Origin of the sequence: Vibrio sp. LB10LO1 (assembly GCF_010092875.1) — a bacterium.
GTDB classification, from domain to species: Bacteria; Pseudomonadota; Gammaproteobacteria; order Enterobacterales; family Vibrionaceae; genus Vibrio; species Vibrio campbellii.
In genome coordinates this window covers 1-46,216 of sequence record NZ_JAADJW010000041.1, presented here as the reverse complement: position 1 = coordinate 46,216, position 46,216 = coordinate 1, and the positions used below count along the sequence as shown (strand labels likewise).

At 46.0% G+C, this 46,216-nt stretch carries 45 protein-coding genes, 2 tRNA genes and 1 rRNA gene; 14 read left to right on the top strand and 34 right to left on the bottom strand.

The features are described 5' to 3' along the window. Nucleotides 1–95 precede the first annotated feature (95 nt). From ndk to trmJ, 11 genes are all read right to left on the bottom strand, one after another. Nucleotides 96–521, bottom strand: coding sequence for a nucleoside-diphosphate kinase (gene ndk / locus GXP65_RS21770; RefSeq protein WP_005532589.1), 426 nt, complete (start codon nucleotides 519–521; stop codon nucleotides 96–98). Nucleotides 522–621: 100 nt separating this feature from the next. Next, the gene (pepB, locus tag GXP65_RS21765; protein WP_162093711.1) at nucleotides 622–1,920 is read right to left on the bottom strand and encodes an aminopeptidase PepB; all 1,299 of its coding nucleotides are present in this window, start codon (nucleotides 1,918–1,920) and stop codon (nucleotides 622–624) included. A gap of 172 nt (nucleotides 1,921–2,092) precedes the next feature. Continuing rightward, complete coding sequence (iscX, locus tag GXP65_RS21760) at nucleotides 2,093–2,287, bottom strand: Fe-S cluster assembly protein IscX (protein WP_005424887.1); 195 nt, start codon at nucleotides 2,285–2,287, stop codon at nucleotides 2,093–2,095. Nucleotides 2,288–2,331: 44 nt separating this feature from the next. Beyond that, nucleotides 2,332–2,670: an ISC system 2Fe-2S type ferredoxin gene (gene fdx, locus GXP65_RS21755; protein ID WP_005424889.1), complete on the bottom strand. Its 339-nt coding sequence runs from the start codon at nucleotides 2,668–2,670 to the stop codon at nucleotides 2,332–2,334. Nucleotides 2,671–2,683: 13 nt separating this feature from the next. Beyond that, nucleotides 2,684–4,537: a Fe-S protein assembly chaperone HscA gene (gene hscA / locus GXP65_RS21750; RefSeq protein WP_162093710.1), complete on the bottom strand. Its 1,854-nt coding sequence runs from the start codon at nucleotides 4,535–4,537 to the stop codon at nucleotides 2,684–2,686. Nucleotides 4,538–4,558: 21 nt separating this feature from the next. Further along, nucleotides 4,559–5,074 (bottom strand): co-chaperone HscB, encoded by a 516-nt coding sequence (gene hscB, locus GXP65_RS21745; protein ID WP_005424897.1) that lies wholly within the window; start codon nucleotides 5,072–5,074, stop codon nucleotides 4,559–4,561. A 55-nt stretch (nucleotides 5,075–5,129) separates the two neighbouring features. Continuing rightward, the gene (iscA, locus tag GXP65_RS21740) at nucleotides 5,130–5,453 is read right to left on the bottom strand and encodes an iron-sulfur cluster assembly protein IscA (protein WP_005424893.1); all 324 of its coding nucleotides are present in this window, start codon (nucleotides 5,451–5,453) and stop codon (nucleotides 5,130–5,132) included. 73 nt (nucleotides 5,454–5,526) lie between these two features. Then, nucleotides 5,527–5,910, bottom strand: a complete 384-nt coding sequence (gene iscU / locus GXP65_RS21735; protein WP_005424883.1) for a Fe-S cluster assembly scaffold IscU — start codon at nucleotides 5,908–5,910, stop codon at nucleotides 5,527–5,529. A gap of 37 nt (nucleotides 5,911–5,947) precedes the next feature. Further along, nucleotides 5,948–7,162 (bottom strand): IscS subfamily cysteine desulfurase, encoded by a 1,215-nt coding sequence (locus GXP65_RS21730; protein WP_038890722.1) that lies wholly within the window; start codon nucleotides 7,160–7,162, stop codon nucleotides 5,948–5,950. A 28-nt stretch (nucleotides 7,163–7,190) separates the two neighbouring features. After that, nucleotides 7,191–7,697: a Fe-S cluster assembly transcriptional regulator IscR gene (gene iscR, locus GXP65_RS21725; protein WP_005381720.1), complete on the bottom strand. Its 507-nt coding sequence runs from the start codon at nucleotides 7,695–7,697 to the stop codon at nucleotides 7,191–7,193. A gap of 125 nt (nucleotides 7,698–7,822) precedes the next feature. Beyond that, nucleotides 7,823–8,542 (bottom strand): tRNA (cytosine(32)/uridine(32)-2'-O)-methyltransferase TrmJ, encoded by a 720-nt coding sequence (trmJ, locus tag GXP65_RS21720; RefSeq protein ID WP_162093709.1) that lies wholly within the window; start codon nucleotides 8,540–8,542, stop codon nucleotides 7,823–7,825. 231 nt (nucleotides 8,543–8,773) lie between these two features. Between trmJ and suhB the strand changes: the two genes are divergently transcribed. Next, nucleotides 8,774–9,577: an inositol-1-monophosphatase gene (suhB, locus tag GXP65_RS21715; RefSeq protein ID WP_162093708.1), complete on the top strand. Its 804-nt coding sequence runs from the start codon at nucleotides 8,774–8,776 to the stop codon at nucleotides 9,575–9,577. A 71-nt stretch (nucleotides 9,578–9,648) separates the two neighbouring features. On the opposite strand, the gene GXP65_RS21710 is transcribed toward suhB, so the two are convergent. From GXP65_RS21710 to GXP65_RS21680, 7 genes are all read right to left on the bottom strand, one after another. Next, entirely contained in the window at nucleotides 9,649–10,098 is a 450-nt protein-coding gene (locus GXP65_RS21710; RefSeq protein ID WP_230624046.1) for a hypothetical protein, read from the bottom strand. 193 nt (nucleotides 10,099–10,291) lie between these two features. Continuing rightward, on the bottom strand, nucleotides 10,292–11,239 hold the full coding sequence (secF, locus tag GXP65_RS21705) for a protein translocase subunit SecF (RefSeq protein ID WP_038890720.1): 948 nt from the start codon (nucleotides 11,237–11,239) through the stop codon (nucleotides 10,292–10,294). 14 nt (nucleotides 11,240–11,253) lie between these two features. Beyond that, the gene (secD, locus tag GXP65_RS21700) at nucleotides 11,254–13,110 is read right to left on the bottom strand and encodes a protein translocase subunit SecD (protein WP_005447728.1); all 1,857 of its coding nucleotides are present in this window, start codon (nucleotides 13,108–13,110) and stop codon (nucleotides 11,254–11,256) included. A 21-nt stretch (nucleotides 13,111–13,131) separates the two neighbouring features. Further along, the gene (yajC, locus tag GXP65_RS21695; protein ID WP_005424903.1) at nucleotides 13,132–13,461 is read right to left on the bottom strand and encodes a preprotein translocase subunit YajC; all 330 of its coding nucleotides are present in this window, start codon (nucleotides 13,459–13,461) and stop codon (nucleotides 13,132–13,134) included. A gap of 177 nt (nucleotides 13,462–13,638) precedes the next feature. After that, nucleotides 13,639–14,775 carry a tRNA guanosine(34) transglycosylase Tgt gene (gene tgt, locus GXP65_RS21690; RefSeq protein WP_005424899.1) on the bottom strand — a complete coding sequence of 379 codons (1,137 nt, stop codon included), beginning with the start codon at nucleotides 14,773–14,775 and terminating at the stop codon, nucleotides 13,639–13,641. Nucleotides 14,776–14,975: 200 nt separating this feature from the next. Beyond that, the gene (gene queA, locus GXP65_RS21685; RefSeq protein ID WP_162093707.1) at nucleotides 14,976–16,028 is read right to left on the bottom strand and encodes a tRNA preQ1(34) S-adenosylmethionine ribosyltransferase-isomerase QueA; all 1,053 of its coding nucleotides are present in this window, start codon (nucleotides 16,026–16,028) and stop codon (nucleotides 14,976–14,978) included. Nucleotides 16,029–16,273: 245 nt separating this feature from the next. Beyond that, nucleotides 16,274–17,443 (bottom strand): trypsin-like serine protease, encoded by a 1,170-nt coding sequence (locus tag GXP65_RS21680; protein ID WP_162093706.1) that lies wholly within the window; start codon nucleotides 17,441–17,443, stop codon nucleotides 16,274–16,276. Between the two features lie 260 nt (nucleotides 17,444–17,703). On the opposite strand from GXP65_RS21680, the gene GXP65_RS21675 reads away from it, so the two are divergent. Together GXP65_RS21675 and GXP65_RS21670 are read left to right on the top strand one after the other, a co-directional pair. Then, nucleotides 17,704–17,925 (top strand): hypothetical protein, encoded by a 222-nt coding sequence (locus GXP65_RS21675; RefSeq protein WP_162860271.1) that lies wholly within the window; start codon nucleotides 17,704–17,706, stop codon nucleotides 17,923–17,925. Between the two features lie 234 nt (nucleotides 17,926–18,159). Beyond that, complete coding sequence (locus tag GXP65_RS21670) at nucleotides 18,160–18,606, top strand: CBS domain-containing protein (protein ID WP_005424784.1); 447 nt, start codon at nucleotides 18,160–18,162, stop codon at nucleotides 18,604–18,606. A 105-nt stretch (nucleotides 18,607–18,711) separates the two neighbouring features. Here the strand turns inward: GXP65_RS21670 and aceA are convergent, their stop codons facing one another. From aceA to GXP65_RS21655, 3 genes are all read right to left on the bottom strand, one after another. Next, nucleotides 18,712–20,025 carry an isocitrate lyase gene (gene aceA / locus GXP65_RS21665; RefSeq protein WP_005424793.1) on the bottom strand — a complete coding sequence of 438 codons (1,314 nt, stop codon included), beginning with the start codon at nucleotides 20,023–20,025 and terminating at the stop codon, nucleotides 18,712–18,714. A 167-nt stretch (nucleotides 20,026–20,192) separates the two neighbouring features. Continuing rightward, nucleotides 20,193–21,821 (bottom strand): malate synthase A, encoded by a 1,629-nt coding sequence (aceB, locus tag GXP65_RS21660; RefSeq protein WP_045455388.1) that lies wholly within the window; start codon nucleotides 21,819–21,821, stop codon nucleotides 20,193–20,195. Nucleotides 21,822–22,427: 606 nt separating this feature from the next. Then, nucleotides 22,428–23,333 carry a hydrogen peroxide-inducible genes activator gene (locus GXP65_RS21655; RefSeq protein WP_005424789.1) on the bottom strand — a complete coding sequence of 302 codons (906 nt, stop codon included), beginning with the start codon at nucleotides 23,331–23,333 and terminating at the stop codon, nucleotides 22,428–22,430. 200 nt (nucleotides 23,334–23,533) lie between these two features. Here GXP65_RS21655 and GXP65_RS21650 point away from each other — a divergent pair, with 200 nt between their 5' ends. The 6 genes from GXP65_RS21650 to GXP65_RS21625 all read left to right on the top strand — a co-directional run bounded on the left by GXP65_RS21650 (nucleotide 23,534) and on the right by GXP65_RS21625 (nucleotide 28,276). Next, a complete protein-coding gene (locus GXP65_RS21650) occupies nucleotides 23,534–24,142 on the top strand; it encodes a peroxiredoxin C (RefSeq protein WP_005424820.1) in 609 nt (202 codons plus the stop codon). A 275-nt stretch (nucleotides 24,143–24,417) separates the two neighbouring features. Further along, nucleotides 24,418–25,161, top strand: a complete 744-nt coding sequence (locus tag GXP65_RS21645; RefSeq protein ID WP_162093705.1) for a copper homeostasis protein CutC — start codon at nucleotides 24,418–24,420, stop codon at nucleotides 25,159–25,161. 66 nt (nucleotides 25,162–25,227) lie between these two features. Further along, the gene (gene ppk2, locus GXP65_RS21640; RefSeq protein ID WP_005424773.1) at nucleotides 25,228–26,004 is read left to right on the top strand and encodes a polyphosphate kinase 2; all 777 of its coding nucleotides are present in this window, start codon (nucleotides 25,228–25,230) and stop codon (nucleotides 26,002–26,004) included. A gap of 9 nt (nucleotides 26,005–26,013) precedes the next feature. Further along, nucleotides 26,014–26,949, top strand: coding sequence for a LysR family transcriptional regulator (locus tag GXP65_RS21635; protein ID WP_005424822.1), 936 nt, complete (start codon nucleotides 26,014–26,016; stop codon nucleotides 26,947–26,949). Between the two features lie 151 nt (nucleotides 26,950–27,100). After that, entirely contained in the window at nucleotides 27,101–27,739 is a 639-nt protein-coding gene (locus GXP65_RS21630; RefSeq protein ID WP_005424795.1) for a YadA C-terminal domain-containing protein, read from the top strand. Between the two features lie 57 nt (nucleotides 27,740–27,796). Then, the gene (locus GXP65_RS21625) at nucleotides 27,797–28,276 is read left to right on the top strand and encodes a hypothetical protein (RefSeq protein WP_038890715.1); all 480 of its coding nucleotides are present in this window, start codon (nucleotides 27,797–27,799) and stop codon (nucleotides 28,274–28,276) included. 2 nt (nucleotides 28,277–28,278) lie between these two features. On the opposite strand, the gene phoU is transcribed toward GXP65_RS21625, so the two are convergent. The 4 genes from phoU to GXP65_RS21605 are packed head-to-tail and all read right to left on the bottom strand — an operon-like array spanning nucleotide 28,279 to nucleotide 33,735. After that, nucleotides 28,279–28,977, bottom strand: a complete 699-nt coding sequence (gene phoU, locus GXP65_RS21620; protein WP_005424791.1) for a phosphate signaling complex protein PhoU — start codon at nucleotides 28,975–28,977, stop codon at nucleotides 28,279–28,281. Nucleotides 28,978–29,008: 31 nt separating this feature from the next. Next, nucleotides 29,009–29,827 carry a phosphate ABC transporter ATP-binding protein PstB gene (gene pstB / locus GXP65_RS21615; protein WP_005424834.1) on the bottom strand — a complete coding sequence of 273 codons (819 nt, stop codon included), beginning with the start codon at nucleotides 29,825–29,827 and terminating at the stop codon, nucleotides 29,009–29,011. Between the two features lie 2 nt (nucleotides 29,828–29,829). Then, entirely contained in the window at nucleotides 29,830–31,503 is a 1,674-nt protein-coding gene (gene pstA / locus GXP65_RS21610) for a phosphate ABC transporter permease PstA (RefSeq protein WP_162093704.1), read from the bottom strand. A gap of 27 nt (nucleotides 31,504–31,530) precedes the next feature. Then, on the bottom strand, nucleotides 31,531–33,735 hold the full coding sequence (locus GXP65_RS21605) for an ABC transporter permease subunit (RefSeq protein WP_162093703.1): 2,205 nt from the start codon (nucleotides 33,733–33,735) through the stop codon (nucleotides 31,531–31,533). A gap of 211 nt (nucleotides 33,736–33,946) precedes the next feature. Here GXP65_RS21605 and ppk1 point away from each other — a divergent pair, with 211 nt between their 5' ends. Next, nucleotides 33,947–36,037, top strand: coding sequence for a polyphosphate kinase 1 (gene ppk1 / locus GXP65_RS21600; RefSeq protein WP_162093702.1), 2,091 nt, complete (start codon nucleotides 33,947–33,949; stop codon nucleotides 36,035–36,037). Next, nucleotides 36,021–37,526 carry an exopolyphosphatase gene (gene ppx / locus GXP65_RS21595; protein ID WP_162093701.1) on the top strand — a complete coding sequence of 502 codons (1,506 nt, stop codon included), beginning with the start codon at nucleotides 36,021–36,023 and terminating at the stop codon, nucleotides 37,524–37,526. The genes ppk1 and ppx overlap by 17 nt, the downstream gene beginning before the upstream one ends. A 50-nt stretch (nucleotides 37,527–37,576) precedes the next feature. Here ppx and GXP65_RS21590 read toward each other — a convergent pair whose 3' ends face one another. Genes GXP65_RS21590 through phoB form a run of 3 tightly spaced genes read right to left on the bottom strand, consistent with a single transcriptional unit; the run spans nucleotide 37,577 to nucleotide 40,570 of the window. Next, the gene (locus GXP65_RS21590) at nucleotides 37,577–38,542 is read right to left on the bottom strand and encodes a phosphate ABC transporter substrate-binding protein PstS family protein (RefSeq protein ID WP_038896020.1); all 966 of its coding nucleotides are present in this window, start codon (nucleotides 38,540–38,542) and stop codon (nucleotides 37,577–37,579) included. Next, nucleotides 38,542–39,840, bottom strand: a complete 1,299-nt coding sequence (gene phoR, locus GXP65_RS21585; RefSeq protein ID WP_038885644.1) for a phosphate regulon sensor histidine kinase PhoR — start codon at nucleotides 39,838–39,840, stop codon at nucleotides 38,542–38,544. The genes GXP65_RS21590 and phoR overlap by 1 nt, the downstream gene beginning before the upstream one ends. A gap of 40 nt (nucleotides 39,841–39,880) precedes the next feature. After that, nucleotides 39,881–40,570, bottom strand: a complete 690-nt coding sequence (phoB, locus tag GXP65_RS21580; protein ID WP_005424836.1) for a phosphate regulon transcriptional regulator PhoB — start codon at nucleotides 40,568–40,570, stop codon at nucleotides 39,881–39,883. Between the two features lie 224 nt (nucleotides 40,571–40,794). Here phoB and rdgC point away from each other — a divergent pair, with 224 nt between their 5' ends. The 3 genes from rdgC (at nucleotide 40,795) to GXP65_RS21565 (ending at nucleotide 43,533) form a co-directional block, all read left to right on the top strand. Next, complete coding sequence (gene rdgC / locus GXP65_RS21575; protein ID WP_005445276.1) at nucleotides 40,795–41,709, top strand: recombination-associated protein RdgC; 915 nt, start codon at nucleotides 40,795–40,797, stop codon at nucleotides 41,707–41,709. 166 nt (nucleotides 41,710–41,875) lie between these two features. Continuing rightward, nucleotides 41,876–43,276 carry a tRNA 5-hydroxyuridine modification protein YegQ gene (yegQ, locus tag GXP65_RS21570; RefSeq protein ID WP_005424818.1) on the top strand — a complete coding sequence of 467 codons (1,401 nt, stop codon included), beginning with the start codon at nucleotides 41,876–41,878 and terminating at the stop codon, nucleotides 43,274–43,276. 2 nt (nucleotides 43,277–43,278) lie between these two features. Further along, nucleotides 43,279–43,533 carry a YfhL family 4Fe-4S dicluster ferredoxin gene (locus tag GXP65_RS21565; RefSeq protein ID WP_005445273.1) on the top strand — a complete coding sequence of 85 codons (255 nt, stop codon included), beginning with the start codon at nucleotides 43,279–43,281 and terminating at the stop codon, nucleotides 43,531–43,533. Between the two features lie 42 nt (nucleotides 43,534–43,575). Here the strand turns inward: GXP65_RS21565 and GXP65_RS21560 are convergent, their stop codons facing one another. The 6 genes from GXP65_RS21560 to rrf all read right to left on the bottom strand — a co-directional run bounded on the left by GXP65_RS21560 (nucleotide 43,576) and on the right by rrf (nucleotide 46,132). Beyond that, nucleotides 43,576–43,884, bottom strand: a complete 309-nt coding sequence (locus tag GXP65_RS21560; RefSeq protein WP_005424765.1) for a hypothetical protein — start codon at nucleotides 43,882–43,884, stop codon at nucleotides 43,576–43,578. 337 nt (nucleotides 43,885–44,221) lie between these two features. Then, nucleotides 44,222–45,061, bottom strand: coding sequence for a penicillin-insensitive murein endopeptidase (gene mepA / locus GXP65_RS21555; protein WP_162093712.1), 840 nt, complete (start codon nucleotides 45,059–45,061; stop codon nucleotides 44,222–44,224). 12 nt (nucleotides 45,062–45,073) lie between these two features. Next, complete coding sequence (locus GXP65_RS21550; RefSeq protein ID WP_005424824.1) at nucleotides 45,074–45,406, bottom strand: DUF1904 domain-containing protein; 333 nt, start codon at nucleotides 45,404–45,406, stop codon at nucleotides 45,074–45,076. 388 nt (nucleotides 45,407–45,794) lie between these two features. Then, nucleotides 45,795–45,871 (bottom strand) — tRNA-Trp (locus tag GXP65_RS21545). 35 nt (nucleotides 45,872–45,906) lie between these two features. After that, nucleotides 45,907–45,983: transfer RNA gene (locus tag GXP65_RS21540), tRNA-Asp, on the bottom strand. Between the two features lie 32 nt (nucleotides 45,984–46,015). Beyond that, nucleotides 46,016–46,132, bottom strand: a 5S ribosomal RNA gene (rrf, locus tag GXP65_RS21535). Nucleotides 46,133–46,216 lie beyond the last annotated feature (84 nt).

Below are 46,216 nucleotides of genomic sequence, written 5' to 3'. Positions count from 1 at the left end.
TGAGAGCCTACTCTAAGCGTAGGGCTTGAGAGTGAGGCGGACCATATAATTAGCCCCGGAAAAAACCGAGGCTTGGTAATCAAACTAGTACAAGATTAACGAGGGCAAATCTCTGACTCTGGGAAGAAAAACTCGATTTCACGAGCCGCTGATTCAGGACTGTCTGAACCATGAACAGAGTTATGACGCATGCTCAGTGCGTAATCAGCACGGATTGTACCGCATGCCGCTTCTTCTGGGTTTGTTTTGCCCATTAGCTCACGGTAACGAGCGATTGCATCTTCACCTTCAAGAACCTGAACCATGATAGGGCCAGATGTCATGAACTCTTTCAGTGCAGGGAAAAAAGGTTTGCCTTCATGTTCTGCGTAAAAACCGCTCGCCTGTTCTTCTGTCAGATGAACCATTTTTGCAGCAACAATACGCAAACCCGCCTTTTCGATACGGTGGTAGATTTCACCAATCAGATTGCGTTCTACAGCGTCAGGCTTAACAATTGAAAACGTTCTTTCTAGAGCCATAAGGTTTCCTTTTTGTACTTGTAATAATAGTTTTATATGAGTGACTTGCGTCTCTCTAAGTTATACCAGTACAGACAGGGTGTCTGCACTGGTAAAAGTGTTATTTTTCGGCTTGTTCGTTCAGGAAACGAGCAAGTGTGCGGACACCCATGCCTGTAGCGCCAGCAGCCCATTTATCAGACGCTGACTTACGGTACGTGCCTGCGCAGTCAAAGTGCAACCAACCTTTCTTGTAATCTTCAACAAAGTAAGACAAGAATGCTGCCGCTGTACTTGCGCCTGGCGAGTAATCACCAGAACTGATGTTAGATAGGTCAGCAAAGTTTGATGGCAGCATGCCACGGTGGAAATCAGCAAGAGGCAGTGGCCATAGACCTTCTTTCTCTTGGTTTGCCGCCGTTAGCGCTTGATGAGAAAGCTCATCATCAAAGCTCATCAGTGCATGGTAGTCATTACCTAGTGCATTCTTCGCTGCGCCCGTTAGGGTTGCACAGTCAATGATCAGCTCAGGGTTCTGCTCACTTGCGTAGATAAGACCATCAGCAAGAACCAAACGACCTTCTGCGTCAGTGTTCATGATTTCTACTGTCTTACCGTTTTTGTAAGTGATGATGTCGCCAAGTTTAAGTGCACGACCCGAAACCATGTTTTCTGCACAGCAAAGGATCAGTTTTACACGCTTGTTAAGGCCGCGAAGAATAGCAAGACCAAGACCGCCGGTAATCGTACCTGAACCGCCCATATCCGCTTTCATTGCTGTCATGAAGTTTGATGGCTTAAGGCTGTAACCGCCTGAATCAAAGGTGATGCCTTTACCCACTAGACACGCAAACACTGGTGCGTTTTCATCGCCTGTTGGGTTGTAATCAAGTTGCAGCATTGCTGATGTGCGCTCAGAGCCGCGACCCACTGCATAAATGCCTTCCCAACCTTCTGACAACAGGTCTTTATCTTTAACGATACGAGCCGTTACTGTACCTTGTGGTGCGATTGATTTGATGAATTCAGCCGCCATGGTTGCCAATTGACGTGGCGCCACTTCTTCAGCTGTTTTGTTGATGATATCGCGAGTAAAGTCCGTAGAGGTGATACGAGCGTGTAGCTCTGCTTGGTCTTGCTCAGATAGCGTAACCCACTCTAGCGTGCCATGTTTTTTCGGGTTGCGGTAACCTTGGTGGAATGCCCAAATGCTCTCCAAATCCCAGTTATCACCAGCAAGTAAAATTGAACGAATTCCTTGGCCATCGAGTTGACGCGCTGCACGTTGAATCGCACCAAGATCGTGACCTTCACCTAGGTGAATGGTTGCGCCATTCTCAGCGAAAGAAAGCAGCGCTTTGTCGCCCCAATGTGGTGCCGCTGGTTCTTGGCTTAGAAATACAGACATCTGTGTAGACATGGTTTCTCCTTGTCTTATAACGGCGTTGCCTACGCCTCTTCTTTTTTAATAACTACCGGATGTTAGCATTATGTAGGGTAAAAATGTCAACTTGATAAAAAAACGGACCTTAAGGTCCGCTTTTTTTAGTGAGAATTGTTAACTCTGCTGCGTTTTACCGCCGAATCGAGCATTAATCCGCTTCGTCCATCCAACACAAGATGACCGCTTCAAGAATCTTTTCATTACAATGGTTTGGCTCATCGTCAAACTCATCCAATTCCATGATCCATTGGTGAAGATCGGTAAAACGTACGGTTTTAGGATCTAAGTCGGGAAACTTGTCACAAAGCTCAATCGCGATATCGCGAGAATCTGTCCATTTCATTGCTCATCTTCCTTTTGCTTCGCCCCTATATTGGGGAGATAGTATTAGTGATCTTCCGACGCGTGGTTTAGCGTGTATTTTGGAATCTCAACAACCAAATCTTCATCCGCTACTTTTGCTTGGCAACCAAGACGAGATTCAGGCTCAAGACCCCATGCTTTATCCAGCATGTCATCTTCTAGCTCTTCACTCTCTTCTAGCGAATCAAAGCCTTCACGAATGATCACGTGGCAAGTCGTACATGCACATGACTTCTCACATGCGTGTTCAATACCAATGCCATTTTTTAGCGCAACGTCTAGAACGGTGTCACCAGTGTTTGCTTCCAACACTGCACCCTCTGGGCACAAATCTTCGTGTGGTAATACAATAATCTTAGGCATAACTACTTATCTCTTATATATCATTAACTGACTGACCTGACAGTGCAGCTCGAATCGATTTATCCATACGGCGCGACGCAAAATCTTGGCTTGCTTTGTCGGTGTCTTTGATGCCTTGCTCGATGGCGTCGGCATCTTCACCGTTGCGTAGTGCAATCAGCGCTTCAATCACTTTAACTAGGTCTTGTTTCTCTTGGTCTGATAGTAGTTCATCACCATCAGCTTGCATCGCCGCAATCAAGCCTTCAATCACGCGATCCGCTTCTACGCGCTGCTCAGCCAACGCACGAGCCTGCATATCTTCTTTCGCGTAAGTCATCGAGTCACGAAGCATGTTTGCAACTTCATCATCGCTTAGGCCGTAAGAAGGTTTCACTTGGATTTCAGCTTGAACACCCGTGCTCTTTTCCATCGCGGTGACAGACAATAGACCATCAGCGTCCACTTGGTACGTCACGCGAATGTGCGCAGCACCTGCCGCCATTGGTGGAATGCCTTTCAATGAGAAACGAGCCAATGAGCGGCAGTCATCCACCATTTCACGCTCACCTTGTACGGTGTGAACGCTCATTGCTGTTTGACCATCTTTGAACGTCGTAAATTCTTGCGCGCGGGCCACAGGGATGGTGGTGTTACGTGGAATGATTTTCTCAACCAAACCACCCATGGTTTCAATACCAAGGGACAAAGGAATAACGTCCAGAAGCAACATTTCCGAGTCAGGCTTATTGCCCGCCAGGATGTCTGCTTGAATACCTGCGCCGATTGCAACTACTTCATCTGGGTTAATGCTTGTCAGTGGTGTACGGCCGAAGAATTCGCCAACCATTTCACGTACAAGCAATGTGCGAGTTGAACCGCCAACCATAACCGCTTCAAGTACATCTTCCGCATCCACATCCGCATCTTTCAGTGCACGGCGACAAGACATCAAAGTTTTCTTCACTAGCGGACGAATCAGATCTTCGAACTGCTCGCGAGTCACTGAGCCTTTCCAGCCAAATACATCAACATCAACGCAGTCTTGCTCAGAAAAAGCAATCTTAGTTGCCGTTGCAATGTTCAGTAGTGCACGGTTTTTCTCAGCAGAAAGTGGCGCTTCTAGACCAGCCTGCTCCATTAGGTAATCCGCTAATAGATGGTCAAAATCATCACCGCCTAGCGCAGAGTCACCGCCTGTTGCTAATACTTCAAATACACCTTTCGACAAACGTAGGATAGAGATATCGAATGTACCACCACCTAGATCGTAAACCGCAATCACGCCCTCTTGACCAGAGTCTAGACCGTAAGCGATCGCTGCTGCTGTCGGCTCGTTAAGCAGACGCAGTACATGAAGACCTGCCAATTTCGCTGCATCTTTTGTACCAGCACGTTGAGCATCATCAAAGTAAGCAGGAACAGTAATAACCACGCCAGCTAACTCGCCACCTAGTGTCTCTTCTGCACGTTTGCCTAGTGATTTAAGAATGTCGGCAGACACTTCAATCGGGTTCTTGTCACCTTGCGCAGTTTGCAGAATAGGCAGACCGTTGTCGCTTTCTTTAAATTGGTAAGGCAAAGATGGGTAGCGAGCTTGAATATCTTTTAATGAACGACCAATTAGACGTTTTACCGAAATAATGGTGTTTTCTGGTTCTTGCTCTGCTTTTGCTTTGGCCTCGTAACCAACTAACGCCGTATCTTGTGCGTAGTTCACCACAGACGGCAAAATGCTACGACCTTGGTCATCTGTCAGTGTTTTTGCGTCGCCGCTGCGAACAGATGCAACCAAAGAGTTGGTGGTACCTAAGTCGATACCCGCTGCTAACTTGTGCTCATGAGGTGCCGAGCTTTGGCCCGGTTCTGCGATTTGAAGTAGTGCCATGATGGGTCCTTGTCGCGCTAACTAGCCGAGGAGTTTATCTTCAACCAGTTCAATTTCGTTCTTTAGCTTGGCAATGAATTTGAGTTTACGAACTCGGTCTGCAGCTTCCGCCCAAAGACCTTGGTCAAGTTCTTGTTCTACACTCGCCAAATGCTGTTTGTACATTTTGCTGACCTTAGAATCGAAGTCAAAAAGCGCTGATTCAGGATCAGAGCTGTCAGCAATGTCTTCCAGTTCTTCACGCAGCTCCATTTGCTCCATTAGGAACATCGGGTCTTGCATGGTTTGTTGCTCACCACGAATTTCTGTGCCGTTTTCTGCCAGAATGTATTCAGCGCGAGAGATAGGATGCTTAAGTACTTGATACGCATCGTTGATTTGCGCTGCTTTTTGGACAGCCATCAAGCGGTCGCGCTCAGAGGCGGTCGCAAAATTGTCTGGGTGGAAGCGTTTTTGTAGTTCTCGGAACTGAGAAGAAAGAAGGCTACCATCCAGCTGAAACTGACTTGGTAGCCCAAATAATTCAAAGTGATTCATTAAGATCGGGTCCTAGTAAAGCCTTCTGGACTCGCTTGCCCAGAAGGACAGTCAATTAGACGTTGAAGCTTTCACCACAACCACATTCACTTTTTGCGTTAGGGTTGTTGAATTCAAAACCTTCATTCAACCCTTCCTTCACGTAATCCAGCTCAGTACCGTCTAGGTATACTAGGCTTTTCTTATCAATGATGATCTTCACATCTGACAGTTCAAACACTTCGTCTTCTTCGTTTAGATCATCAACAAACTCAAGGACGTAAGCCATGCCGGAACAGCCTGTCGTCTTCACTCCAAGACGCAAACCGATACCTTTGCCTCGGTTATCTAGGAATGCTTTTACGCGACTTGCCGCTGATTCTGTCATTGTGATGGCCATACTGCACCTTAGTCTGTCTAAATTACGTTTTGGAATGGGAGCATTTTAAGGGCTCCCATTATATACGGAATAATTATTCCTGGTGTTTTTTCTTGTAGTCAGCAACTGCTGCTTTGATTGCATCTTCCGCTAGGATTGAGCAGTGAACTTTCACTGGTGGAAGCTCTAGCTCTTCTGCAATCTCAGAGTTTTTGATAGATGCCGCTTCGTCGATAGACTTGCCTTTTACCCACTCAGTTACTAGTGAGCTTGAAGCGATTGCACTACCACAACCGTATGTTTTGAATTTCGCGTCTTCAATGATGCCTTCTGGCGTCACTTTGATTTGAAGCTTCATTACGTCACCACAAGCTGGTGCGCCAACCATGCCGCTACCTACTGATGGGTCTTCTTTATCGAACGAACCAACGTTACGTGGGTTCTCGTAGTGATCAATTACTTTTTCGCTGTATGCCATGATAAATTACCTCGAATCCTCTATTCAGTCCGTGAGATTAATGGTGAGCCCATTCAACAGTGCTCAGATCAACCCCTTCCTTGTACATATCCCATAGAGGAGACATGTCGCGTAGCTTAGTCACTGCAACGCGGATTTGTTCAATTGCGTAATCAATTTCTGCTTCAGTCGTGAAACGACCAAATGAGAAACGTACTGAGCTGTGTGCTAATTCGTCGTCTAGACCAAGTGCACGAAGAACGTAAGATGGCTCTAGGCTCGCTGATGTACAAGCACTACCAGAAGATACTGCTAGGTCTTTCAATGACATCAGTAGAGATTCGCCTTCTACGAATGCAAAGCTCACGTTTAAGTTGTGCGGAACACGCTGCTCTAGGTCACCGTTCACCGTTACAGCTTCTAGATCTTTAACGCCATCTAGAAGACGGTTACGAAGTGCTAGCGCGTGATCGTAATCTTTTTGCATGTCTTCTTTTGCTACGCGGAACGCTTCACCCATACCCACGATTTGGTGAGTTGGAAGTGTGCCCGAGCGGAAGCCACGCTCATGACCGCCACCGTGCATTTGCGCTTCAAGACGGATACGAGGCTTACGACGTACGTAAAGTGCGCCAATACCTTTAGGACCGTATACTTTGTGCGCAGACAGTGAAATTAGGTCAACTTTCATTTCTTGAACGTCGATTGGCAGTTTGCCCGCAGACTGTGCAGCATCCACATGGAACACAATCTTACGTTCACGACATAGCTCGCCAATTGCTGCGATGTCTTGAATGACACCAATCTCGTTATTTACGTGCATGATTGAAACTAGAACAGTGTCTTCACGCATTGCTGCTTGAAGTTTGTTTAGATCAACCAGACCGTTTGATTCTGGCTCTAGGTAAGTCACTTCAAAGCCTTCGCGTTCTAGTTGACGACATGGGTCAAGTACCGCTTTGTGCTCTGTTTTACAAGTGATTACGTGTTTACCCTTTTTAGAGTAAAAATGTGCTGCACCTTTAATAGCAAGGTTGTCAGACTCTGTCGCACCAGATGTGAATACGATTTCGCGAGGATCTGCATTTAGAAGGTCAGCAATTTGCTCACGAGCAGTATCTACAGCTTCTTCTGCCTGCCAGCCGTAACGGTGCGAACGCGAAGCTGGGTTGCCAAATGTGCCATCCATTGTCATGTACTGAACCATTTTTTCAGCAACACGTGGATCTACTGGACATGTAGCGGAATAATCAAGATAAATCGGCAGTTTCATTCTCTACTCCAATGTAAAATGCTGACCGCTAAGAGCGGACGTTTACACCGATGGGCGCGGCGGTTGTATTTTTGTTTGAAAGCCCATGAGTTACCGCCAGATCAATGTCCTGACGGTCAGAAATTTCTAAAACTTCGTTGTCTGTCATTAGCTCACCGAGCGTAATGTTGTTCAAGAAGTCGCTAATACGAGAGCTCAGGTCACGCCATAGTGTGTGAGTTAAGCAACGAGTGCCACCTTGGCAATCGCCTTTACCTTGGCATTTGGTTGCGTCTACTGACTCATCAACCGCAGCAATCACAGTGCCAATGGCAATGCTGTGCGCGTCTGCACCAAGTCGGTAACCACCACCAGGACCACGAACGCTGGCTACAAGGCCTGCTTTACGCAATTTTGAAAAAAGCTGCTCTAAGTATGAGAGCGAGATACCCTGACGCTCTGAGATATCTGCAAGAGGTACTGGGTTTTGTTGCGAATGCAGTGCCACATCCAGCATGGCTGTCACCGCATATCTTCCTTTAGATGTAAGTTTCATACCACACCGTATCCACATGGTTTGTAATGATTAGGATTTTTCCATACCCGACTAAAACGGTCAAGTATTTATTTGACTATTTTAGTCAGGTATTCATCCTTACACCTAAAATGGTTATTATTTGTTCAGAGTTTCTTTTCGATCGCTGTCAAAACACCACGCAGAATATTCAATTCTTGCGCCTCTGGTCGTGCGCGTGAGTACAAACGACGTAGTTTGTTCATCACCTGACCTGGCTGCTCTTTGTTGATAAATTGGGTATCAATCATCACCTTTTCAAGGTGCTCAAAGAACATTTCTAGCTCTTTATGGCGCGGGTACTCTTCAGGTTCACTTGGCGCGTATTGGCTTTGCTCTAGGTTAAGGTGTGCAACACGAACTTCATAGCTCAGCGTTTGTACCGCCATCGCTAAGTTAAGTGAACTGTATTCAGGATTAGCTGGAATGCAAACGTGGTAATGACACTTCTGCAGTTCGTCATTAGTTAGGCCAGTTCTCTCACGGCCGAAGACTAATGCAACAGGGTGTTTTTGGCCTTCAACAGCAAATTTCTCACCACATTCGCGTGGCTCAAGCATTGGCCATTCAAGTGTGCGTGAACGAGCACTAGAACCGACGACAAGACCACAGTCTTCAATGGCTTCCTCTAGCGTGCTTACGACTGTTGCGTTTTGAGCAATATCACTAGCACCAGCGGCAAGAGCAAGAGTTTGGTCATCCACTTCACATTGCGGATCCACCAATACAAGTTGGCTTAAACCCATGACTTTCATTGCTCGTGCAGCCGAGCCAATGTTGCCTGAATGAGAAGTCCCGACGAGTACGATTTTTACTTGATCCAACATCTGTGTTTGCTACCTAAATTAAAACCGAGGGATATTATCATAATTTTCTAATACACCCTAGAGCGAAGCAGGTTTCTATTCGCATTCTCATCAATTGTTTTCCTCTCTATCGAGAGAGCTATCACAACGCCTTTCTCTAACGAGCAAAAAATAACCACTTCCCTTTTGCTTTGACTCTGGTATACTCGCCGCCGCTTTAAATTGTTCTTTAACATCCGTTGGGAAATTCGTATGCATCCAATGCTAAACATTGCTATTCGCGCTGCGCGAAAGGCAGGCAATCACATTGCTAAATCATTAGAAAACACAGATAAAATTGAATCTACGCTAAAAGGCACTAATGACTTTGTTACTAATGTAGACAAAGAAGCAGAAGCTATCATCATCGATACTATCAAGCACTCTTACCCAGAGCACTGCATCGTTGCTGAAGAAGCTGGTCTTATCGAAGGTAAAGATAAAGACGTACAATGGATCATCGACCCAATGGATGGCACTAATAACTTTGTAAAAGGTTACCCTACTTTCGCAGTATCTATCGCGGTTCGCTTCAAAGGTAAAACTGAAGTGGCTTGTGTATACGATCCAATGCAAAACGAGCTATTCACTGCACAACGTGGTGCTGGCGCTCAGCTAAACAGCGCTCGTATCCGTGTTACTCAACTTAAAGACCTACACGGTACTGTTCTAGCGACTGGTTTCCCATTCAAACAGAAGCAACACTCTGAGTCTTACATCAAGATCGTAGGTTCTCTATTCACTGAGTGTGCTGACTTCCGTCGTAGCGGTTGTTCTGCTCTTGACCTATGTTACGTGGCTGCTGGCCGTGTAGATGGTTACTTTGAGCTAGGCCTAAAACCTTGGCAAATGGCTGCTGGTGAGCTTATCGCTCGTGAAGCTGGCGCAATCCTAACTGACTTCGCTGGCGGTACTGAGTACATGAAGTCTGGTAACATTGTTGCTTCTAGCGCTCGTGGCGTGAAATCTATCCTTAAGCACGTTCGCGAAAACGGCAACAGCGCGATCCTTAAGTAAGATTCTCAAGTCATACTAAGCCCGTCACGCTGATGACTTTTGAATAGCCCCGCTCATTGAGCGGGGCTTTTTTATATCGAACAATCTGCCTGTTTATAGAAACGGTCGTAGTCAGGTAAGTGGTCTATTTTTACGTGCTTAACCTTCCATACTTGTTCTTTCATTAGAAACTGCAACGAAACCGTGACTGGCTGGTATACATCACCAAAGCCGTTTACGGAAAGACACCCAACGCCTCCATCCTCACTGTATGCTTCAAAGTAAGACAGCTCCGTAACCAAACTTGATGGGATGGATGATAAAAATGGGAATTGATGACCAAATTTTATTGGATGAGACTGAATTTCGCGTTTTTCTTTGGCAGAAAGATCTAGCTCTGCAACCACCTTCAACACCTCGGCATATTGCATCTGATACAAGTCGTTTCTGATCGTTAGGTAGGTATCATAAAGCTGCCCAGCAACAGCAGGTGCATTCATGGTAAACAAGCAGAAAGAAAACAATCCGGACTTAACCATCATTTTTACATCGAGCTTTTGGAAGCCCAACTCTCCTATTGGCCTTGAAATAAAGCAACATAGCGATTCCTATTTCACCGTTCAAAATGGGTCATCAGTGCCTCGAAACAGTTCAAAGAAAATTGAAAGGCAGAATTTTGGATACAAAAAAACCGCTGACTGCTCAGCGGTTTTTGTTTGCGATTCTCAATCTGCCTTATGGCATCTCGTCGAACTCTGCACCTTCTTTTTCTACTTGAGGTGGCATTAAGTGCTCTTTCTGGATACCCAGTTTCAGCGCTAGTGCTGATGCTACGTAGATAGAAGAGTAAGTACCTACCGTGATACCAAGTAGAAGTGCGGTTGCGAAGCCGTGAATCATCGCACCACCTTGCATGAACAGGGCAATTACTACGAACAAGGTTGTACCCGACGTAATCAATGTACGGCTCAATGTTTGAGTGATTGATGCATCCATGATGTCTGAAGGTTCGCCCTTACGCATCTTACGGAAGTTTTCACGAATCCGGTCGAATACAACGATGGTATCGTTGAGCGAGTAACCGACTACCGTTAGTAGCGCCGCTACGATGGTAAGGTCAACTTCGATTTGTAGGAACGAGAACACACCCAGCGTGATGATGATATCGTGTGCCAGTGCCATTACCGCACCAGCCGCTAGACGCCATTCAAATCGCATCGATACGTAGATCAGGATACAGATCAGCGATACAAGAATCGCTAGACCACCCGCTTCTGTCAGCTCATCACCAACGTTTGGACCTACAAACTCGATACGACGCATTTCTACGCTTTCACCCGTACCTTCTTTGATAGCACCAATGATTTGGTTACCTAGTGTTTCACCAGACATATCGTCACGAGGACGAAGACGAACCATTACATCGCGAGCACTACCAAAGTTTTGTACTGTCGCATCACCGAAGCCTTTTGAATCTAGCGCTGCACGAATCTCTTCAAGGTTTGCAGGTTGTTGAAAACCTACCTCGATGAGCGTACCACCAGTAAAGTCTAGACCCCAGTTCAACCATTTGGTTGATAGCGTGAAGATAGAAGCAGCGATCATAAAGATAGAGAATACGAACGCGACTTTCGACCAACGCATAAAGCCGATCGTGTTTTCTGCTTTTAGAATTTGAAACATATTAATTCCCAGCCTTAGATCGACAATTTATCAACGCGTTTGCCACCGTAAATCAGGTTCACGATACAACGTGTACCCACAATAGCGGTGAACATTGAAGTTAAGATACCGATAGATAGTGTTACTGCGAAGCCTTTCACCGCACCTGTACCCACTGCAAATAGAATGATCGCAGTGATAAGCGTTGTGATGTTCGCATCGGCAATAGTGCTGAATGCGTTTGCGTAACCTTGGTGAATCGCTTGCTGAGGACTACGTCCATCTCGAAGCTCTTCACGGATACGCTCGAATATCAGAACGTTCGCATCGACCGCCATACCGACGGTTAATACGATACCGGCAATACCAGGCAGCGTCATGGTAGCACCCGGAATCATCGACATAACACCAATGATAAGAACCAAGTTTGCCATCAATGCAATGTTAGCAATCAGACCGAAGCCACGGTAGTAAAGCAGCGTAAACAGCATTACCGCAACCATACCCCAGATACATGCTTGGATACCCATATCGATGTTTTGCTGACCCATTGATGGACCAATGGTACGTTCTTCAACGATAGAGATCGGTGCGATTAGAGCACCAGCACGTAGTAGAAGTGCTAAGTTGTGCGCTTCTGCTGCAGAGTCGATACCAGTGATACGGAAGTTACGACCAAGAGCCGATTGAATCGTTGCTTGGTTGATGACTTCTTCGTGCTTATCAAGGATAACTTTGCCTTCTGGCGTACGACGACCACTGTCTTTGTATTCTGCAAACACGGTAGCCATTAACTTACCGATGTTCTTCTTAGAGAACGCAGACATCTTGTTACCACCTTCGCTGTCTAGCGAGATGTTAACTTGTGGGCGACCGTATTCATCAACACTTGAACTTGCATCCGTGATGCTTTGACCACCAAGAATAACGCGCTTCTTAAGCACAACTGGGCGACCATCACGGTCCATCTTGATTTCGCTACCTGCTGGCGCACGGCCATTTGCCGCCGCTGATAGGTCAGCTTTATCGTCAACTTCGCGGAACTCTAGTGTTGCCGTAGCACCTAGAATTTCCTTCGCACGAGCGGTGTCTTGAACACCTGGTAGTTCAACTACGATGCGGCTAGCACCTTGACGTTGAACCAGTGGCTCAGCAACACCCAGTTCGTTAACACGGTTACGAAGAATCGTGATGTTTTGTTCAACTGCGTAGTTACGTATCTCTTGTAAACGTTGCTCGGTAAAGGTGGCAATCAACGCGTAACGACCATTAGAATCAGAGTCGACAAAGTTCATGTCTGGGTGATTCTTTTCTAGCGTTGCTTTCGCTTCCGCTAGCTGCTCCTCATTACGTAGCAAGACTTCCACACCTTCTGTACCAGAAGGACGGATTGCACGGTAACGAATCTTAGCTTCACGAAGTTCGCTACGGAAAGCTTCTTCTTGCTGACCAACTAGCTTCTCCATCGCCGCGTCCATGTCAACTTCCATTAGGAAGTGAACACCACCACGTAGGTCAAGACCCAGCTTAAGTGGCGACGCACCGATTGCTTCTAGCCAATCTGGCGTAGATGGAGCAAGGTTTAGTGCAACAATTTTATCTTTGCCAAGCGCTTCGCTGATGATATCGCGGGCACTGATTTGAGTGTCAGTGTCATTGAAACGAACAAGGATTGATCCATTCTCGAGAGCAATGGATTTATGAGAGAGATGCTCTTTATCAAGAGCTTTGGTGACAGCATCCAGCGTTGACATATCTACAGAGGCGCCACGCGCCCCTGTAACTTGAATAGCCGGATCTTCACCGTAGATATTTGGAAGTGCGTATAACGCAGCGGTGATGATGGCAAAAAATACCATCAAGTACTTCCATAATGGATAACGGTTTAGCACAGCGAGGATCCTTTAGCTGTTTTATAGAGACTTAAGCGTACCTTTTGGTAGCACTGCAGTTACGAAGTCTTTCTTGATTACAACTTCATTGTTTGCGTTTAGCTCAATTGAAATGAAATCGTTGTCTTCAGCAATCTTAGTGATTTTACCCACTAGGCCGCCGCTTGTTAGAACTTCATCGCCTTTGCCCATAGAAGACATTAGGTTCTTGTGTTCTTTAACACGCTTAGATTGTGGACGGTAGATCATGAAGTAGAAGATCACCGCGAACATGCCTAGCATGATTAGCATTTCAAAACCGCCGCCTGCTGGTGCGCCTTCTGCTGCTGCGTGAGCTTGAGAAATAAACATTAAAACATCCTCATTATATTTTATTGATAATCCAACAAGTTGGGCTTTCGTAATTTAGATTCAAGTTTGAGATTAAGTAATAGAGATCACCTTCTCAAAAATAACGTACGTTAGCCTACTTTATTAGCAAAAGCCTCTGGCAACATGCCAAAGGCTTTAATTCTTTTAATCTGTTAATTACTGCTCTTTTGCTAGCGGTGGTACTTCACGACCACGACGCTCATAGAACTCAGTAACGAACTCATCGAAACGATCTTCATCAATCGCCTTACGAATGCTTTCCATCAGACGCTGGTAGTAGCGTAGGTTATGGATAGTGTTCAGACGAGCACCTAGAATTTCGTTACAACGCTCTAGGTGATGAAGGTACGATTTGCTGTAGTGCTGACAAGTGTAACAGTCGCAGTGCGGATCTAGCGGAGTTGTATCCGTTTTATGTTTCGCATTACGGATCTTGATCACACCACCAGTCACAAATAGGTGACCATTACGCGCGTTACGCGTTGGCATTACACAGTCAAACATGTCGATACCACGACGAACACCTTCAACCAAATCTTCCGGTTTACCTACGCCCATTAGGTAACGAGGCTTGTCTTCTGGAAGCTGTGGACACGTGTGCTCAAGGATACGGTGCATGTCTTCTTTCGGTTCGCCTACTGCAAGACCACCAACCGCGTAACCATCAAAGCCGATTTCTGTCAGACCTTTGATAGACACATCACGTAGATCTTCGTAAACACCACCTTGAACGATACCAAATAGGTTGTTCGGGTTTTCTAGCTTATCGAAGTGGTCACGTGAGCGTTGTGCCCAACGTAGTGACATTTCCATCGATTTTTTCGCTTCGTTGTGTGTCGCTGGGTATGGCGTACACTCGTCGAAGATCATTACGATGTCAGAACCTAGGTCTTTTTGGATTTCCATCGACTTTTCAGCGTCCATGAAAATCTTGTCGCCGTTTACAGGGCTACGGAAGTGAACACCTTTCTCAGTGATCTTACGCATTTTACCTAGGCTGAATACTTGGAAACCGCCTGAATCAGTAAGAATAGGACCGTGCCAGTTCATGAAATCGTGCAGGTCACCGTGCATTTTCATCACTTCTTGACCAGGACGTAACCATAGGTGGAAAGTGTTGCCTAGCAGGATTTCTGCACCCGTGCCTTTTACTTCTTCCGGAGTCATGCCTTTAACCGTACCGTAAGTACCTACCGGCATGAATGCTGGAGTTTGAACAGTGCCACGTTCGAAGGTCAATTGACCACGACGCGCATTGCCGTTTTTCTTTTTAAGATCGAATGATAATTTCACGATGCCTCCGAGTGTCAGAGAAACAGTCTGACTATGTATCTTGGGGTTTCCCCCACTTTAAGGAGCGGTCGCCTTCCGTGCGAGAGACAAAGCAGAGGTTCTGCTCTGTTTCCTAGCCTACTGCTAGCACTCGTAAATCGTTAGCTACCCCTTCCTAACCGACCCCGTCACAAGGAGAGGGCTAGAGAGGGGTTAAAACATTATGCTGTCTTCTTTTTAATAAACATTGAGTCACCGTACGAGAAGAAACGGTATTTGTTTTCCACCGCGTGCTTGTAAGCATTCATGGTGTTCTCGTAACCAGCAAACGCACTCACCAACATAATTAATGTTGATTCTGGTAAGTGGAAGTTGGTGATCAAGCAATCCACCAGCTGGTACTCGTAACCAGGGTAGATAAAGATTTCAGTATCGCCAAAGAATGGAACCAATTCTGTGCCTTTCTTTAGCGCGTCTTGTGCTGCACTTTCTAGTGAGCGAACAGACGTTGTACCAACAGCGACGATACGGCCACCGCGCGCTTTAGTTGCGTTAATCGCATCCACTACGTCTTGCGGAACTTCTACGTATTCTGCGTGCATATGGTGATCGTTGATGTCATCCACTTTAACTGGCTGGAACGTACCTGCACCTACGTGCAGAGTAACGTACGCAAACTCAGCGCCTTTCGCTTTGATTTTCTCAAGCAGAACATCATCAAAGTGAAGACCCGCCGTCGGTGCTGCAACCGCACCTGGCTTTTGGTTATAAACCGTTTGGTAACGCTCTTTATCCGCGTCTTCATCTGGGCGGTCGATGTATGGAGGAAGTGGCATGTGACCAATTTCTTCCAGAATCTCGAGTACCGTCTTATCAGAGTTAAATTTCAGTTCAAACAGTGCATCATGACGAGCGACCATTTGCGCTGAGTATTCATCGTTTTCACCAACCAAGATCGTTGTGCCTGGTTTTGGCGATTTAGAGCAACGAACGTGTGCTAGGATGCTTTTCTCATCGAGCATACGCTCCACCAGCACTTCTAGCTTGCCGCCTGACTCTTTGCGACCAAACAAACGCGCAGGAATAACGCGAGTATTGTTGAAAACCACTAGGTCACCGGTTTGAACTTGCTCCAGCACATCGGTAAACGTGCCATCAATAAGTTCACCAGTATTGCCGTCCATTTGCAGCAGTCGGCTAGCGGTACGCTCTGGTTGAGGGTAGCGAGCGATGAGTTCATCTGGAAGGTCGAAATGGAAATCTGATACTTGCATGTTACTTGTCTTATCTATTGGTCAAATCACGTCAAAGACGACGATAAAATTGCGACGAGTTTTTCGCAGCAGACTAGTATATGTTTACATGCTGCAATAGCAAGCAAATCCCCTTAGATTGACTGTAAAAGCTTTCACTAAGAGTGTAATAAAACGTGAAAGGTGCAGGATAAGCACACATAAAAAAAGCAGCGAAGTGCGCTGCTTTTTAAAATGTCTAATTACGTTTATCAGTTACTGAAAGTTTAACTTTTGCGTCGACGCATCCACACTAGTGGAGCCAGCAAACTAAATAGCCAAGCGCCTAAGCTACCACCGTCGTCTTCAGAGCCTCTGAAATCACAGTTGTTGGTCGCAATGCCATCATGGCACTCTTCTTCCCCACCACCATTTCCACTATTCGCTTCTTTGATGAAGTTCGGCTCAATGATGTAACTGCTCGGTGGACCATCGGCGGTGATGTAGGACTGCACCCAATCGTAATATTGGCCCACTTTAGTGTAGAAGCTTGGAATAGTTAAAGAGCCACACGTCGGCAGAATAAGAGGCGCGCCACTTACGATACCGATCTGCTTACCCGTTGCGACATCAATGAGGGGGCCACCACTGTCACCTTTACACGCAGAGTTACCATATTGAGTATGACTATCCGGCTCCAGCACGCGGTTCTCCGTTGGTAACGTGCAAATTTTGGTTTGGTTTTCTCTTGAATCAATGATGCCCGGAAAACTGCTGCCAATTTCTAGACGCTCATAACATTTGTCGATCGGCAAAAATGTGCTGATGGTGGTTTTGAGCGTATTAGAAGGTTCAGAAGCATCGGGCTGAGTGGTTCCCCAGCCAAAAACTTGTACGTTTTCGACACGTTGATTAGTCAGATAATTATCGTCCCAATCCGCCGCCAAACGCGCTTCGATATTTTCCATATCAGCTTTATTTGCTAAGTCAGCAACGCGCGCGTTCGCCACTGGGCGCGTGAGGTACAACAACGCGATGTCTGAATCTAAACCAGTTTGGATAGGTTTCACGTTGCCGTTGCTATCGATCTCAGCTTTTGAAATTCGCGTATAGTCAGGGTGAACCACAACGTGAGAGACAGGATAAAAGTTATCAAGCCCTGCTGAATTGAGTTCATACACATTGGCATTCACCGACAGCTCTCCCGGCGGAGTAACATAATAGCTCGCTTCGTTGGTTCCCTGCCCCATCACCACACAGTGTGCCGCAGTTAATACCCACTGTTCCGTCAGCATGGTACCGCCACACAGCGGAAACTCTGCCATGTTACTTGCGCGTAAAGTCACACGATCAACCGGGTCGGTTTGCTCATCTCCTAACACAATCGCTTGAGCGGATTGCACACTGAATGCCGCCACTGCCAAAGCAATGAGCTTGTTGCATGTCGTTCGTTTCATTTAGGTTGTAATCTTCAATCTGGTAAGCCTGAGCGTATCTTCTTCCACAGGCTTATCTTGGAAAATCAAGCAAGTAAAAATGTGCGATTCAACTCATTAGATTACATTCTGACCACATACCTTATCAGTGAAAAATGCAAACTGACTCGCATTGAGTTTTTCAACGGCAAATAACAATAATTAACAAACCAATCAGTAGCAATTTCTATGAACTATAGTGAAGGTGAGCATTTGCTCTTTAGACATTTATTGAGGTAAGTATGAAGATGTTAACTCTAGCGCTGAGTGCTGCCGTACTCGCGTTTTCATCTGGAGCAATCGCAAGTTCCAGCAATGATCGACTCAAAGTGTTGCAAGATGCCTGTTACCTAAAACAGGTCCCTCGCTTATGTGCCGTCAACCTGCCAGATAAAAGCTACATCGGTCGCTGTGTCGATGCGAAAGCTTATGGTCTTATCTGTGTGTATTTTAAACAACGTTAAGAGTAACCAAAGCTAAGGTTTAAACGCCTTAGCTTTGGTTATTTATGATAGCGCTTACATCCTAGACTCACCCCAAATGAGTAGCTGGAATTATAGAAAACACCAGTCCATTTTCACCTCTGATTGATCTCCATCTAATCGTTTTATTTTATTAGTGAAAAACGAGTTAGCTCCCAGATATGCAGCAAAATATTCTCTATATTTAAGAGAAGGACAATGCCGCTGGAGGTCTCTATGATCAAGGTTGAAGACATGATGACTCGCAACCCCCATACCTTGCTGCGTGAGCACACATTACGTGACGCAAAAAGCATGATGGAAGCGCTTGATATTCGACATATTCCGGTTGTTGATGCCAATAAACACTTAAAAGGCTTGGTGACTCAACGCGATATTCTTGCTGCACAAGAATCCTGCTTGCACCCAGATGAGGCTGAACAATCTTTTACCCTCGATACTCCGCTTTACCAAATGATGCACACCAACATCATGACTGCCGAACCAAGAGCAGGTTTAAAGGAAAGCGCAATCTATATGCAAAAGCACAAAGTCGGCTGTTTGCCAGTGGTCAATAAAGGTCACTTGGTCGGCATCATCACCGATACCGATTTTGTAACCATTGCAATTAACTTGCTGGAATTACAAGAAGAGACCGAGCCGGAAGAGATCGAAGCGGATTAATTCGCTACTAAGTTTCATTCTCTCAAATCGCAGGCAAAAAAAGAGCGGCTCAATTGCCGCTCAAAGATGTCATTACTAACGTAGTAATTGTGGACTCAATACTGATTAGAATTGGTCTTCTTCAGTAGAACCTGTCAGTGCTGTCACTGACGAGTTACCACCTTGAATTGTGTTGGTCATTCTATCGAAGTAACCCGTACCAACCTCTTGTTGGTGTGCTACGAACGTATAACCTTTTTCTGCCGCTTCAAACTCAGGACGTTGAACCTTCTCAACGTAATGACGCATGCCTTCGCCTTGAGCGTAAGCGTGTGCCAGTTCGAACATGTTGAACCACATGTTGTGGATACCTGCTAGCGTGATGAACTGGTACTTGTAGCCCATGTTAGCCAGCTCTTGTTGGAACTTAGCAATAGTTTCAGCATCTAGGTTCTTCTCCCAGTTGAATGAAGGCGAGCAGTTGTATGCCAACAGTTGGTCTGGGTACTCTGCATGAATTGCTTCTGCAAACTTGCGTGCTTCTTCCAGACAAGGCGTTGCTGTCTCACACCAGATTAGATCCGCATATGGCGCGTAAGCTAGGCCACGAGAGATAGCTTGGTCGATACCTGCACGTACACGGTAGAACCCCTCTGGCGTACGCTCTCCTTGAATAAAGTCTTTATCGTATGGGTCACAATCAGACGTTAGTAGGTCTGCTGCGTTTGCGTCTGTACGTGCGATTACTAGTGTTGTCGTGCCAGCAACGTCTGCTGCTAGGCGAGCTGCTACCAGTTTTTGCACTGCTTCTTGAGTTGGAACCAGTACTTTACCGCCCATGTGACCACACTTCTTCACGGATGCCAGTTGATCTTCAAAGTGAACACCTGCCGCACCTGCGTCGATCATCGATTTCATTAGCTCGTAAGCGTTCAATACACCACCAAAGCCTGCTTCCGCATCCGCAACGATTGGTAGGAAGTAATCAATACCGCCTTCGTCTTCTGGCGACTTACCTGCTGACCACTGAATTTGGTCTGCACGACGGAATGAGTTGTTGATACGTTTTACTACCGACGGTACCGAATCTACTGGGTACAGAGATTGGTCTGGGTACATTGTAGAAGCGGTGTTGTTATCCGCTGCTACCTGCCAACCTGATAGGTAAATCGCTTCAATACCCGCTTTCGCTTGCTGTACGGCTTGACCACCCGTTAGTGCACCAAGACAGTTTACGTAGCCTTTCTTTGAACTACCGTTGACCAGTGACCAAAGTTTGTCAGCACCACGTTGTGCGATTGTGTTCGCAGGCACCATAGAGCCACGCAGTTCTACTACTTCTTCTGCTGTGTAAGTACGCTTTACATTTTTCCAGCGTGGGTTGGTTGCCCAATCTTTTTCCAGAGCTTCAATTTGTTGGCGGCGAGTTAAGTTAGTCATTGGTCTATCCCTCTTATAATGTGCACTTGTGCATGTGCGTTGAGTTTTCCGTTCTCAGGCAGTACATCCTTATCTGCCTCGAATCTTTCACGTAGTCGTTAAACAAACACGTATTAGTTAAATAAACATGTATTAGTTAAATCAATGGAGTGTTCTAAATCTTTGGGTTAATCCAAGTAGTCGTAACCTGGAATGGTTAAAAAGTTGGTCAGTTCATCACTGGTGGTGAGCCTTGCCATCAAGTCTGCCGCTTCTTCAAATCGACCAGCTTGGTAGCGCTGTTCACCAATTTCTTGCTTCACGACTTCAATCTCTTCTTTCAGATACAGTTCGAACAGCTCTTTAGTGACCTTCAATCCGTTGTCGAGCGACTTGCCGTGTTGAATCCATTGCCAGATAGAAGCACGTGAGATTTCTGCCGTTGCTGCGTCTTCCATCAGTCCGTAAATCGGCACACAACCGTTGCCAGAGATCCAAGCTTCGATGTATTGCAACGCAACGCGGATGTTATGGCGCATGCCCTCTTCTGAACGTTCACCTTCGCACGGTTCAAGCAGCTCTGCGGCGGTGATTGGTGCGTCTTCTGAGCGGCTCACATCCAATTGGTTATTGCGCTGCCCCAGTGTGGCACTGAACACTTCCATAGCAGTGTCTGCCAACCCCGGGTGAGCAACCCAAGTGCCGTCATGACCGTTATTCGCTTCTAACGATTTATCGTTGTGGATCTTATCCAGCACTTTTTGGTTCTCTTGTGGGTCTTTAGCCGGAATAAAGGCTGCCATGCCGCCCATCGCAAATGCGCCACGTTTATGACAAGTACGCACCAACAATCTTGAGTAAGCGTTGAGGAATGGCTTGTCCATGGTCACCACTTGGCGATCCGGAAGTACGCGATCTGGGTGGTTTTTCAGTGTTTTGATGTAGCTAAAGATGTAATCCCAGCGACCGCAGTTCAAACCAACGATGTGCTCTTTCAGAGAAAACAGAATCTCATCCATTTCGAATACGGCTGGTAAGGTTTCAATCAGCACAGTCGCTTTGATGGTGCCTGTATCCAAACCGAAATATTCTTCAGTGAAATGGAACACTTCGCTCCACCACTTCGCTTCATGATGCGATTGCAGTTTTGGAATGTAAAAGTAAGGACCACTTCCCTTTTTCAGTAGCGCTTTGTAGTTGTTGTAGAAGTACAGAGCGAAATCGAATAGCGCACCTGGAATGATCTGACCGTGCCACGTTACGTGTTTTTCTTTTAGATGCAGTCCGCGAACACGGCAGATCAACACCGCTGGGTCTTCTGCCAGCTGATAGTGTTTACCATTGCCAGGGTTGGTGTAGCTGATGGTGCCATTAACAGCGTCGCGCAGGTTGATTTGACCATCTAGAACTTTACTCCACGCAGGGGACATCGAATCTTCGAAGTCGGCCATGAACACTTTTACATTCGCATTCAGTGCGTTAATCACCATCTTGCGATCGGTTGGTCCCGTGATTTCCACTCGGCGATCTTGTAGATCTTGCGGGATTCCAAGGATCTTCCAGCTTCCTTCACGAATGTCTTGTGTCTCTGGTAGAAAGTCTGGCAGTTCACCAGCATCGATGCGTGCTTGCTTCTCTTCTCGTGCTTCCAGCAACTGTTCAACACGTCCGGCAAATTTTTCACACAGTAGAGATAAAAAGGTTTGGGCTTCAACAGGGAAAATTGCTTGATGTTCAGGAGCAACGACTCCATTCACCTCAAGCATGCCTTGGGTTTGCTTTAGTTGTTGTGTTTTTTGTTCTGTCTGAGCAAGCATAATCATTCATCCTTAACGTGCTTTATCCATCTTGGGCAGTCAGCCTAAAGCTACATTTGTAAGTTATGAACAACAAATTACATCCTTCGATTTGGTGTTCACTTCGCTTCGTTGTGTCTATACCTTGCGCAACCTAAATTGCTTTTTCAATCTAGACATAAGTCTTACAAGCCTTTAATTAAGCTAACCCAACAAAGGTTTAAGCGAAACCCCTCAAGTAAACAAAACGTTAAATTCAAAGTTTTATTCGGTATCAAACAAGTGTTTGATTTTTGAGTTCAATTTGTAAGTTATTACGTAATTAAATTACATCAATTTTACAGGTTATTTTTGAATTCAAACAAGTGTATGAATAGTAAGGCAGGAGAAAAATCCTTGTATTCACAAGGGCTAGGAAGAGGAAATTAAACACGACTTAAACGCGTTACACAGGCAGTTGTGTAAAATTAACATTGTGAAATTTCACTATTTTATGAAAGCTTCATGAAAATTCATCTGTAAAATTTTACAAGTCAAAGTTCACGCGCAGAATAAAATGCTAAAAAGCGCACTATTTCTAGTGCGCTTTTTGATGTTTGATCGGGAGTCGCAGGCTAATACTAATAGCTAAAGCAGTTCAGAGACGACTTCTGCCAATTGATTGAAAGTGTTTGATCGTGACGAGCTTGGACGCCAAACCAAACCAATATCGCGATACGCTTGCTGACCAGGAGGGTCGATCACCACCAAGTTCTGGTTGTGTAGCAAACCATGATCAATCGCCATTTGCGGGATAAATGTAGTACCCAAACCATTAGCAACCATCTGTACTAAGGTATGAAGACTGGTTGCGGTGAATGGGTTGATCTTCTCTTTGTCCGTCAACTTACACGCTGAAACCGCGTGCTCAGTAAGGCAGTGTTCTTTCTCTAATAAGAAGACGGATTCATCTGGCAAATCTGCATAACGGATCGGCACTGGTACGGAATCCGCTTGATTGGCACTGATCACCATGCGAAACGGGTCTTGTCCCACTACTCGGCTTTCCATTCCTTCTATCTCTACAGGCAGAGCCAGAATCAACACGTCCAACTCACCGTGGCGAAGTGCTTGCAGCAAGTTAGTCGTCGTGTCTTCTCTTAATAGAAGGTTTAATTGAGGGAAGCGGTAGTTTACCTCTTGGACAAGGTCGCACAGTAAGAATGGAGCAATGGTCGGAATACAACCTACTTTTAGCTGCCCTTCCATATCATCGCCTTGGCATAGACGACCAAGTTCAACAAGATCTTGCCCTTTAGCGAGCAGTTCGCGACCTTGCTGCACGACCATTTCACCCGCTTGAGTGAAAACCAGTGGGCTTTTCTTATCTTTCTTTTCGTAAAGTGGACAACCAATCAACTCTTCAAGGTTTTGGATGCCTTTACTCAAGGTAGATTGACTGACAAAACAACGCTCAGCAGCATCACTAAAATGTCGAGTTTCATGCAGAGTGACCAAATAGTGTAACTGCTTCAAGCTAGGCCATTTATTCATAATTCTATTTGTATCTATTGCTGTTCCAGTGATCGAGATAATAGTTTCGTTATTATCGCTTTTTTCGATGAACTCAATCTATTTATTTCGCTTTTTTCAATACTACAATCTGTACTATAGTTTGTCTCGCACAAACAAGGACCAAACCTAAATAACTGAATGTAGGTTTGGATCAAACCAAATTTTTTAGGAGCAAAAAAATGGTACTAGTAGGTCGTCAAGCCCCTGACTTTACTGCAGCAGCTGTTCTAGGTAACGGTGAAATCGTTGAAAACTTCAACTTTGCAGAATTCACTAAAGGTAAGAAAGCAGTAGTATTCTTCTACCCACTAGATTTCACTTTCGTTTGCCCATCTGAGCTAATCGCATTCGACAACCGTCTAGCTGATTTCCAAGCTAAAGGTGTTGAAGTAATCGGTGTTTCTATCGATTCTCAGTTCTCTCACAACGCATGGCGTAACACTGCTATCGAAGATGGCGGTATCGGTCAAGTTAAATACCCTCTAGTTGCTGACGTTAAGCACGAAATCTGTAAAGCGTACGATGTAGAGCACCCAGAAGCAGGCGTTGCTTTCCGTGGTTCTTTCCTAATCGACGAAGACGGTCTTGTACGTCACCAAGTAGTTAACGATCTACCACTAGGTCGTAACATCGACGAAATGCTACGCATGGTTGATGCACTAAACTTCCACCAGAAGCACGGCGAAGTATGTCCTGCACAATGGGAAGAAGGTAAAGCAGGTATGGACGCATCTCCAAAAGGTGTTGCAGCGTTCCTATCTGAGCACGCAGACGACCTAAGCAAGTAATAGACACTGCCGCCCAAGCTCAACGGGCGTGTTGGTTGGATGTATATATAAAGCAAAAAGCTATAGCGGAAAAACCGCAAACGCCAATCAGTCTAAGTAAAGTCATAAAAAAGCCCAGAGTTCGCTCTGGGCTTTCTTTTTATCTGCGGTTTTGAAAAGCAAAAGAGGCAAGCATCGCGCAAAAAGTTTACCTCTATTTCCTTCGCCCTCAGTACAGATTCTCCCCTTTCGTCCTGCTAGTATTTGCTATAATTACAATAATTCAGGACAACCTCGTGAACACTCAACTTGAAGTCTGTATTGATAACATTGAATCTCTCCACAACGCGATTACCGGTGGTGCAACCCGCATCGAACTCTGCTCTTCACTTGCTTTGGGTGGCTTAACCCCAAGCTATGGCTTTATGCAGCAAGCCGCTAAACGCTCTACTATTCCGGTTTACGCGATGATTCGCCCTCGCCAAGGTGACTTCTTCTACAGTGAGGAAGAAATCGAAATGATGCGTTGGGATATTGAAGCTGCCAAGCAAGCGGGCTTGAACGGTGTCGTGCTCGGCGTGCTCACTCAAGACGGCAACATTCATATGCCGTACGCAACTGCACTGTGTGAATTTGCTCAAGCGCTTGGCTTAGGCGTGACCTTCCATCGTGCCTTTGACCAGTGTCGTGACGCTGAAAAAGCGTTAGAAGAAGTGATCAATTTAGGCTGTGAGCGTATTTTGACTTCTGGCCTTGCACCTTCGGCACCGCAAGGTATCGATGTGCTTAGAGCTTTGGTCGAGCAAGCACAAGGACGCATTGCGATCATGGCAGGCGCCGGTGTGAATGCAGACAATGTTGGCCAGCTTGTTGAACAAGCCAAAGTCACCGAAGTGCATTTATCTGGCAAGACAACTCGCCCTAGTCACATGACCTTTATTGCCGAGCAAAGCAAAATGGGCGCTGCCGATGTGGATGATTTTTCGATTCCTGTCACCAACACCGATGCTATCGCGAACATGGTAACAGCTCTCAATTAAGCGCTTTCAAATCCCGTCTTTAGTTATTGAGTGCTAACATATTGATAACTAAGGACGGGAGGAAACATGGCGAAACTAAAGAAAAAGGAATACGAAGAAGCACTAGAACAGCTGCAAATTGAGTTGGTTAAGCTCCAAGAGTGGGTCAAACACAAAGGGCTTAAAGTCGTGGTACTGTTTGAAGGACGCGACGCCGCTGGCAAAGGTGGCACCATCAAACGCATCACTGAAAAACTCAACCCTCGTGTCTGCCGTATCGCGGCTCTTCCTGCCCCAACAGAAAAAGAAAAAACACAATGGTACTTCCAGCGCTACGTGGCACATCTGCCTGCTGCTGGGGAAATCGTGCTGTTTGACCGCAGTTGGTACAACCGCGCTGGCGTAGAGAAAGTCATGGGCTTTTGTACCCCGGAACAATATGAGGAGTTTCTCCGCTCTTGCCCAGAGTTCGAGCGCATGCTGCAACGCTCTGGCATCATCTTAATTAAGTATTGGTTTTCAGTCTCCGATGAAGAGCAAGAAAAGCGCTTTCTGGAGCGCATCAATACCCCTATCAAACGCTGGAAGTTCAGCCCGATGGATTTAGAGTCACGTAATCGCTGGGCGGAATATTCACAAGCAAAAGACAAAATGTTTGCTTACACAGATACAAAAAACTGCCCTTGGTGGGTAGTGCCTTCTGATGATAAAAAGAAAGCACGTTTGAATTGTATCAGCCATCTGCTCAGTCAAGTCGAATACGAAGAACTTGAGCATCCAGTTATCGAATTGCCAGAGCTGAATAAGGAAGGCTACGTCCGAGCACCCATAGACGATCAAACCTTCGTTCCTGATAAATACTAGAGATGTACCATGGCGAAAGACCTGTTTCATACCCTTGACCTAAATCTGCTCAAAACCTTTATGGTTTTGATGCAAGAGAAAAACATGCGTAAAGCTTCTCAGCGCTTGTTTGTCTCTCAACCCGCTATCAGTCAAGCGTTACAAAAGCTACGTAATCACTTCGATGAAGAGCTGTTTGTAAAGGTTAAAACAGGTCTTGAACCAACACCTTTCGCAGAATCTCTCGCCAACGATATTACGCCCCACCTCGATGGTTTAGCGGCAGCGGTTAACCGCTCTCATCAGTTTGATCCTGCCGAAGTGGACAACAAAATTCGAATTGCACTGGCACCAATCACAATGACTTGCTTGCCCGGTTTCCTCTTCGAACAAATGAGAGCGTTAGCCCCTAACGCGCAACTTGAATTAGTCAGTTGGTCAAACAGTACGGTTGATGAAATCTTGAAAGGCGAAACGCTGATAGGGGTCAATTACGAGTTACTTCTAGCAAATAAAGAGATCTACACGCCTAAGCTAATCGATTTAAAGGGACGGATTCTTGTTCGTGAAGGCCACCCAATCAAACAGTCTCACGTAAAACCGCATGACTTGAGTGGCTACCCTATCGCATCTTTGATTTCCCCTGGCTGGAACGACAAATTCAGCTATGCTTCGCAGTTACTGACTGATTTAGGGATCGAGCATACTGTTGGATTTCGTTCTGAGTTAGTCATGGCAATCATAGATGTGGTGAAACATACTGATATGTACCTTCCACACTCCGACTTATTCCCAATAGAGCAATTCCAAGGACTAAGAGCTGTCGATGTCACGATTGATGGACAGCCACAAATGAAGTCTGTCCATGCTCATATACATGTTAGAAATCGAAACAACCCACTTGTAAAATGGCTGGTCGATTTAATTCAACAAGGCCTAGTACAGCAAGCTGACAAGGTCTCTTAACGATAAGCTTTAGTTATCACCCAGATAATGATAGCCATTTAGTCATAAACCTTACTTCTCAATAAGATAGCCCTGCTTTTAAGGGAGTTTAGAAAGAGCGATTGCTTACAGTAAGGATGCTGTTCCTCGTTTACTTATTGAGAGTTCAGACATGATTAAAAAAATTGTAAAGCTTACCGCTGCTAGCACCCTACTTGTTTCTTTTAGTTCAATTGCAGCAGTCGTCCCAGATCGTCCAAACCCTGGCATTCCAACCAACCCAATTCAAGGTGTGCCAGAGCAACCTGTTCTACCTGAAGTTGATAATGGTGTTCCTGGTGTGCCAGATCGTCCACGCCCAGATCAATCACCAACGCCACCAATCGAAGCAGCACCAGAACATCCAACGCTTCCTGAACCAGACAACGGGATTCCTGAAGTCCCAGAGCGTCCAACACCGCAACTGCCATCGAACCCTATTGAAAATAATCCGACGGATGATCGTCTCAACCATTTAGAAGGCTTGGCAGCTGAATACGATTACCGCCTAAACCAACAAGCAGAACAAATGGATGGTATTCGCGCAAGTCTACACGCTGTCACCAACGCTCGTCCTTATGCGACTCATGGTGAACTGGCCATCGGTGCAGGTGTTGGCTTCTCAGGTAGCAAAGAAGCGGTCGCGGTTGGCGGTGCTTACGGCCTAACAGACCAAGTTAGCTTATCAGGCACCTTCCACTACGAATCATCGGGTAAGTACTCTTCCTCTGACGTTGCTGGCGGCGTTGGTGTTCAAATCAGCTTTAAGTAAGCACAAGTTCAGTTAGTAAGTCCATTTGCCAAGGAAGGCATCATTTTAGGTAGACCTATGAAACGCACCCTTTCTCTTATTGCCCTGATTATCGCGCCGCTTTCAGCCCAAGCTTCTGGTGTATTTGTTTCTCCAGAAGTGAAAGTTGGCTCATTTCGCGGTGCTGGTATTCAGCTTGGCACTAATGACGTCGCTGGCTTTGACGCGCTCTATTTTGATTACTCACGAGTGACCTACACCAGTGGAAACTTTGACGAAACTATCGATGCCTATCGCGTTGGTTTTCAACACATGTTTGACCACCAGCCACAAATGGGATTTCAAGCCAGCCTTGGTATAGCCAGTTATGATGGCACTTATAGAGAGGAAAGAAGAGATACAACAGGATTGAGTATCGGTGGTGCTTATGTGTATCAGGTAAATCCGATTCTCTCAGTCAGAGCAGGGGCGGATTTGGATATCTTTAAAGACGACAAAACCCACACGTTTACCGATACGGCCGTCAACTTCTCTGTGGGTTTTGGTCTGCGCTTATAAGGTTACTTCAGTACGTCATCAATGCTTTGATCGCCAAGGTGGCGTACATCTTTCCCTTTCACGAAGTAGATAATGTATTCACAAATGTTCTGGCATCGATCACCTACGCGTTCAATGGCACGCGCTGACCACATCACTTGCAGAATGTGTGGGATGTTTTTCGGATCTTCCATCATGTAAGTCATCAACTGACGAATCACCGCTTCGTATTCAGCATCCAACTTATCATCCAGCTTGTGTACTTCTGCCGCCGCCTCTACGTCCATACGCGCAAACGCATCGAGCACTTGGTGCAGCATTTGGATCGCTTGACGACATAAAGGCTCTAATGAGACTTGGAATTGACGCTCTTGCGATGACGGGCTTTCAATCGCCACGTAGGCAATACGCGTTGCAACATCACCAATGCGCTCAAGATCTGTGATGGTCTTAATGATCGCCATGATTAAGCGTAAGTCTTTTGCCGTAGGCTGACGCTTAGCGATGATGCGAGTACAAGCGTCATCAATCGACACTTCCATCGCATTAACTTTGTGATCATCACGCACAACTTTACGCGCTAGTTCGATGTCTTCTTTGTGCAAGGCTTGAATAGCATACGACAACTGCTGTTCTACCAAGCCTCCCATGGTGAGTACATGGGTACGAATCGATTCTAGCTCTACGTTAAATTGTCCTGAGATGTGACGTCCAAAGTGCATGGCTTTCCTTTAATCCTTGAAAGGTCGCGGCTTAACCGTAACGACCGGTAATGTAATCTTCGGTTTGTTTCTTCATTGGAGAGGTGAAGATCGAATCCGCATCCGAGTATTCAATCAGTTTACCCATATGAATGAATGCGGTGTGGTCACTGACGCGCGCCGCTTGCTGCATGTTATGGGTAACGATAACCACAGTATATTGAGTCTTGAGCTCGTTGATAAGCTCTTCAATAGTTAAAGTTGAGATTGGATCCAAAGCCGATGTTGGTTCATCCAATAATAGTACTTCTGGCTCAATCGCGACGGCGCGCGCAATAACCAAACGCTGCTGCTGACCACCAGAAAGTCCAAATGCGTTTTCATGTAGACGATCTTTTACTTCGTCCCATAATGCCGCAGAACGCAGTGAACGCTCGACCGCATCGTCCAACATGCGACTGTTCTTCACACCTTGTAAACGAAGACCGTAAACCACGTTTTCGTAAATCGACTTGGGGAATGGGTTTGGGCGCTGAAACACCATACCTACTCGGCGGCGCAGTGTTGCCACATCCACACTTGGGTTGTACACATTCTTACCGTGCAAACGTACTTTCCCCGTCACCTTACAACCTTCGACTAAATCGTTCATGCGGTTGATACAGCGCAGCAATGTGGATTTACCACAACCTGACGGTCCGATGAATGCGGTTACGCGCCCTTTCGGGATACGCATGGAGATATCATGCAGCGCCTGAGCCTGACCATAGAAAAGATTAAGGTTCTCGATCGAGATAGCCGTTTGTTCATCCGTCAGGTTATGCACATCCAATGGTGGCTCATAACCTAATGTATTATCAAAGTTAAACATGCTTAATCTTGTCCTAAAGTTCGGTATTTCTCTCGCAGATTATTACGAATACTGATTGCTGTTAAGTTTAGTCCGACAATAACCGTCACGAGTAAGAAGGAAGTCGCGTAAACCAACGGACGCGCAGCTTCGATATTCGAGGTCTGGAATCCAACATCATAAATGTGGAAGCCTAGGTGCATAAACTTTCTGTCTAAATGCACGTAAGGGAATTGCCCATCCACAGGTAAGCTCGAAGCTAACTTCACGACCCCCACCAGCATCAAGGGTGCTACCTCACCCGCAGCGCGAGCAATTGCGAGAATCAAACCAGTGATTATCGCAGGGGTTGCCATAGGCAAAACCACTCGCCAAAGCGTTTCAAACTGTGTTGCCCCCAAGGCTAGCGAACCATGACGAACAGAGCTTGGAATGCGGGTTAAACCTTCTTCTGTGGTAACAATCACCACCGGTAGCGTCAAGACCGCTAGCGTCAATGCAGACCACAACAAGCCCGGCGTACCAAAGGTTGGAGCGGGTAATCGCTCGGCATAAAACAGGTTATCGATTGAGGCACCAATGGTATAAACAAAGAAGCCCAAACCAAATACGCCGTAAACGATAGAAGGAACACCTGCAAGGTTAATCACGGCAATACGGATCACCCGAGTTAGAGCATTATTCTTGGCGTATTCATGCAAATAGATCGCCGCAACCACACCTAATGGCATCACGATGATCGACATGATGATTACCAAGAAAACCGTACCGAAAATCGCGGGGAAAACACCACCTTCTGAGTTCGACTCACGAGGGTCTTCGGATAAGAACTTCCAAACCTGCTTCCCCCAATGGGCAACCTTTTCAGGCAATGACATTTGGTTTGGGTACCAGTAGTCCAAAATGTCTTCTAATGGAATCGAAACTTGAGTCCCAGTCATGTCTTCGACAATCAGCGCATAATCAGAGAAGCCCAAACGCAGTCCATCAAGCTGCATGTCTAGCTTGGCTAACTCTGCTTCAATTTCTGCTTTGCGTTGGCTGTTATTTGCCAAAAACTCTTCAGTGATGGTGTCATTAAGCTCATGCTTGCGCTTGTCTAAGCGAAGCTGTTCTAGCTTCCAACCTAAGTCTTTTACTTGATCATCCACCAGCATATCAATTTCATGGTGCAAGGTTTCTGCATCATCGAGCTTCTGGTCCAAAAGCGCTGGAATGTTGTTTTCATAGCGCGTTTCGCCATCTTGAAAAGCAACAAACTTACCGAAGAAGTAGCCACCGCTGCTGCGTTCAATCACCGCCCATTCACCGGGTGTCGTCGGCTCATCCAACTGCATTTTCAGAACCGAGATAAAGTCAGCTGGATACAACTCACGGTTGGCAATTTTGATGTTCAAACGTGTCGCGAATTCTTCGTCTTCTGCGAGTTTATTCGCCGCTTCTTCTGGTAGGTAACTTCTTGGCACAAAACTGCGCTCGTAAACCTGACCAACCAGAATCGAGTTTTCATGCAGCACTTCGCCCTGCACCGGAGTCAGCGCAGCAACATTCCATTGATAAAGTGGCGCAGGCCAGAAGTAAGTCAGCCCCTTCCAGCCAATCAATAGCAATAAACCGAGGACAGAAAGCAGACTGATGCTTACCGCTCCCCCGGTTAACCAAATCCAAGGTGCGCCAGAACGAATCCAATTTAACACGCTATTACTCGCTCTTTCGTTAACTGATTACAACGCACGATATTTATCTCTCAGTCTTTGACGAACCCATTCCGCCAAGGCGTTCACCGCAAAGGTGAAGACAAACAAAATTAATGCCGATAGGAACAGCAATCGGTAGTGAGAACTGCCCACTTCCGATTCTGGCAATTCAACCGCAATGGTTGCCGACAAGCTACGCAAGCCTTCTAGTACGTTCCAATCCATTAATGGCGTATTACCCGTCGCCATTAATACAATCATGGTTTCGCCCACAGCACGCCCCAGTCCCATCATGATTGCGGAGAAAATCCCCGGACTGGCTGTTAGCAGGACCACATAAATCAGGGTTTGCCATGGCGTCGCACCCAACGCTAATGAGCCATCCGATAAGTGCTTAGGTACAGAGAAAATCGCATCTTCTGCAATGGTGAAAATCGTTGGAATAACCGCAAAGCCCATCGCCAAGCCAACCACCAGCGCGTTACGTTGGTCAAAGCCAATGCCATGGTCAGTCAGGAACAAACGCATGTCCCCACCAAAGAAAGCTTGCTCTAGCATTGGTGATACCCACACACCCAAACCGATCAGTAGCAAAATCAAAGGCATTAAGACCAAAGCATGCCACCCGTTTGGCAGGCGATTACGTATCGGTTGTGGGATCAGTGCCCATAGGCCGCCCATCACCATAGTGCTCAAAGGCAAAACAAACAGCATCACCACAACGGTAATTAGATGGTCTTCCACAATCGGAGCGAACCAGAGCCCGGCAAGGAAACCAATGATAACCGTAGGCAAAGCTTCCATTAACTCGATTGATGGCTTCACCACACGACGCATACGTGGCGACATAAAGTAGGCGGTATAAATTGCGCCTAAAACTGCCAGTGGTACCGAAAACAGCATCGCGAACATCGCCGCTTTGATGGTACCAAACGCAATTGGCACTAAGCTGAACTTCGCTTCAAAATCGTCACTGGCGGAGGTGGATTGCCACACAAATTCGGGCTCTGGGTAACCTTCATACCAAACCTTCTGCCACAAGGAGGACAGAGAGACTTCTGGATATGGGTTATCAACAAATGCAACCGTCAGTTTGTCGTTTTGCCACGTAATCAGATAGCGCTCATTATTCGACATTGCAGCCATCGCTGGCGCTTGTTTATAGGCACGCTTAAACAGTACCAATTTCTCACTGGTGGTGTAGTGGCTTTGCAAAGTACCGTTGGTGTAAAAGCTGTAGAAACCTTTGCGGTGTGAATCGGGAAGTAAATACTTCAGCTCAGACGCCAACTTAAAGTCGCGAATGTGAGTCAAAGTACGTTTGTCGCCCTGCAACGTATCAAACCATTGTGATACACGACCATCGTTATGCGTAACGAGCAAAGAATACGCCCCAGCCAGCAAATCCATCGTTCTCACTGAGTGCTTTTTATCACCCTGAGTCAGATCGATAACCTCGCGCACTGAGAATTTATTGTCACCTTTCACCAAGACAATCAGCTCTGATCCATGTCGCAAATAAAGGTTATTACCATCTGGCGTCAGCAGCATTTGGTCTGGCGCATCAAAACCTGAAGAGAAGGTGTAATCATGGATAACAGGTGATGCATCTAATAGTTGAGGGACTTGCCAACGTGCTTTTAGCACGCCGCTTTGTGTTTGCCAAACAAGGGTTAGAGCTTGTGTGGAAGTACTAAAAACAAATGTCTTAACTGGATCAGATGCATCTGTCAGTTGCATGTCGATTGAGGTTCTAAACGGCACCACTTCTGGTGGACGAGTGTTTTCGCGCAGCGTCGCGTTAAACTCAGGCTTGAAGATGTGCGCTTTACCTTGGTCATCGACTAAACCATACCACCCTAATCCCGGAGCAGACTGAGAAAACGCTACAGGATTATTAGCTATCTGCTGAGTGTAAAGCGCGGGCTTGCTAGAATCATCAAGAGATAGAAAACGAACTTCACCGAATTGGGTTAAAACCAAACCAATTTGAGAGTAGTCATCAACGGAAATTGCGAGTGGCTTCCCGCTTTGGGTTGCACGAGCGGCATAATTGGTTTCGATCTCTGCATCAGAAAACAGAGGAATGATCACCATCGCAAGGTAAACGAAGATCAACACAAGAGCAGCAAGAACGCCTACACCACCTGATGTCACTGCAAAACGAACCAAACGATCTTTGATCAATCGTTTTTTATCTTTTTCCTGCAATGAAAACTCGGCTTGTGCCATTGATCTCTCTACCCTTTTTGACTTAGTACTAGAATATGTCGTTAAGATGACAATTATATTACAGATCACATTAAACAACTGAAAAGAATACAACTCTTATGTAGGCCGTGTTATGAAATAAAACTGTAACGTAAACCTCATAGTGTTCAGGCTCATCTTTTTTATCCCACAGATGAGTGCGGATTTACTTCATTTTAGGCTAGGTAAGGTTATGAGCGCAGAAAAACTCTATATAGAAAAAGAACTTAGTTGGTTGTCTTTCAATGAAAGAGTACTGCAAGAAGCCGCCGATAAAACTGTCCCTTTAATCGAACGTATTCGCTTTCTGGGGATCTTTTCCAATAACTTAGATGAGTTCTACAAGGTACGCTTTGCAGACGTAAAACGTCGGATCTTGATCAGCCAAGAACGAGGTGGAAGCGATAACTCTAAGCACTTGTTAACTAAGATGCAAACCAAAGCATTGAAGCTTAACGAACAATTTGACGAACTGTACGGTGATTTGATCCGCGAGATGGCACGACGCCGCATTTTCTTGGTTAATGAAAACCAACTGGATGACACGCAAAAACGCTGGATCACCAAGTACTTTCGCAAAGAAGTCATGCCACACATCACTCCGCTTTTAATTAAAGATGACATCGATGTGTTGCAGTTTCTTAAAGACGAATACGCCTACATCACCGTTGATCTGCGCAAAGATGATCATTCCCAGTACGCTTTACTCGAAATCCCAACTGACCACCTTCCTCGCTTCGTCATGGTACCGGAGCAAAAAGGCAAGCGCCGCAAAACCATCATTCTGCTCGACAACATCATCCGTTACTGTCTGGATGAGCTGTTTAAAGGCTTCTTCGATTATGACGAGCTAAACGGCTACGCGATGAAGATGACCCGCGATGCCGAATACGATTTACGCCTAGAGATCGAATACAGCTTGCTCGAACAGATGTCTGAAGGGGTAAACCAACGCTTAACTGCTATGCCTGTGCGCTTTGTTTACGAACGTGAAATGCCGCAAGAGATGCTCGATTTCTTGTGCAGTAAACTGCAAATCTCCAACTACGACAGCTTGATTCCCGGTGGTCGTTACCACAACTTTAAAGACTTCATTGGATTCCCAAATGTTGGTCGTGAGTACTTAGAAAACAAGCCCATGCCACCGATGAAGTGTGCCGACTTCGAAGGCTACGCCAACAGTTTCGATGCGATCAAAGCCAAAGACATTTTGCTTTACTACCCTTATCACACCTTCGATCACATCTCTGAACTGGTTCGCCAAGCTTCCTTCGATCCTAAAGTATTGGCAATTAAGATTAATATCTACCGCGTTGCCAAAGATTCGCGCTTGATGAACTCATTAATCGATGCGGTACACAATGGCAAAAGCGTAACTGTGGTGGTGGAACTGCAAGCCCGATTCGATGAAGAAGCCAATATCGAGTGGTCAAAGGTTCTCACCGATGCAGGCGTACACGTTATCTTTGGTGCGCCGGGTTTGAAAATTCACTCAAAACTGCTCCTGATTAGCCGCCGCGAAGAAGGTGAAATCGTACGTTACGCGCATATAGGAACAGGTAACTTCCACGAGAAAACCGCACGTATCTACACCGACTTTGCGCTGCTAACCGCAGATCAGGAAATCACCAATGAAGTTCGTAACGTCTTTGGCTATATCGAGAATCCATATCGCCCAGTCAGGTTTAACCACCTCATCGTTTCACCACGCAATTCGCGTAAACAACTCTACCGTTTGATTGATGGGGAGATTGCCAACGCAAAAGCGGGCAAGAAATCAGCGCTGACGATCAAAGTGAATAACTTGGTCGACAAAGGCATCGTCAATAAACTTTATGGTGCGAGCAATGCCGGGGTGAAAATCAATATGATTATCCGCGGTATGTGTTCACTCGTACCGGGTATTGAAGGCGTGAGCGAGAACATTCGCATCATCAGTATTGTTGACCGATTCCTTGAGCACCCTCGCGTCGTCATCACTCACAATGATGGTGACCCACAAGTTTACATCTCATCGGCGGACTGGATGACACGAAATATCGATCATCGTATTGAAGTTGCAGCTCCAGTTCGTGACCCACGTTTGAAACAACGCATTATTGATATAACTAACATTCACTTTACCGATACAGTAAAGGCTCGTTTGATAGATAAAGAGATGAGCAACAGCTACGTACCGCGAGGTAATCGTAAAAAAGTTCGATCACAAGTTGCCATCTACGACTATCTTAAAAATATAGAGAAACAAACAAGAAAACAAAAAGCAGATGCCTCAGATACTTGAACAAGATGTACGCCATATTGCAGCCATTGACCTTGGGTCGAACAGCTTCCATATGGTGGTGGCGAAAGTTGTTGGAAGTGACCTGCAATTAGTCAGCCGCCATAAACAGCGAGTACGCTTAGCTGCCGGGCTCGATTCAGAATTAAACCTCAGTCACGCCGCGATGGAGCGAGGCCTTGAGTGCCTCGCGATGTTCGCCGAGCGCCTGCAAGGCTTTGAAACGTCAAACGTAAGAATTGCAGCGACTCATACCTTAAGGCGTGCCAACAACGCTCATCTGTTTATCAAACGAGCAAAAAAGGTGCTGCCTTTCCCAATTGAAATCATTCCGGGCGAAGAAGAAGCTCGCCTCATCTATCTCGGCGTCGCGCACACCCAAGCGGAGTCTAACTCCAAGTTAGTTGTCGATATCGGTGGCGGCAGTACCGAGATGATCATTGGTCAAGAGTTTGAGCCAGAGCTTCTCAACAGTAAGCAAATGGGTTGTGTGAGTTTTACCGAACAGTTCTTCAATAATGGCAAACTGTCACGGAAGAACTTCAGCAAAGCAATTCTCGCCGCAGAGCAGCGTATTGAATCCATTGCTGCAAAATACCGCAAGAAAGGTTGGGATATTGCCCTAGGCTCTTCTGGTACGATTAAAGCTATTCGCGAAGTCTTGATTGGTTTAGGTCATGAAGATGGACTGATCACCAACAAGCGTTTGGGTAAGCTCATCGACACATTGTGTGAGTTTGAGTCTATTGATGATATCGAGCTTATTGGTCTGACCGATGAACGCAAGCCAGTCTTTGCCGCAGGTGTAGCCATTTTGGCTGCCATCTTCCAATCACTAAAAATCAACCAGATGTTCTTCTCGGATGGCGCGTTGCGAGAAGGTCTGCTCTACGAGATGGAAGAACGTTTCGCTCGTTCTGATATTCGTATGCGCACCACAGAAAACCTAGCGAAAAAACATCGCGTTGATATCGAACACTCGGCACGCGTAAAAGGTCATGCAAGAGAGATGCTGTGCCATGTTCGTTCTGAACTTGGTATCAAGAAGAAGAGTGAGCTGTTTGATTTACTGGAATGGGCGGCTTTGCTGCATGAAGTCGGCTTGAGTATCAGTCTGCGCGGTTTCCATCGTCACTCATTCTACATTCTGCTGCACTCCAACTTACCGGGCTTTAACCGCGAACAGCAATTGGTATTAGCGACTTTAGCTCGCTTCCAACGTAAGTCCCTCAAGTTGAATGAGTTCCCAGAGTTTAACCTCTACAAAGAGAGTGACATCATCAACTTAATTAAGATTCTGCGTCTAGCCATTGTGGTCAACGGTCAACGCAATGATGACCCGTTGCCAGAGCTGACACTATCGATACAAGAAGATAAGTGGGTACTTACCTGCACAGAAGAAGATTGGCTGGAGAATAACAAACTGCTCGATGCCGATTTGCAGGAAGAACAGCAACGCTGGGAAAGCGCAGGATGGACATTGAGCTTCTAACTATGAACTCAGTTAACTATGAACTCAGTGAGACAAAGAAAAAGGTCGGCTTACAAACCGACCTTTTTTAATTCCTCGGCAGCGAAATCAGCAGTAATCGGAACATAACCGTCTTTCGCAACCAGCGCTTGCCCTTGAGCAGAGAACATAAAGCGAATGAACTCAGCTTCAATTGGGCTTAGCGGATAATCCGGATGTTTATTCACATACACATAGAGGTAACGCGATAGTGGGTACTTACCTGAGATAATATTTTCACGTACTGGGCTAACATAGTCTGTGCCCGTTTTTGCAATTGGGACTAAACGAACACCCGCCACGCGATAACCTACGCCTGAATAACCAACACCGCTAATCGTTGATGCCACAGACTGCACTACTGATGCCGATCCTGGTTGCTCGTTCACACGAGTTTTAAAATCACCACCACACAAGGCATTACTTTTAAAGTAACCGTAGGTACCCGATACCGAGTTACGACCAAACAGCTGCAAGTTACGTTTTGCCCATTCAGCTTTGATGCCTAACTCACGCCAGTTAGTGATGAACTCACTTTCACCGCAGCGCAATGTCGCGGAAAACATCGCGTCCAGCTGATGGAAGTTAAGCCCTTTGATTGGATTATCTTGGTGCACAAAAATACCAATTGCATCAATCGCAACGCGAAGCGCCGTTGGCTTGTAACCATGCACCCGCTCAAATGCTTCGATCTCTCGCATACGCATTGAGCGACTCATTGGCCCGAATTGCGCAGTTTGCTCTGTTAACGCCGGTGGCGCAGTCGATGAGCCAGAAGCTTGTACCTGAGCATTAATGTTCGGGTAGATAGATTTAAATTCTTCTACCCAAAGCGTGGTCATACCCGCTAACGTATCTGAGCCGACAGACAATAAGTTACCGGCTATACCCGTTGTCTTTTGATAATTCGGCAACGGTTCATCTTGTGCAAAAGCCACGCTGGAGAGTACCAGTGTGGCTAGAGTAACTTTCTTGATTACTTTGGATACGACGCTCATTACTTCACCACCAAACGACTTGGTAGAACGAAAGAGAACTTACTGCCAACGCCAACTTCACTGTGGATTTCGAGATGAGAATCATGGTGGCTCAACGCGTGCTTAACGATGGCTAAGCCCAGACCACTGCCGCCGGTATCGCGTGAACGAGCTTTATCGACGCGATAGAAACGCTCCGTCAATCGGTGTAAGTGTTGTGGTTCAATACCGTCACCGCTGTCTTCAACCTCTAGACAAGCACCTTGTGCCGTTTGATACCAACGAACATTAATGTGTGCACCAGGTGGGGTGTATTTCACCGCGTTGTACACCAAGTTGGAGATCGCACTACGCAGTTGGTCATCATCGCCGAGCACGCGCAGACTAGAATCAACATCGAACTTCAACTGATGTTGATCATCGCCACTTAAGCTTACCGCTTCCTTCTCTAGCACTTCTAACATGCTAGGGACATTGACCACATCTTCCAACTCATGCATTGGTGCCGCCTCAATCTTAGACAGCGTCAGAAGCTGATTAACCAAGCTGTTCATGCGGTTGAGCTGCTCTGTCATCACCCCATGCGCTTTCGTCCACATCGGGCCAACAATCATGTCTGGGTCTTCCGTCATCTCAAGATATCCTTGCAGTACCGTCATCGGTGTACGAAGTTCATGAGATACGTTAGCGAAGAAGTTACGACGCATACCTTCAAGCTGCTTAAGCTGGCTCACATCACGCACCACCATCAAGTGCTCCCCCTCGGTGTAAGGCACGATACGCAGTTCCAACATTCGCTCGACATTCAATGGTGAGCGCATTTCTAGCGGCTCTGAGAAGTCTTGTTTATTGATGTACTTAATAAAGTCTGGAGTACGGATGAGGTTAGAAATAGGTTGCCCAGAATCTTCCGGCCAGTGGAAACCCAAAAGGTGTTGTGCGAGCTTGTTACACCATACGATGTTACCTTCAGCACGAAACACCACCACCGCATCCGGCAGCGATTCAGCACCATTTCGGAAACGGCGAATCAAATTGGTAAGCTCTTTGCGCTTACGACGCTGACGTTGTTGCAATCGGTACAAGCCGTTGAATAACGATTCCCAGTTGCCACTACCTGACGGTGGCGTAAGACGCTTTTCATCCCACAACCAAGCCGACAAGCGCACCTGATTATGCAAATGCCATACAAGCTGCAAAGCCGTGGCCGCCAAAAGCAACCACGGCATATAACCGAATATCCAACCTATTATCACCCAAGGGGTGTAAAAAAAAGCCAGCTCCCAGGCCAGCTTTTTCCAAGTCAATCTTTCAACCACTCATTACTCCAGAAATGGTATTGATAAGCTGCTAGCAATGTTATGCCTTCGTCGAGAAACGGTATCCTGCGCCACGAACGGTTTGGATTAGTTTGTCGTGACCTGCTGCTTCAAGTGCTTTACGCAAGCGACGAATGTGTACATCAACGGTACGGTCTTCAACATACACGTTGGTCCCCCAAACGTTGTTTAGCAGTTGTTCACGACTGTAAACGCGCTCTTGGTGCGTCATAAAGAAGTGCAGCATTTTGAACTCAGTTGGTCCCATATCTACTGCTTCATCATTTGCAGTCACGCGGTGAGAAACAGGGTCCAACTTCAGACCTTGTACATCAATCACATCTTCAAGCGCAGTCGGTGTTACGCGACGAATAACGGCTTTAAGACGAGCAACCAACTCTTTTGGTGAGAAAGGTTTGGTGATGTAGTCATCTGCACCAACTTCTAAGCCACGCACTTTGTCTTCTTCTTCACCACGAGCTGTCAACATTACAACAGGAATGTTGCGAGTTAACTCTTCGCGCTTCATGTGTTTGATGAAGTTAATACCACTGCCACCTGGTAGCATCCAGTCTAGTAGCACTAAATCCGGGAAGGGTTCAGCCAGCTTGGTTACCGCAGAGTCGTAATCTTCCGCTTCTACTGCTTGATAACCTTTCTGTTCAAGCACGAAGCATAGCATTTCGCGAATCGGAGCTTCGTCTTCAACAACCAGAATCCTTCTAGACATAATTGAATAACCTTATGTGAGTTGAGCTAATGAATTTAAAGGACAAAGCGCCCCTCTATGCATAAGCATTATTACTACCAATTATGACACTTTTGTGACCTTTGAAAACAAATTTTCATATAAGTTTCTTTTGAGATTCATCATGATCTTTTTCAATTCAATTAGGACAACGCCGGGAAAATTCCCTATGATTAGTCCCTTGTCATCAAGCCTAGAGAAGATTTATGTGGTTTAAAAACTGTCTGGTATACCGCGTTAACCGCGAGGTTAACTTCAACGCCGATCAACTGGAAACTCAACTAGCCGAGTTCCGATTCACCCCTTGTGGCAGCCAAGATAAGCAAAAGTTTGGTTGGGTTAGCGCGATGGGTAGAAATGGCGACATGATGACGCACGTTTCTGAAAACCGCATTCTGATTTGCGCTAAGAAAGAAGAGAAAATGCTGCCAGCTTCAGTGATCAAAGATTCACTAAACGCGAAAGTAGAAGCAATGGAAGCACAAGAAGGTCGTCCTCTTAAAAAGAAAGAGAAAGACAATCTGAAAGATGACATCGTAATGGATCTGCTGCCTCGTGCATTCAGCCGTAGCAGCCACACTTACGTACTGATCATGCCAAAAGAAGGTTTCATCCTTGTTGATGCAAGCAGCTACAAAAAAGCAGAAGACGTGTTAGCGCTATTACGTAAGACAATGGGTAGCCTACCTGTTGTACCAGCAATCCCAGAAGTTGCGATCGAAACGACGCTAACGGAATGGGTGAAAACCGGTGATACGCCACAAGGCATCACAATGATGGACGAAGCTGAGCTTAAGTCTGTGCTAGAAGAAGGCGGCGTGATTCGTTGTAAGAAGCAAGAGCTTACAACCGATGAAATCCGCAACCACATTGCTGCAGATAAAGTGGTGACTAAGCTAGCACTGAACTGGCAAGATCGTATCGAATTCATCATGGCAGAAGATTCTGGCATCAAACGCCTGAAGTTCTCTGATGAACTAAAAGACCAAAACGATGATATCCCACGCGAAGATCAGGCTGCTCGCTTCGACGCAGACTTCTCTCTAATGTGTGGCGAGTTCAGCGCTTTCCTACCAAATCTATACGAAGCATTGGGCGGTCTGCCAAACCCTAACGCTTAATTTCGTACAAATATTAACCATAACGCCCTCACTTTTTTTGAGGGCGTTTGTTTATCTAAACTATAATTCTCCTAGTCACAGGTCACATTTTGACGTAAAATTTGCGCCCCATTTCCATGAGGTGGAATTGGCCTGACTTGTGATCAGATATTAAGAGAATTGAGCAATGACAACAGAGAAAGCATTCGTACCAGAGCTACTATCTCCAGCAGGTAGCCTTAAAAACATGCGTTACGCATTCGCCTACGGCGCAGATGCAGTATACGCTGGTCAACCTCGCTACAGCCTTCGCGTACGTAACAACGAGTTCAACCACGAAAACCTACAAATCGGTATCAACGAAGCGCATGCCCTAGGCAAAAAGCTTTACGTGGTATGTAACATTCAACCGCACAACTCTAAGCTTAAAACTTTCATCCGTGACCTTAAGCCTGTGGTAGAAATGGGCCCAGACGCACTTATCATGTCTGATCCAGGTCTTATCATGATGGTTCGCGAAGCGTTCCCAGAAATGCCAATTCACCTGTCTGTACAGGCGAACGCAGTAAACTGGGCAACAGTGAAATTCTGGGCTGCTAACGGTGTTGAGCGTGTGATCGTTTCTCGTGAGCTTTCTCTAGAAGAAATCGAAGAAATTCGCGAGCATTGTCCTGAAACTGAATTAGAAGTTTTCGTTCACGGTGCTCTATGCATGGCTTACTCTGGTCGCTGCCTACTGTCCGGTTACATCAACAAGCGTGACCCTAACCAAGGTACTTGCACTAACGCATGTCGTTGGGAATATAAAGTTGAAGAAGGCAAAGAAAACGACACTGGCGATATCGTAGAAAAATTTGACCCAACGGAAGCTCAAGCAATTGAAGTCGCTGACGAGCGTCCTGAGACAACCATCGGTCGCGGCAAACCAACCGATGAAGTCGTTCTGCTTTCTGAAGCGCACCGTCCAGAAGAGAAGATGGCAGCTTACGAAGATGAGCACGGCACTTACATCATGAACTCGAAAGACCTGCGTGCAATCCAACACGTGGAACGTCTAACTAAGATGGGTGTTCACTCATTGAAGATCGAAGGTCGTACTAAGTCATTCTACTACTGTGCTCGTACTGCTCAGGTTTACCGCAAAGCGATTGACGACGCAGTTGCTGGTCGTCCATTTGATGAAAGCCTAATGGGTACGCTAGAAAGCCTAGCTCACCGTGGCTACACAGAAGGTTTCCTACGTCGCCATACTCACGACAGCTACCAAAACTATGATTACGGTTACTCTGTATCTGATGCTCAGCAATTCGTTGGTGAATTCACTGGCAAACGTCGTGGTGACATGGCGGAAGTTGAGGTGAAGAACAAATTCATCGTTGGTGACAGCCTTGAGCTAATGACACCAAAAGGCAACGTAATCTTCACGCTAGAAGCGATGGAAAACCGTAAGTCAGAATCAATTGAAGACGCAAAAGGTAACGGCCACTTCGTATTTATCCCAGTTCCAGAAGACATGGATCTAGAATACGGCCTGTTGATGCGTAACTTAAATGCAGGTCAGGATACCCGTAACCCAACTGGTAAGTAATCATGGCACTACTTATTACCGATAAGTGCATCAACTGTGACATGTGTGACCCAGAGTGCCCTAACGGTGCTATTACTATGGGTGACAGCATTTTCGAGATTGACCCAGCACTCTGTACTGAGTGCAAAGGCCACTACGAGAAGCCAACATGCCAGTCAGTGTGTCCTATTACAAAATGCATTATTACCGACCCTAATCATGTTGAAACTGAAGAGCAATTGCTAGAGAAGTTTGTGATTATTCAAGGGTTAGCGTAATCAAAAAGGGTTCAACTTTGTAGCCAAAGTTGAACCTTTTTTTTAACCCGATTTTTCGATAGGAATGATGTTGCAAAACAGTTCTTTTTCGAAATGATACTCTAACTTTTCGCGCCAGTTTTCAGCTTGAGATACCGGTATCAAATAAAAATTTTCACGGCTCGTATCAGTAACGAAAGCTATTCCGTATTGCATCAGTTCGTAATGCACATCATTAACAAAACCTGGATCAAGGCGCTGACGCCCTGTCAGGTGATTAACATCCTCTCGAGTCAAATAGACCCCTTTAGTATCACTGCTAAATCTGTGTCTTAACCACTCTGCAAATTCTTTTGCACAAATCATAGTCATGGTTTTGTCCTTGATTAACTCTTTGGTGGGGAGACCACCTCCTTTCCCACCTTAATACAGTAGTCTGCGTTGTCGTTTGTCCTTCACCAACCAACAGACATATTGCTAAGAAATCAGAGAATCGCGACGAAAAGATCTTTCTTGAAATTAAAGTTGCGAGTAACGAAAGCGAACGCAACCTTTTGTTTATGTTAGATTTCTATAATATGCCACCAAAACTAATCAGGTTAGTTTTTGTACTGGTATTATTCACTGTAGACAAAAGAATGATCTTTCTCCAGTTTCATAAAAAGAACTGGAAAAGACATATGGATAGATTAATGAGGGGCAAAGGTCTTTAGTTCTTAGTGATCAACGATTGACACTGTGCTGGTATCACCTTTTGTTTTTTCGGCTTTGGTGTCACTTTAGGCTTGTTCTTCGCCACTGGAGGCGGCGTCGCTTTAGGTTTCCAACTAGCCAATTCAGCACCACAGCCATCACCCACAGGAGGAGGTGCTTGGTTTACACAATTAGAGCTCGACTCAGGGCAAGTTAACCTGACATGAAAATGGTAGTGGTGTCCCCACCACGGACGCACCTTACGCAACCAAGCTCGGTCATTCTCTCCTTCCTGCTTACATAGCTGTTCCTTAATCACTGGATGAACAAAGATACGAGCCACGTCCTCACTTTGTGCCGCACTACGAATAAGCTCAAAATGCCGAACCTCCCAGCGATGCTCTAGGATCTTGTATTTCTTGAGATCCACGACACTCATTGGCGTAGGAAGTTGAAGCTCATTATAGGAAAGTGGTTGATCAGCCAAACGCAGCCAAATATCAATGTCTAATCCCGTTTGATGGCTAGAATGGCCAGAAGAGAAGCGTCCGCCTCTTGCCAGTGACAAATCACCAATAAGTAGCGTTGTATTCAGATCTTGGTTTGCTTTCAGCGCTAATTCTTCAACGAAATTTATTGTATGGGGGTGCCCATAGTAACGTTTCGTTTTACTTCGTAGTACCTGATAACCAATACCATAAAGAGGGAGAGGAGAAGCGCCATCTAAGCAGCCATTTGCATAACTGCCAATAGAAGAAGAAATGTTTTTTGTGGGACCAGAGACCTGCTCCCACGGGGATGCATAGAGTGAAGCTGAGAATAAAAAACTTAAACAAAAAGAAAGACTCAGCTTCATCACGCTCATTCCTTAGTAGTGCTCACCATTATCATAGTAGCCTTTAGGAGAGAGTGCAGAGAAAATTACCGCAACGTCGATATCTTCACCTACGATGCCACGTACTTGCTTAGTAATTGCTTTGGCAACTTCGTCCTGAGTATCTTGTCCACGGTCAAACCACAACACCTCAACAAAAGGATAAGCGCTGCTTACTTCACCTTCACTGAAAAAAGTGGTGTAAATGTACTCAAACGTGAAATCTTCACGAGGGCAGTCCATTAATGGCTGCAATTCATCAGTAAGAGGTTTTGACAGTGCTTGAACCGTTTGAGGTTCTACCGCTCTAAATCGAAGATGTGGCATAGACTTGCTTCCTAATTATTAGAATTCAGCGCCGATAATAACAGGAAGTCACCTTCTAATCACGTTGAGCGCTAGCTATCCGCCACAAAACTGGAGGATACCGTAAAGCCATAGCGGTGATTCGAAAGCTTCGTCCCAACACTGCTATTTTGGTATTAGGGGGATCCGCTACTCTTTTAACTAGGTTGATGCTCTTTTCTTCAGACGTAAAAGCCCCAGCATTTCTGCTGGGGGCTTTAGAAAATGGCAGGGGTGGTTTGGACCAGCACTCTTGAGATTCGATAAGACTTGCAACCAAGCGGGTTGACGCTCCAGCCGTCCAACTAGATTAGTACTCTTTTCTTCAAATACGAAAAAGGCTCTAGCATTTCTGCTAGAGCCTTGAATATGGCAGGGGTGGAGAGATTCGAACTCCCAACACGCGGATTTGGAATCCGCTGCTCTGCCAATTGGAGCTACACCCCTGTAGTTCGTGTTTAATGAGACGACTCTCGAATAAGTGGCGGAGCGGACGGGACTCGAACCCGCGACCCCCGGCGTGACAGGCCGGTATTCTAACCAACTGAACTACCGCTCCGCACTGGTTAGACATTTAAGTCTAAATTTAAAGCCTGGCGATGTCCTACTCTCACATGGGGAAGCCCCACACTACCATCGGCGCTAATTCGTTTCACTTCTGAGTTCGGAATGGAAGTCAGGTGGGTCCAAATCGCTATGGTCGCCAAGCAAATTCTTTAATCTGGAAAGCTGTTTTCAGTTCTTACACATTCAATTCGTTCTTGCTTTGAGTCCATCAAAACCCCTTGGGTG

Excerpts from the sequence above, each read along its gene's own strand:
- ndk (WP_005532589.1), bottom strand. The coding sequence starts at position 521 with ATGGCTCTAGAAAGAACGTTTTCAATTGTTAAGCCTGACGCTGTAGAA.
- pepB (WP_162093711.1), bottom strand. The coding sequence starts at position 1,920 with ATGTCTACACAGATGTCTGTATTTCTAAGCCAAGAACCAGCGGCACCA.
- iscX (WP_005424887.1), bottom strand. The coding sequence starts at position 2,287 with ATGAAATGGACAGATTCTCGCGATATCGCGATTGAGCTTTGTGACAAG.
- fdx (WP_005424889.1), bottom strand. The coding sequence starts at position 2,670 with ATGCCTAAGATTATTGTATTACCACACGAAGATTTGTGCCCAGAGGGT.
- hscA (WP_162093710.1), bottom strand. The coding sequence starts at position 4,537 with ATGGCACTACTTCAAATCGCAGAACCGGGCCAAAGCTCGGCACCTCAT.
- hscB (WP_005424897.1), bottom strand. The coding sequence starts at position 5,074 with ATGAATCACTTTGAATTATTTGGGCTACCAAGTCAGTTTCAGCTGGAT.
- iscA (WP_005424893.1), bottom strand. The coding sequence starts at position 5,453 with ATGGCCATCACAATGACAGAATCAGCGGCAAGTCGCGTAAAAGCATTC.
- iscU (WP_005424883.1), bottom strand. The coding sequence starts at position 5,910 with ATGGCATACAGCGAAAAAGTAATTGATCACTACGAGAACCCACGTAAC.
- GXP65_RS21730 (WP_038890722.1), bottom strand. The coding sequence starts at position 7,162 with ATGAAACTGCCGATTTATCTTGATTATTCCGCTACATGTCCAGTAGAT.
- iscR (WP_005381720.1), bottom strand. The coding sequence starts at position 7,697 with ATGAAACTTACATCTAAAGGAAGATATGCGGTGACAGCCATGCTGGAT.
- trmJ (WP_162093709.1), bottom strand. The coding sequence starts at position 8,542 with ATGTTGGATCAAGTAAAAATCGTACTCGTCGGGACTTCTCATTCAGGC.
- suhB (WP_162093708.1), top strand. The coding sequence starts at position 8,774 with ATGCATCCAATGCTAAACATTGCTATTCGCGCTGCGCGAAAGGCAGGC.
- GXP65_RS21710 (WP_230624046.1), bottom strand. The coding sequence starts at position 10,098 with ATGATGGTTAAGTCCGGATTGTTTTCTTTCTGCTTGTTTACCATGAAT.
- secF (WP_038890720.1), bottom strand. The coding sequence starts at position 11,239 with ATGTTTCAAATTCTAAAAGCAGAAAACACGATCGGCTTTATGCGTTGG.
- yajC (WP_005424903.1), bottom strand. The coding sequence starts at position 13,461 with ATGTTTATTTCTCAAGCTCACGCAGCAGCAGAAGGCGCACCAGCAGGC.
- queA (WP_162093707.1), bottom strand. The coding sequence starts at position 16,028 with ATGCAAGTATCAGATTTCCATTTCGACCTTCCAGATGAACTCATCGCT.
- GXP65_RS21680 (WP_162093706.1), bottom strand. The coding sequence starts at position 17,443 with ATGAAACGAACGACATGCAACAAGCTCATTGCTTTGGCAGTGGCGGCA.
- GXP65_RS21675 (WP_162860271.1), top strand. The coding sequence starts at position 17,704 with ATGAAGATGTTAACTCTAGCGCTGAGTGCTGCCGTACTCGCGTTTTCA.
- GXP65_RS21670 (WP_005424784.1), top strand. The coding sequence starts at position 18,160 with ATGATCAAGGTTGAAGACATGATGACTCGCAACCCCCATACCTTGCTG.
- aceA (WP_005424793.1), bottom strand. The coding sequence starts at position 20,025 with ATGACTAACTTAACTCGCCGCCAACAAATTGAAGCTCTGGAAAAAGAT.
- aceB (WP_045455388.1), bottom strand. The coding sequence starts at position 21,821 with ATGCTTGCTCAGACAGAACAAAAAACACAACAACTAAAGCAAACCCAA.
- GXP65_RS21655 (WP_005424789.1), bottom strand. The coding sequence starts at position 23,333 with ATGAATAAATGGCCTAGCTTGAAGCAGTTACACTATTTGGTCACTCTG.
- GXP65_RS21650 (WP_005424820.1), top strand. The coding sequence starts at position 23,534 with ATGGTACTAGTAGGTCGTCAAGCCCCTGACTTTACTGCAGCAGCTGTT.
- ppk2 (WP_005424773.1), top strand. The coding sequence starts at position 25,228 with ATGGCGAAACTAAAGAAAAAGGAATACGAAGAAGCACTAGAACAGCTG.
- GXP65_RS21635 (WP_005424822.1), top strand. The coding sequence starts at position 26,014 with ATGGCGAAAGACCTGTTTCATACCCTTGACCTAAATCTGCTCAAAACC.
- GXP65_RS21630 (WP_005424795.1), top strand. The coding sequence starts at position 27,101 with ATGATTAAAAAAATTGTAAAGCTTACCGCTGCTAGCACCCTACTTGTT.
- GXP65_RS21625 (WP_038890715.1), top strand. The coding sequence starts at position 27,797 with ATGAAACGCACCCTTTCTCTTATTGCCCTGATTATCGCGCCGCTTTCA.
- phoU (WP_005424791.1), bottom strand. The coding sequence starts at position 28,977 with ATGCACTTTGGACGTCACATCTCAGGACAATTTAACGTAGAGCTAGAA.
- pstB (WP_005424834.1), bottom strand. The coding sequence starts at position 29,827 with ATGTTTAACTTTGATAATACATTAGGTTATGAGCCACCATTGGATGTG.
- GXP65_RS21605 (WP_162093703.1), bottom strand. The coding sequence starts at position 33,735 with ATGGCACAAGCCGAGTTTTCATTGCAGGAAAAAGATAAAAAACGATTG.
- ppk1 (WP_162093702.1), top strand. The coding sequence starts at position 33,947 with ATGAGCGCAGAAAAACTCTATATAGAAAAAGAACTTAGTTGGTTGTCT.
- ppx (WP_162093701.1), top strand. The coding sequence starts at position 36,021 with ATGCCTCAGATACTTGAACAAGATGTACGCCATATTGCAGCCATTGAC.
- GXP65_RS21590 (WP_038896020.1), bottom strand. The coding sequence starts at position 38,542 with ATGAGCGTCGTATCCAAAGTAATCAAGAAAGTTACTCTAGCCACACTG.
- phoB (WP_005424836.1), bottom strand. The coding sequence starts at position 40,570 with ATGTCTAGAAGGATTCTGGTTGTTGAAGACGAAGCTCCGATTCGCGAA.
- rdgC (WP_005445276.1), top strand. The coding sequence starts at position 40,795 with ATGTGGTTTAAAAACTGTCTGGTATACCGCGTTAACCGCGAGGTTAAC.
- yegQ (WP_005424818.1), top strand. The coding sequence starts at position 41,876 with ATGACAACAGAGAAAGCATTCGTACCAGAGCTACTATCTCCAGCAGGT.
- GXP65_RS21565 (WP_005445273.1), top strand. The coding sequence starts at position 43,279 with ATGGCACTACTTATTACCGATAAGTGCATCAACTGTGACATGTGTGAC.
- GXP65_RS21560 (WP_005424765.1), bottom strand. The coding sequence starts at position 43,884 with ATGACTATGATTTGTGCAAAAGAATTTGCAGAGTGGTTAAGACACAGA.
- mepA (WP_162093712.1), bottom strand. The coding sequence starts at position 45,061 with ATGAAGCTGAGTCTTTCTTTTTGTTTAAGTTTTTTATTCTCAGCTTCA.
- GXP65_RS21550 (WP_005424824.1), bottom strand. The coding sequence starts at position 45,406 with ATGCCACATCTTCGATTTAGAGCGGTAGAACCTCAAACGGTTCAAGCA.